45 protein-coding genes (1 of these 45 running past the window's edge) are annotated in these 57,671 nt (G+C 62.2%); 37 read left to right on the forward strand and 8 right to left on the reverse strand.

Annotated elements, in window-relative coordinates:
• Positions 1-160: 160 nt before the first annotated feature.
• Entirely contained in the window at positions 161-997 is an 837-nt protein-coding gene (locus B5F33_RS03775) for a putative RNA methyltransferase (RefSeq protein ID WP_158095301.1), read from the reverse strand.
• A 226-nt stretch (positions 998-1,223) separates the two neighbouring features.
• Here B5F33_RS03775 and B5F33_RS03780 point away from each other — a divergent pair, with 226 nt between their 5' ends.
• The 8 genes from B5F33_RS03780 to B5F33_RS03815 all read left to right on the forward strand — a co-directional run bounded on the left by B5F33_RS03780 (position 1,224) and on the right by B5F33_RS03815 (position 13,458).
• Entirely contained in the window at positions 1,224-1,640 is a 417-nt protein-coding gene (locus tag B5F33_RS03780) for a YbjN domain-containing protein (protein ID WP_087410470.1), read from the forward strand.
• Positions 1,641-1,858: 218 nt separating this feature from the next.
• Positions 1,859-2,680 carry a ZIP family metal transporter gene (locus B5F33_RS03785; protein WP_087410471.1) on the forward strand — a complete coding sequence of 274 codons (822 nt, stop codon included), beginning with the start codon at positions 1,859-1,861 and terminating at the stop codon, positions 2,678-2,680.
• Positions 2,681-2,771: 91 nt separating this feature from the next.
• Positions 2,772-3,629 (forward strand): HAD family hydrolase, encoded by an 858-nt coding sequence (locus tag B5F33_RS03790; RefSeq protein WP_087410472.1) that lies wholly within the window; start codon positions 2,772-2,774, stop codon positions 3,627-3,629.
• A 214-nt stretch (positions 3,630-3,843) separates the two neighbouring features.
• On the forward strand, positions 3,844-4,572 hold the full coding sequence (locus B5F33_RS03795) for a TetR-like C-terminal domain-containing protein (RefSeq protein ID WP_343215920.1): 729 nt from the start codon (positions 3,844-3,846) through the stop codon (positions 4,570-4,572).
• Positions 4,573-4,756: 184 nt separating this feature from the next.
• A complete protein-coding gene (locus tag B5F33_RS03800; protein WP_239284772.1) occupies positions 4,757-9,397 on the forward strand; it encodes a 2-hydroxyacyl-CoA dehydratase in 4,641 nt (1,546 codons plus the stop codon).
• A 297-nt stretch (positions 9,398-9,694) separates the two neighbouring features.
• Positions 9,695-10,603: an ROK family protein gene (locus tag B5F33_RS03805; protein ID WP_087410473.1), complete on the forward strand. Its 909-nt coding sequence runs from the start codon at positions 9,695-9,697 to the stop codon at positions 10,601-10,603.
• Positions 10,604-10,771: 168 nt separating this feature from the next.
• Entirely contained in the window at positions 10,772-12,067 is a 1,296-nt protein-coding gene (locus B5F33_RS03810; protein ID WP_087410474.1) for a family 1 glycosylhydrolase, read from the forward strand.
• Positions 12,064-13,458, forward strand: coding sequence for a glycoside hydrolase family 1 protein (locus tag B5F33_RS03815; protein ID WP_087410475.1), 1,395 nt, complete (start codon positions 12,064-12,066; stop codon positions 13,456-13,458). The genes B5F33_RS03810 and B5F33_RS03815 overlap by 4 nt, the downstream gene beginning before the upstream one ends.
• 95 nt (positions 13,459-13,553) lie before the next feature.
• Here the strand turns inward: B5F33_RS03815 and B5F33_RS03820 are convergent, their stop codons facing one another.
• Entirely contained in the window at positions 13,554-14,384 is an 831-nt protein-coding gene (locus tag B5F33_RS03820) for a MurR/RpiR family transcriptional regulator (RefSeq protein WP_158095302.1), read from the reverse strand.
• Between the two features lie 279 nt (positions 14,385-14,663).
• Here B5F33_RS03820 and B5F33_RS03825 point away from each other — a divergent pair, with 279 nt between their 5' ends.
• From B5F33_RS03825 to B5F33_RS03850, 6 genes are all read left to right on the forward strand, one after another.
• A complete protein-coding gene (locus tag B5F33_RS03825; protein ID WP_087410477.1) occupies positions 14,664-15,431 on the forward strand; it encodes a ChbG/HpnK family deacetylase in 768 nt (255 codons plus the stop codon).
• A 123-nt stretch (positions 15,432-15,554) separates the two neighbouring features.
• Positions 15,555-16,850, forward strand: coding sequence for a PTS transporter subunit EIIC (locus B5F33_RS03830; RefSeq protein ID WP_087410478.1), 1,296 nt, complete (start codon positions 15,555-15,557; stop codon positions 16,848-16,850).
• A 107-nt stretch (positions 16,851-16,957) separates the two neighbouring features.
• Complete coding sequence (locus tag B5F33_RS03835) at positions 16,958-17,254, forward strand: PTS sugar transporter subunit IIB (RefSeq protein WP_087410479.1); 297 nt, start codon at positions 16,958-16,960, stop codon at positions 17,252-17,254.
• 2 nt (positions 17,255-17,256) lie between these two features.
• On the forward strand, positions 17,257-17,595 hold the full coding sequence (locus B5F33_RS03840) for a PTS lactose/cellobiose transporter subunit IIA (RefSeq protein WP_087410480.1): 339 nt from the start codon (positions 17,257-17,259) through the stop codon (positions 17,593-17,595).
• A gap of 51 nt (positions 17,596-17,646) precedes the next feature.
• On the forward strand, positions 17,647-19,134 hold the full coding sequence (locus B5F33_RS03845) for a family 1 glycosylhydrolase (protein ID WP_087410481.1): 1,488 nt from the start codon (positions 17,647-17,649) through the stop codon (positions 19,132-19,134).
• Between the two features lie 164 nt (positions 19,135-19,298).
• On the forward strand, positions 19,299-19,997 hold the full coding sequence (locus B5F33_RS03850; RefSeq protein WP_087410604.1) for a class I SAM-dependent methyltransferase: 699 nt from the start codon (positions 19,299-19,301) through the stop codon (positions 19,995-19,997).
• A 342-nt stretch (positions 19,998-20,339) separates the two neighbouring features.
• Here the strand turns inward: B5F33_RS03850 and B5F33_RS03855 are convergent, their stop codons facing one another.
• Positions 20,340-21,227, reverse strand: a complete 888-nt coding sequence (locus B5F33_RS03855; RefSeq protein ID WP_087410482.1) for a type III pantothenate kinase — start codon at positions 21,225-21,227, stop codon at positions 20,340-20,342.
• A 144-nt stretch (positions 21,228-21,371) separates the two neighbouring features.
• On the opposite strand from B5F33_RS03855, the gene B5F33_RS03860 reads away from it, so the two are divergent.
• The 14 genes from B5F33_RS03860 to B5F33_RS03930 all read left to right on the forward strand — a co-directional run bounded on the left by B5F33_RS03860 (position 21,372) and on the right by B5F33_RS03930 (position 43,794).
• Positions 21,372-23,129 carry an OPT/YSL family transporter gene (locus B5F33_RS03860; protein WP_087410483.1) on the forward strand — a complete coding sequence of 586 codons (1,758 nt, stop codon included), beginning with the start codon at positions 21,372-21,374 and terminating at the stop codon, positions 23,127-23,129.
• Between the two features lie 201 nt (positions 23,130-23,330).
• Complete coding sequence (locus B5F33_RS03865) at positions 23,331-23,615, forward strand: NifU family protein (RefSeq protein WP_087410484.1); 285 nt, start codon at positions 23,331-23,333, stop codon at positions 23,613-23,615.
• Positions 23,616-23,816: 201 nt separating this feature from the next.
• On the forward strand, positions 23,817-24,647 hold the full coding sequence (lgt, locus tag B5F33_RS03870; RefSeq protein WP_087410605.1) for a prolipoprotein diacylglyceryl transferase: 831 nt from the start codon (positions 23,817-23,819) through the stop codon (positions 24,645-24,647).
• A 279-nt stretch (positions 24,648-24,926) separates the two neighbouring features.
• Positions 24,927-27,437 carry a DUF6020 family protein gene (locus B5F33_RS03875; RefSeq protein WP_087410485.1) on the forward strand — a complete coding sequence of 837 codons (2,511 nt, stop codon included), beginning with the start codon at positions 24,927-24,929 and terminating at the stop codon, positions 27,435-27,437.
• Positions 27,438-28,329: 892 nt separating this feature from the next.
• Positions 28,330-29,319 (forward strand): hypothetical protein, encoded by a 990-nt coding sequence (locus tag B5F33_RS10785; RefSeq protein ID WP_143757939.1) that lies wholly within the window; start codon positions 28,330-28,332, stop codon positions 29,317-29,319.
• 834 nt (positions 29,320-30,153) lie between these two features.
• Positions 30,154-30,960 (forward strand): YebC/PmpR family DNA-binding transcriptional regulator, encoded by an 807-nt coding sequence (locus B5F33_RS03885; protein ID WP_087410487.1) that lies wholly within the window; start codon positions 30,154-30,156, stop codon positions 30,958-30,960.
• A gap of 321 nt (positions 30,961-31,281) precedes the next feature.
• The gene (gene amaP / locus B5F33_RS03890; RefSeq protein WP_087410606.1) at positions 31,282-31,830 is read left to right on the forward strand and encodes an alkaline shock response membrane anchor protein AmaP; all 549 of its coding nucleotides are present in this window, start codon (positions 31,282-31,284) and stop codon (positions 31,828-31,830) included.
• Positions 31,817-32,257, forward strand: coding sequence for a DUF2273 domain-containing protein (locus tag B5F33_RS03895; RefSeq protein WP_239284774.1), 441 nt, complete (start codon positions 31,817-31,819; stop codon positions 32,255-32,257). The genes amaP and B5F33_RS03895 overlap by 14 nt, the downstream gene beginning before the upstream one ends.
• A gap of 73 nt (positions 32,258-32,330) precedes the next feature.
• On the forward strand, positions 32,331-32,954 hold the full coding sequence (locus B5F33_RS03900) for an Asp23/Gls24 family envelope stress response protein (protein ID WP_087410488.1): 624 nt from the start codon (positions 32,331-32,333) through the stop codon (positions 32,952-32,954).
• Positions 32,955-33,248: 294 nt separating this feature from the next.
• Positions 33,249-33,998, forward strand: coding sequence for a methionine ABC transporter ATP-binding protein (locus B5F33_RS03910; RefSeq protein ID WP_087410490.1), 750 nt, complete (start codon positions 33,249-33,251; stop codon positions 33,996-33,998).
• Positions 33,991-34,674, forward strand: coding sequence for a methionine ABC transporter permease (locus tag B5F33_RS03915; protein WP_087410491.1), 684 nt, complete (start codon positions 33,991-33,993; stop codon positions 34,672-34,674). The genes B5F33_RS03910 and B5F33_RS03915 overlap by 8 nt, the downstream gene beginning before the upstream one ends.
• Positions 34,675-34,773: 99 nt before the next feature.
• Complete coding sequence (locus B5F33_RS03920; RefSeq protein ID WP_087410492.1) at positions 34,774-35,643, forward strand: MetQ/NlpA family ABC transporter substrate-binding protein; 870 nt, start codon at positions 34,774-34,776, stop codon at positions 35,641-35,643.
• Positions 35,644-36,928: 1,285 nt separating this feature from the next.
• Positions 36,929-40,186 (forward strand): S-layer homology domain-containing protein, encoded by a 3,258-nt coding sequence (locus B5F33_RS03925; RefSeq protein WP_158095303.1) that lies wholly within the window; start codon positions 36,929-36,931, stop codon positions 40,184-40,186.
• Between the two features lie 743 nt (positions 40,187-40,929).
• Positions 40,930-43,794 carry an S-layer homology domain-containing protein gene (locus B5F33_RS03930; RefSeq protein ID WP_158095304.1) on the forward strand — a complete coding sequence of 955 codons (2,865 nt, stop codon included), beginning with the start codon at positions 40,930-40,932 and terminating at the stop codon, positions 43,792-43,794.
• A 129-nt stretch (positions 43,795-43,923) separates the two neighbouring features.
• Here the strand turns inward: B5F33_RS03930 and B5F33_RS03935 are convergent, their stop codons facing one another.
• Positions 43,924-45,189 carry an amidohydrolase gene (locus B5F33_RS03935; RefSeq protein WP_087410495.1) on the reverse strand — a complete coding sequence of 422 codons (1,266 nt, stop codon included), beginning with the start codon at positions 45,187-45,189 and terminating at the stop codon, positions 43,924-43,926.
• A gap of 350 nt (positions 45,190-45,539) precedes the next feature.
• Between B5F33_RS03935 and groES the strand changes: the two genes are divergently transcribed.
• From groES to B5F33_RS03960, 5 genes are all read left to right on the forward strand, one after another.
• Positions 45,540-45,827, forward strand: a complete 288-nt coding sequence (gene groES / locus B5F33_RS03940) for a co-chaperone GroES (RefSeq protein ID WP_087410496.1) — start codon at positions 45,540-45,542, stop codon at positions 45,825-45,827.
• Between the two features lie 50 nt (positions 45,828-45,877).
• Positions 45,878-47,515, forward strand: a complete 1,638-nt coding sequence (gene groL, locus B5F33_RS03945; protein ID WP_087410497.1) for a chaperonin GroEL — start codon at positions 45,878-45,880, stop codon at positions 47,513-47,515.
• 606 nt (positions 47,516-48,121) lie between these two features.
• Positions 48,122-49,387: a 4Fe-4S dicluster domain-containing protein gene (locus B5F33_RS03950; protein ID WP_087410498.1), complete on the forward strand. Its 1,266-nt coding sequence runs from the start codon at positions 48,122-48,124 to the stop codon at positions 49,385-49,387.
• A 149-nt stretch (positions 49,388-49,536) separates the two neighbouring features.
• Positions 49,537-50,613 carry a redox-regulated ATPase YchF gene (ychF, locus tag B5F33_RS03955; protein WP_087410499.1) on the forward strand — a complete coding sequence of 359 codons (1,077 nt, stop codon included), beginning with the start codon at positions 49,537-49,539 and terminating at the stop codon, positions 50,611-50,613.
• 15 nt (positions 50,614-50,628) lie between these two features.
• A complete protein-coding gene (locus tag B5F33_RS03960; RefSeq protein WP_087410500.1) occupies positions 50,629-51,009 on the forward strand; it encodes a DUF1648 domain-containing protein in 381 nt (126 codons plus the stop codon).
• 108 nt (positions 51,010-51,117) lie between these two features.
• Here B5F33_RS03960 and B5F33_RS03965 read toward each other — a convergent pair whose 3' ends face one another.
• Positions 51,118-51,654 carry a hypothetical protein gene (locus B5F33_RS03965; protein ID WP_087410501.1) on the reverse strand — a complete coding sequence of 179 codons (537 nt, stop codon included), beginning with the start codon at positions 51,652-51,654 and terminating at the stop codon, positions 51,118-51,120.
• 121 nt (positions 51,655-51,775) lie between these two features.
• Here B5F33_RS03965 and B5F33_RS03970 point away from each other — a divergent pair, with 121 nt between their 5' ends.
• Complete coding sequence (locus tag B5F33_RS03970) at positions 51,776-51,994, forward strand: helix-turn-helix transcriptional regulator (protein WP_087410502.1); 219 nt, start codon at positions 51,776-51,778, stop codon at positions 51,992-51,994.
• 24 nt (positions 51,995-52,018) lie between these two features.
• On the opposite strand, the gene B5F33_RS03975 is transcribed toward B5F33_RS03970, so the two are convergent.
• Entirely contained in the window at positions 52,019-53,059 is a 1,041-nt protein-coding gene (locus tag B5F33_RS03975) for an asparaginase (RefSeq protein ID WP_087410503.1), read from the reverse strand.
• Between the two features lie 323 nt (positions 53,060-53,382).
• On the opposite strand from B5F33_RS03975, the gene guaA reads away from it, so the two are divergent.
• The 3 genes from guaA to B5F33_RS03990 all read left to right on the forward strand — a co-directional run bounded on the left by guaA (position 53,383) and on the right by B5F33_RS03990 (position 56,882).
• Entirely contained in the window at positions 53,383-54,984 is a 1,602-nt protein-coding gene (gene guaA / locus B5F33_RS03980; RefSeq protein WP_087410504.1) for a glutamine-hydrolyzing GMP synthase, read from the forward strand.
• Positions 54,985-55,082: 98 nt separating this feature from the next.
• Positions 55,083-56,384, forward strand: coding sequence for an AAA family ATPase (locus B5F33_RS03985; RefSeq protein WP_087410505.1), 1,302 nt, complete (start codon positions 55,083-55,085; stop codon positions 56,382-56,384).
• Between the two features lie 285 nt (positions 56,385-56,669).
• Positions 56,670-56,882 (forward strand): AAA family ATPase, encoded by a 213-nt coding sequence (locus B5F33_RS03990; RefSeq protein WP_087410506.1) that lies wholly within the window; start codon positions 56,670-56,672, stop codon positions 56,880-56,882.
• 72 nt (positions 56,883-56,954) lie between these two features.
• Here B5F33_RS03990 and B5F33_RS03995 read toward each other — a convergent pair whose 3' ends face one another.
• Positions 56,955-57,323 carry an ACT domain-containing protein gene (locus B5F33_RS03995; protein ID WP_087410507.1) on the reverse strand — a complete coding sequence of 123 codons (369 nt, stop codon included), beginning with the start codon at positions 57,321-57,323 and terminating at the stop codon, positions 56,955-56,957.
• A gap of 117 nt (positions 57,324-57,440) precedes the next feature.
• Positions 57,441-57,671, reverse strand: partial view of a DMT family transporter gene (locus tag B5F33_RS04000; protein ID WP_083551342.1) — the 3' portion only. Its footprint extends 732 nt past the window's final position; only the last 231 of its 963 coding nucleotides appear in the window; its start codon lies beyond the right edge, outside the window — the gene reads right to left on this strand; it ends in the stop codon at positions 57,441-57,443.

Consider the following 57,671-nt stretch of genomic DNA (forward strand, 5'->3'; position numbering starts at 1 on the left):
CCTCCTCTTTGACTGCGGTGCGCGACCGCCGTTTGCACTGACAACAACGATTGTCGCCCAGCCCGCGCTCATGCAAAGGGGAGGCTCCGACCGATTAGTTATCGGTCATATCTTCTAGGGAAACTCATTCAAGCGGGCTCGTTTCGCGGGCTCGCAGGCTTTAGAAATGCCCGACGAGGACGTCTGCCTCGACGGTGACGCTTGATATGCCGCTCCAGTCGACGGCATCGGTGTCCACGTTGAAGAGCAGCGGCGTCATAGCGACCAGCGCCTCAAGCGTGCGGGCGTCAAGTTGGTGCATGCAGGTGACGGTTTGGCGCGTCTCGAGCGTGCAGGAAGCCGCAAAGTGGTCGAGCACGCGCTGGTTGGAGTAGTCCTGGTGGCGCAGGCTTTCCGCGGCGCGTTCGCGCAGCTCGCGCAGGTGATTTGCGGTGGGAACCACCTTCACGATGCGTCCTGTCGGCGCAAGGATGCGTCGGAACTCGTGGTAGTTGGCGGGTGAGAACACGTCAAGCACGCATCCGGCGTGGCCGTCCTGTACAGGAATGGCGGCAAGGTCCGCCACGAGCCACATGATGCCGTCCTCGGGGTCGGCGGCTGCCGCCAGCTGGATCGAGTCGCGCACGATGTCGAAGGCACATACACCGGTGTCGGTGGCATGGCGAACGGCCCGCGCGAAGAATCCCTCGCCGCAACCGGCATCGATGACGGGAAGCGTCGGGGAGGCGGCTTCCACCGCGTGGCAAAGTGCGTCGGCAATAGGGTCGTAGAGTCCGCTTTCAAACACCTGGCGGCGATGCTCGAACGAGGCACGGTCGTAGCCCTGCGGCTGCTTCGCGCCGCGCAGCAGGTTGACGTACCCCTGGCGCGCCACGTCAAAGCTGTGGCGGTGTGCGCAGACCAACGATGCTCCCTGCAGATCGAGCGGTTCGTGGCAGATGGGGCACGCAAGCAGGTTGCGAGTATGTTCGAATCTCTGTAGCTTCCGCGCGTCCACGTGGCGCCTCCTTGTCGCTTGATGCTGCCTTCTCGTCAGTAGCCCTATTGTGGCATAGCTTTGCAGGGCGACGCGACGGCTCGCGCACAGTCCGCGCCATCCGCTGGCATAATGCAGCGTAGCAACTGATACGGCCCCGGTCGGCCGACGGCGCCTGGCCGTCCCGACAGCCGCAGGGGGTTTGCGACTGCGTGTGCGTACGCCGCGCGACGTGCAGGAGGGATACATGTACGACAATTCCATCGCGCTCATGCGCGACATGAGCGATGCGGGCATCGAGTACCGCAGCGATACCCCGCTTGAGGATGACAACCTCATCGACACCATCCGCGTGGGATGGGAGGGTTCGGCGCTGCCTCGCACCACCATTCTGCTGCGCATCAACGATCGAGGCGCACACCTCGAGGCGACGCTCGGCACGCTTGGTGCGGGTAAGCGCACCGAGGCACTGGAGCTCGTGAACGCGTGCAACGCAAACTACCGCTGGGTCATGTTCTATGTCGATGAGGACGGTGCGGTCGTGTGCACGAGCGACGTCTACCTGGTGCCGGAGGTCGCGGGACTCTTCGGCATCGCCGCCGTAGGGCGCATGTTCGACACCATGAACGAGGTCTACCCGCGCTTGCGCGAGGTGCTTGCATAAGCGACGACCTGCGTCGCTGACGGTGCGTCCCGGACGCGCGCACGTGGTTGTGGAGCGCCTGCCACAGCGCGGCTCCGCCCCTTGCGGTCCAAGCCCGTTGTGATAGGGTGGTAATTGGTTAGCCATGGCTAACCAACTGGATCGACGACGTCGCCTCACGACGATGCGAGGCGAGACGGGGCGGCAGGCGACACGTCCGCTGCCCGATAGGAGGAATCATGCTCGACGCTTCGACGCTCCAGGCGCTCGCCTGGGCAGCCATGGGGTGCGGCTTCACCTGGCTCATGACCACGGCGGGATCCGCGGTGGTGCTCTTTACGGGAAAAGACCCCGAGAAGGGCAAGCTCACGCACCACATCTTCTTGGGGTTCGCCGCGGGCGTCATGATCGCGGCAAGCGTGTGGTCGCTGCTCAACCCGGCCATCGAGCAGGCGGAAGAGCTCGGACAGATCGGCTGGATTCCCGCTGCCGGGGGATTCCTTCTGGGCGTTGCCTTCCTCATTGCGCTGGACTCGCTGCTGCCGCACCTGCATGCCGGCAGTTCGGAGCCCGAAGGTCTGCCAAGCAGCTGGAAGCGCACGACCCTTCTGGTCTCGGCTGTGACGCTCCACAACATTCCCGAGGGCATGAGCGTGGGCCTGCTGTTTGCCATGGCGTCTCAGACGGCGGGGGCAGCAGGCGATGCATACCTGGGCATGGCGTTCGCGCTCGCTATCGGCATCGGCTTGCAGAACTTTCCCGAGGGCGCTGCCATTTCGCTGCCTTTGCGGCGCGAAGGTATGGGGCGTGTAAAGGCTTTCATAGCAGGCAGTCTTTCGGGAATCGTCGAACCCATCTTTGGTATGCTCGTAGTATTGGCGAGTGGCTGGATCTCACCGTTCATGCCGTGGCTTCTGGCCTTCGCCGCGGGCGCCATGGTCTACGTGGTGGTCGAGGAACTCATCCCCGAGGCCCATCTGGGCGAGCACTCCAACGTGGGTACGCTCGGGGTCATCGCAGGCTTTGTGATCATGATGGTGCTCGACGTCGCCCTGGGATGACGCTACTGCTGCGTCCTATCGACGCGCCGGCCCGCCGCGACATGACAGCGAAGCGCTGGCGCGGATGCCAAAAGAAGAAGTGGGAGAGTGCATGATTAAGCTGTTCGCGTGCGATTTGGACGGCACGCTGCTCAATTGGTTTCATGCGACCGACAAGGTGATTTTGGACGCGGTGCGCGAGATTGCGGACGCCGGGGCGCACGTGGCCATCGCGACGGGACGCACGATGCGCACGCCGTTTGACAGCGGCTTTCAGGGTGCTCCCATCGAGCTCTTAGGTTCGAACGGTTCGATCGTGCGCGACCGCAAGGGCAACGTTCTTAAGACGTTTCCCATCGACCGCCAGGCGCTTGAAGACCTGCTTCGGGCATTTCCCACCGTCTGCTTTGATTGCGTGGCGCCCGACGGCACGTTCGTGACCGGCTCGCGCGAGGAGCGTGAAGCCGGCTTCAAGAATCGCCGCTTCATCCGGCGCCTCATCATGCGCGGTATGCGCGGGACGGATTCCGAGCAGGACTCCATGCATTTCAAGCAGACTGCCGACCAGGTGCTTGCGCACGAGGTCTGCAAGATCAACTGCCACGTGCTGGATCCCGGCCTTAACCGAGAGCTGGCCGCCTACCTTGCCGAGCATACCGACACGCTGGTCGACGCTCCGTTCGCGCCCACGATGTTCGAGATCTCGGACCGCAACGTGAACAAGGGGGCCGGCGTTGCCTGGCTCGCCCAATACCTGGGCATCTCCGAAGACGAGGTCGCGGTTTACGGCGACGGTGGCAACGACATTCGCATGCTCGAGCGCTTTACGCACGCCTATGCGCCGTCAAACGCAAGCGACGAGGCCAAGCGCGCGGCGGGCAACGTCATCGGCAGCAACGTGTTCCATGCGGTTCCCAAGCACATGTTGCGCACCCTGCGCGAGGAGCGCAGCCGAACCGTCATCGCCTGAGGCTGCCGGCGCGCGACGGCGCCGCGTACGGCGGGAGCGCGCGGTGGTGTCACAGGCGCCAAACGGGCGATGTCGCAAGGGCCTCGACCGCCCCGTCTCAAACACATCATCCGGATGTAAAGCTTTCTTGATACTTCCGTGAGCGTGAAAGTTCTTGCACGTGCTGTGCAATAATGCACGCAGAGTGTAGGAATATCACGCTAAGGAGGGATGTGTGACGGCTTCCGTAGCCTCTGCCGCCAAGGTGGACCGCCGCAGCCTGCGCACGCAGCTCATGCTGCGCCGCGCGCTTGCCGAGGCGCTCAACGACGGCGAGGACCTCACCCGCATTACCGTAGCGGGCCTTACCGACCGCGCCGGACTCACCCGGCGCACGTTCTACACGCATTTCAAGGACATACCCGATTTTGTCGAGCAGGTCGAGAGCGGCGTTCTTGCGGACATTCGCCAGCGTATCGACGACGTGGTCGCGACGAACCTCTCGTCGCTCTACCGCAACATCGACGAGCTGGAGCCCGCACCCGGCTCCGTTGAGCTTCTGGACTATCTTAAGCGCAACGGCGAGCTGATCGGCGCGCTGCTAGGCCCCGGCGGGGACCCCGCGTTTGGACAGCGCATTTGCGCCATCGCGCGCGAGGCCGTTGCCGGCCGCATGAAGACGGGCATTTTCCCGGGCGTGCTGGGAACGTTTTTTGACTATTACCTGTCGTACGTGGTCTCCGCCGAGATGGGCATCGTGCAGCGCTGGTTCGCCACCGGCCTGGTCGAGAGCCCCGAGACCATGGCGCGCATCATGACCGTCGTGGCGTTTGTGCGCCCCGGCGACCTGTATGGCAAGCCTATCGACATCAACGTGCCGGAGTACGGCATGAAGCTTCTGGGGCTCAATGTTCGTGCGCCCCGCACCGAGAGCACCGATACCAGGGAGGACATCGATGGTTAAGATTCCCGTGACAGACCTTATGGACGAGCAGCCCGCTTGTCGGACCTGCGGGGAGGAGGCCGCTCAAACCAAAGCCTCTACTACGGAGACGGGCGCAGCTGATGCTCCAGGTTGCCCTGAAAGAGGAGGGAGTACGCCTGGTGCGCGGCGACCGACGATTGAAGGGCAAGATGGGGCATCAGATGTGTCCGACCAGGTCCCTGAAGGTGCTATTTGGAATCCGGACAACAACTACGGAACGCTGCACCTGGGCATCGACGTGGGCTCCACCACGGTGAAACTCGCCGTGCTGAACGACGACAACCAGATCGTCTACGCCAAGTACCAGCGCCACCACACCGACGTGCGCGCCTGCGCGCGCGACCTGTTCGTGGGCGCCACCGGCCTGCTGCACAACCAGCCCATGACCTGCGCCATCACCGGCTCGGGCGGCCTGCTGCTCTCCCAGTGGCTCGGCCTCGAGTTTGTGCAGGAGGTCATCGCTTCCAAGCGCGCCGTGGAGACGCTCATCCCCCAGACCGACGTCGCCATCGAGCTGGGCGGCGAGGACGCCAAGATCATCTACTTCGACCAGGGCATCGAGCAGCGCATGAACGGCACCTGCGCGGGCGGCACCGGCGCGTTCATCGACCAGATGGCTACGCTGCTGCACACCGACGCAAGCGGCCTCAACGACCTCGCGAAGGGCGCGACCACCATCTATCCCATCGCCAGCCGCTGCGGCGTGTTCGCCAAAACCGACGTCCAGCCGCTGCTCAACGAGGGTGCGCGCCCCGAGGACGTCGCCGCGTCCATCTTCCAGGCCGTCGTCACGCAGACCATCTCGGGCCTGGCGTGCGGCCGCCCCATTCGCGGCAACGTCGCCTTCCTGGGCGGCCCGCTGCAGTATCTCTCCGAGCTGCGCCGTCGTTTCTACATCACCCTCGACCTCGACGAGGAACACCGCATCGTGCCCGAAAACGCCCACCTGTTCGTGGCGTCGGGCGCAGCCATGGCACACGAGTCCAACAAGCTCGCTACGTTCCCGCAGCTCATTGCATCGATCGATGCACTCGGTGACACCCAGGGCTCCGAGGTCGCGCGTCTGGACCCGCTGTTCGCCGACGAGGAGGCCTACCGCGAGTTCAAGGAGCGCCACGACGCACAGGTGGTTCCGAAGGGCGACCTCGCTACCTATGCGGGCAAGCGCGTGTTCATCGGTATCGACGCCGGCTCCACGACCATGAAGGCCGCGATGGTGGGCGAGGACGGCCAGCTGCTGCACACCTGGTACGGCAATAACAACGGTGACATCCTGGGTACGGCCAAGACCATCATGGCCGACTTCTATGCACATATCCCTGCGGGCTGCACGATCGGGCACGTGACCACGACCGGCTACGGCGAGGCACTGCTCATCGAGGCGCTTAAGGCCGACTCCGGCGAGATCGAGACCGTGGCGCACCTGCGCGGCGCCCGTGCCTTCCTGCCGGGTGTCCAGTTCATCCTGGACATCGGCGGCCAGGACATGAAGTGCCTGCGCGTGCGCGACGGCGTGATCGAGCACATCATGCTCAACGAGGCGTGCTCTTCGGGCTGCGGCAGCTTCATCGAGAGCTTCGCGGTGTCCATGGACATGGACGTCGAGACCTTCGCCCACGAGGCGGTCAAGGCTAAGCACCCGGTTGACCTGGGCAGCCGCTGCACGGTGTTCATGAACTCCCGCGTGAAGCAGGCGCAGAAGGAGGGCGCGACCGTGGGCGACATCGCCGCCGGCCTGTCCTACTCCGTCATCAAGAACGCGCTCTTCAAGGTCATCAAGCTGCGCGACCCGTCCGAGATCGGCGACCAGGTGATCGTCCAGGGCGGCACCTTCATGTCCGATGCGACCCTGCGCGCCTTCGAGCTGCTGACCGGTCTTGACGCCGTGCGTCCCGACATCGCGGGCTGCATGGGTGCCTACGGCGCGGCCCTGCTTGCGCGCGACCGTGCCGGCGGCGCCGGCGTCTCGAGCATTCTTTCGGCCGAGGACATCGCCCGCCTTACCGTCACGCAGAAGCATGCGCGCTGCGGCCGCTGCTCCAACAACTGCCAGCTCACCATCAACGACTTCGGCGGCGGCCGTCGCTTCATCACGGGCAACCGCTGCGAGAAGGGCGCCGGCCACAAGAAGCAGCGGACCGAGGCCCCGAACCTCTTCAAGCAGAAGAACGACTTGCTCTTCAACCGCGCCTGCCTTGCGCCCGAGGACGCGCCGCGCGGTACCGTGGGCATTCCGCGCGCGCTCAACATGTACGAGGACTATCCGTTCTGGCATGCGTTCTTCACCAAGCTGGGCTTCGCCGTCGTGCTGTCCGACGACTCCACCAAGAAGACCTACGAGGCGGGCATCGAGTCCATGCCGTCCGAGTCGGTGTGCTACCCGGCCAAGCTCTCTCACGGCCACATCATGAACCTCATCGACAAGAATCCGGACTTCATCTGGATGCCCTGCGTGCGCAAGGAGCGCAAGGAGGACGAAGCCGCGGGCAACTGCTACAACTGCCCGATCGTCATGAGCTACCCCACTGCGCTGGGGCTCAACATCGACGAGCTTGCCGAGAAGAACATCGAGTTCATGTATCCGTTCGTGCCGTATAACGACCGCGTGGAGCTCAAGCGCCGCCTGTACGAGATCCTGGCTCAGGACCGCGTGGCCGACGCCGCCACGGGCAAGGGACGTGTGCGCGGGCCCAAGCTCACCCGCCACGAGATCGACGAGGCCGTAAATTACGCCTACGAGGTCGATGCCGACTTCCACGAGAAGATCCAGACCATGGGCGAGGAGTGCATCCACTGGATCGAGGAGCACGGCGGCCACGGCATCGTGCTGGCCGGTCGTCCCTACCACAACGACCCCGAGATCAACCACGCGCTGCCCGAGCTCATCACGAGCTTTGGCTTCGCGGTGCTCACCGAGGACTCGGTTGCGCATCTGGTGAAGCCCGACCGTCCCATCCGCGTCGTGGACCAGTGGATGTATCACAGCCGTCTGTACCGCGCCGCCAAGCTTGTGACGCTGCGCAACGACCTTGACCTCATCCAGCTGAACTCCTTCGGCTGCGGCCTGGACGCGCTCACCACCGACCAGGTGCAGGAGATCCTCGAGGGCTCCGGCAAGATCTATACGGTGCTCAAGATCGACGAGGTGTCCAACCTGGGCGCCGCGCGCATCCGCATCCGTTCGCTCATGGCCGCCCTCAAGGACCAGGAGGCCGAGCGCGCCGCCGAGGCCGCCGCTGCCGGCGAGTCCTACGAGCAGGGCGACGCCGCTCCGGTGGCACCCTCCGACGAGGCGCCGGCGTTCGCAACCCACAAGTACGCGCTGTCCGCTCAGCGCCGCGCCAATTCATCGGCCTTCCCGAAGGTGCGCTTCACCGAGGAGATGTGCCGCGAGGGCTACACGATTCTGTGCCCGCAGATGGCGCCCATCCACTTCGACCTCATCAAGGAAGTGTTCCGCAACAGCGGCTACAACCTGGAGTTGCTGCCGTCGACCGACCGCGGCGCCGTCGAGGCCGGCCTGAAGTACGTGAACAACGACATCTGCTACCCGTCGATTCTCGTCACGGGCCAGATCATGGAGGCCATCGAGAGCGGCAAGTACGACCTGTCCAAGACGGCCGTCATCATTTCGCAGACGGGCGGCGGTTGCCGTGCCACCAACTACATCGCGCTCATCCGCAAGGCGCTGCGCGACGCCGGCCATCCCGAGATCCCGGTCATCTCCATCAGCGCCGTGAAGCTCGACGAGGATAACCCCGGCTTCAAGGTGACGCCGCAGATCCTGAAGGCCGCAGTTTACTGCGTGCTGTACGGCGACGTCATGATGCAGATGCTCTACCGCTGCCGTCCCTACGAGGTCGAGCCGGGTGCGGCCAACGCCCTGTACGAAAAGTACATGGCCAAGGCGCGCGAGCTTGCGCCCCACTTCACGCGTCGCAGCTACACCAAGCTTGTGCGTGAGTCGGTCGAGGCTTTCGACAACATGCCGCTCAAGGGCGAGGGAACCAAGCCGCGCGTGGGCGTCGTGGGCGAGATCCTCGTGAAGTTCCATCCCACGGCGAACAACCACGTGGTCGACGTCATCGAGCACGAGGGCTGCGAGGCCGTGGTGCCGGGCCTGCTCGACTTCTTCCTGTTTGCGATGAGCGGCGCAGAGAACGACAAGGGCGAGCTTGGAAGCTCCGGCGCGCAGCGCAGCGTGATGGCGGGCCTCATGAAGCTCATCGACTGGATGCGCGGTCCGGCGGACGAGATCCTGGAGAAGTCGCGCCGCTTCGAGCGCCCCGAGCCCATCAGCGCGCTTGCGGACAAGGCGTCGCAGGTGCTGTCGCTGTGCAACACGATGGGCGAGGGCTGGCTGCTGACGGCTGAGATGCTCGACCTCATCGATCACGGTGCGCCGAACATCATCTGCACGCAGCCGTTCGCCTGCCTGCCCAACCACGTGGTGGGCAAGTCGGTCATCAAGGAGCTGCGTCGTCGTCACCCCGAGAGCAACATCGTGGCCGTCGACTACGACCCGGGCGCGTCCGAGGTGAACCAGCTCAACCGTATCAAGCTCATGATCTCGGTGGCCAAGGAGAACCTGCGCGCGGGCAAGGGCTTCAAAATGGAGCGCATCAAGCCGCTGGCGCTGGACGAGGTCGATTCCAAGTTCCGTCCGCATCATACCGAGGACGACGACAGCGATCCGTTGGGCGGTGCCGTGTCGGGCGGATGCTCGTCGTGTGGCGCGGTGACCGATGATGCCGTTGCCGCTGTGGCCGAGCGCCTGAGCGCCGGCGTCGGCTCGCATCAATAGAGCGCATATTCGGGTGCTGGACACGCTTGCCATCTAGTGGTCCGGGTATTGAACAAAGATTGTCATGAACGGGGTCGTCCGTGTTGCGCGGGCGGCCCTGCCTGTTGTTGCGGCATTGTGCCCGACACCGCCATGATGCTGGAGGCTCGGTGCCGGTCTGTACGGTGCCCGGCCTCTGTCAGTGTCCACGAAGATATCAGTTTCTGATTCTGTAACGGAGGGTTCACCCTTGTAACGGGGAATGCGGTTCGTATCGTCGAACATGGAAGTATCCCGAAACAGGAGCGAGGAGGCGCGATGGCAAGGTACTTCGGAATCGATGCGGGCGGCACGCAGGTGAAGTGGGCTGTGGTTTCGGACGATTACCGCATCGAGCGGCAAGGAAGCATGCCGACCAGGTTCGATGGCGCCGACGAGGCAATCGATGCGTTCTGCTCGCTGGTCAAGCCTTTCAAGTCGGGCGTTGACGGCATCGGTATCAGCATGCCGGGAATCTTCAGCGAACAGGATCCAGACGGTGTGGTCGGCGTCGGGGGAGCGCTGCATTATCTCGACGGGTGCCCACTCGGTCGCGTCGTGGGCGAGCGGACGGGGCTGGTTACGCGGGTCGATAACGATGCGGTCTGCGGAGCGCTCGGAGAGTATGCCGTCGGGGCGCTCAAAGGCGTCGGCGTGGGTGTGATGGTGGTCATCGGTTCTGGTATCGGCGGGAGCATTGTAATCGACGGACATGTGTTTCGCGGTGCCCACGGCGCTGCCGGCGGTTTTAGCTTCATGGGCACCGACGCCTCCCGGCCCATTTCGCCGGGCGCAGTGTTCGGGGACGCTTGCAGTTGGCGTTCGCTGCGCGATCGGATTTGCGCGGAGAAGGGCATCGAGTCCGACGAATCGATTGACGGCTTCAAGCTGTTCTCGATGGTCGAGGCCGGGGACCCTGCCGCGCTGCGCGGACTCGACGCCTATGCGCGCACCCTCGATGCCTTGCTCATGGACATCCAGGCGGTTGTCGATCCCGAGGTGATTGTCGTGGGCGGAGGCATCAGCCGCCGCCGCGAGCTGTTCGAGGCGCTGGAGCGACAGCTCGACCAGTCGAGTACGTTTCCGTTTTTGGCCCTGCCGAAGATCCGTCAGGCGGTGTGCGGTAACGATGCCAATATCTTCGGCGCGGTGAGGACGCTCCGCTTGGCGCTCGGCATCGACCGATAGGACCTCGGGGTAAAGCTAAGCTGCCTACATGGACTTGGCAGCGAAGCATAGGCGGAGAAGGCGTGACGACGAACGAGGCAGACCCCGAAGCCTGCGGCGATGTACATCGGAACGGGCCTCTGCATTCGCCAGTAACCTTCCAGAACAATTACGAAAGGATGAAGTTCCATGGACGACACCGTGTTTCCCGACCGGTTTCTCTGGGGGTCGGCAACATCGGCCCATCAGGTCGAGGGCGGGAATGTGAACAGTGACAGCTGGCTGCTCGAGCATGTCGAGGGCAGTGCGTTTCGAGAGGCGTCCTGGGACGCCATCGACCATTATCACCGCTTCGCCGATGACATTGCGCTGCTCGCTGCGCTTGGACTGAATGCGTATCGCTTCAGTCTGGAATGGTCGCGCATCGAGCCTGCTGAAGGCCTATTCTCTCAGGTCGCCATCGACCACTATCGCGACGTGCTCGCTTGCTGCCGCGCCTACGGGCTTGCGACCGTGGTGACGCTTCACCATTTCACCTCGCCGATTTGGCTTTTGGCGAAGAACGGATGGGAGAGTCCTGAGACCCCTGGTCTGTTCGCCCGCTATGTCCGTCGAGTGATGGAAGAGCTCGGCGACCTCATCGACATGGTCTGTACCATGAACGAGCCCAACCTCGCGTGGACGCTCGCCGACGTGGGCATGGCGCCCCGGGAGGCCTCCGGCCGCGCCGTCGACCCGATGCTGTGCGGTTGCGCCCGCGCGCTCGGCACGGTGCCTGAAGCCATCGCGCAGTTCCAGTTCGCTGCGACGGAGCGCGCGTTTGAGACCAAGCTCGCGGCTCATCGCGCTGCAGTCGCCGCAGTCCGCGAGGTGTGTCCGGACAAGCCGGTGGGCTGGACGATTGCTGCTTCCGACATCGTCGCCGCGCCGGGTGGCGAACAGCGCGCCGCTGCTGCCCAGGAGGAGCTGTGCGAGCGGTTCTATCGCGCCTCTCGCGGCGATGACTTCATCGGCGTCCAGACGTATTCCAGGACGTGGTACGGGCCCGATGGGCCGTGCGATCCCCCTGAAGGGTGTGAGATGACGATGCAGGGGGAGGAGTTCTACCCCCTTGCGGTCTCCGAGAGCATCAGGCGAGCGTACGCAGTCTCGGACTGTTCCATACTGGTGACGGAGAATGGTATCGCGACCGAGGACGATGCCCAGCGGGTCCGATTCTATCGCCAGGCAATCGGCGGTGTCGCTGCGTGCATCCGGGAGGGCGTGCCCGTTTTGGGATATATCGCATGGAGTGCGTTCGACAATTTCGAATGGGTGTTCGGATACGGACCGAAATACGGCATCATCGCAGTTGACCGTGCGACGCAGCGCCGGCTTGTCAAGCCGAGTGCGCTCTGCCTGGGCGAGATCGCCCGCACGAACGGCAGGGAAATCGTCCCTGCTACGGATGATGGAATGCAACCGGGAGGAGAGGTGTCGAAATGAACGGGTTCACGTTTCCCGAGGAGTTTCTTTGGGGTGCGTCAACGAGTGCCTTCCAGGTCGAGGGTGGAGCCGCCGAGGGCGGAAAGGGCCCGGCGACTACCGACCGCGGGCCGGGTCGCCCCGGCATCTCTGACAACCGCGTCGCCTCCGACTTCTATCACCATTGGCGCGAGGACATCGAGCTTATGGCGGAGCTAGGTATTGATGTTTACCGGATGGGGTTCTCCTGGAGTCGGATTATGCCCGACGCTACTGGCGAGCCCAATCCGGAGGGGCTCGCGTTCTACGACGCCGTAATCGACCGCCTGCTCGAGAAGGACATCGAGCCGCTCGTGACCCTCTACCACTTCGAATGCCCCCAGGTGTTGGTGGACGCCTTCGGGGGTTGGAAGAGCCGTAGGATGATTGACGCCTACCTGCGCTATGCCGAGGTCTGCTTCAGGCACTTCAAGGGGCGTGTTAAGCGCTGGGTTACTGTGAACGAGCAACTCATCGCCACCGCTGCGCCCGACAACACCGGCGACGACGAGCGTGATCCACGCCGACGACAGAAGAACACCTATCAGATGAGCTATCACGTCGCCCTTGCCGAGCACCGTGCTATCGCCCTGCTGCGTTCGATCGATCCGGACGCATCCATCGGCCCGGTCTGCGCCATGCAGGTCGTCTATCCCCGAAGCAGCTCGTCCGGCGACATCCTTGCCGCCATGAATGCCGAGGAGATGCTGCAGAACTACCTCCTGGATCTAAGTGTGCGCGGTACGGTCTCCCCCTACGTGTCCTTCTACCTCAAGCGGGAAGGTTTCGCGCCGGCGGTCGAACCGGGCGATGCCGAGGTCCTCGCCTCGTCGCGCCCGGACTTCTTGGGCGTGAACTACTACTTTAGTTCCTGCGCGCGCGAGCGGGTGGAGCCTATCCGTTTTGACCGGTTTCCGCCATGGTCGGGCGGAGACTTCGAGCTGTGCGACAACCCATGTGCCTCGTCCACGGAATGGATGGCTAACGGCATCGATCCGCTTGGTCTTAGGATTGGCATGCGGAGGCTCTACGACCGCTATCAGCTCCCCATGATTGTCACCGAAAACGGCATGGCCCTCTCAGAGGAGCTCTCCAGCGACGGGAAGGTCGACGACCCGTACCGCATCGACTACCTCGCGCAGCACATTGCCGAGGTAGGCGAGTTGGTGCGCGAGGGCTACCCGGTACTCGGGTACTGCGTGTGGAGTCTCATGGATCTCTGCTCGAGTCACCAGGGATTCGCGAAGCGGTACGGCTTGGTGTTTGTGGACCGCACCGACACCGATGTCAAGGAATGTCGGCGCGTGCGTAAGAGCAGCTTTTTCTGGTACCAGCAGGTGATTGAGAACCGCGGGCTCCCGGACCGCAGCTAGTCCAAAGCGGTTTGAAGGGCGCCCCGCACGCCGTGCATGACATTCTGGCGGGGCGCTCCGGCACGCAGCTGGTTCCGGTCCTCACGCAAGACTGCTTACAGGGCCTGCGTCCGCCCCTGGTCGACGCTCCCATACTGCTTGAGATATTCCAAAAAAATCAACTCGACCGCAGCGAGTGCGCCGAACTTCGCCGTGTCAATGTTGTTAGTCACCCCGCAACTCAAGATACTTGCGGCATGGTTCCAGTACGAGCTCGAGACGTTCTGCGTGATGGCGATGAGCCGGCAGCCGGACTGGGTGATGGCGTTCGCGATGGCGGGGTAGCGAATCGGATAGGTCCCTCCGGCACTGCAGATAATCGCGGCGTCGCCGGGTCCGAGCGATTGCGCGCACTCGAGCTGGCGGTCGTGGTTCAAGTACAGCTCCACCAGGCGATCGAGGTACACCATTCTGCTCTGGAGGTATCTGCCGATGTCCCAGAGGAAGTGATGGGAGAAGAATGCGACTCGCGCGCTACCGTGCAGGATGCGGGCGATGTCGGGAAGCTTGGCGACGTTCTCAGGCGACATCGTCGTTGTGATGTTGAGGACAATCGCTTCCCGGTAGTCATCAATCACCGAGGAGGTGTCCTGCACGAGCGCGGTATGGAACGAGTGGGGAATGATGCCGCTCAGCGACACGTCCGCCTCGAGCTGACTGCGCATGTCCTTGAAATCCTCGAATCCTATGAAGCGGCAGAACCGCGAGATGGTGGGGGTCGAGACGTAGCACATCTCGGCGATATCGCCAATCGACATGTTCTTCAATTTGCTGTAGTTGCGCACCATGGTGGTGGCGATTTCATAATTTGTACCCTGCTGGATCGTGGTGTTGATGTAGTCAAGTAGTTTCTCTGCAATCGACCCCATGGCGCTGGGCTCACTCATGCGGCATGCCTCCCGTCCTCTAGATTCCGCCCCTCCGATAGAACGATGAGGCGTCGGTAATCCCATCATAGGCAAAGCGGCGACCTGCCGGTTTACAAGTCCTGAAACTGGGGTTGGCAACGGGAAACTCTCCGCAACCTCCTGTAACGGTCGCACGCTCCACGAGACGGTATACCTAATACCGAAAGGAGCAGACGAGAGGCGTCCCGACAGCGGCACCGCACGGCGTGCGGCGCATCACATGGTGCGGGGACGTCGGCAGACCGGTAGGGAGGACGAATGAAACGCTTACTGCTTCGTGCGGACGACTTGGGATACAGTGACGGCGTCAACTGCGGAATCGCGGCGGCGGTCGGCGCGGGGCTCATCCGTACGGTCGGCGTCATGACCAACATGCCGACCGCGGAAAGCGGCTTGGCGCGCCTTCGAGGCGAGGATTTGTGCCTAGGACAGCATACCAACATTTGCACTGGCAGGCCTCTCGTCGACCCGGCGCTCATTCCGAGCATCGTCACCGGGGACGGGGCGTTCAAACCGAGTTCCGCCTACCGGGCGGCGGCTCGTGACGGAGAGGACTTCGTCATCCTAGACGAGGTAGTGCTGGAAATCGAGGCTCAGCTCCAGCGGTTCGTCGAGCTCGTTGGCCGAGACCCCGACTACTTCGAGGGGCATGCCGTGGCAAGCCCCACGTTCTTCAAGGGGCTCGAGGTCGTCGCCGAGCGGCATGGACTTCCCCTCTTCCCGTTCGCCAGCCCCGGGCGGTCGGTTCGGTTTCGGTCGACGGCGGTGACCTCGTTTGTGCCGGAGGATTTTGCCGCCTACGAGGCAGACCCGTTCGCGGCGTTGCGGGAGGCTGTCTCGAGCGCTCCGGAGGCCGGCTGCCAGCTCATGGTGTTTCACCCGGGATATATCGATGCCTACCTTATGGATCATTCGAGCATGACGGTCCCGCGCATCCGCGAGACGGCGATGCTGCGCGACCCCGCGGTCGCCGCATGGCTTGTGAGCCAGGACCTCGAGCTCGTTACGTACAACGATCTCGACTGAGCCCTGTCCGCATCTGGTCGCGGGCCGACAAATCGGTTACCAGGAACACAAGGGCAGGTGCGAGGCTGCCAGGGACGTTCTTGTGAAACGGCGTATAAAACTCTCGGATTGGAGGAGTCGTCAATGTCATTGTTCGATAAGATTCAAGGGGTGATGGACAAGACCATCGCACCCGTTGCGGCTAAGCTGTCAAACAGCAAGATCATCGACGGTCTCATGGGTGGCATGATGTGCACCATGCCCCTCACCCTGGGCGTCGCGCTCATCGCCATCATCATCAACATGCCCATTCCCGGGCTGAGCGACTGGCTACAGTCGAGCGGTATCGCGGCCACCGGTAACGAAATCCTCACCGTGACGATGAACATGCTTGGCATCTACATCGCGTTCTTCATCGGTCTGCGTTGGGGCAAGACCTGCGGGCTGAGCGGATACAACGGAGGCATCATCACCGGAGCGGTTTACCTCGCGTTCATGCCGCTCAACATGGTGTCCGAGATGCCGGTGTCCTATTCCATCACCACCACGTATATGGGGTCTGATGGCATCTTCGTGGCTATCGTGCTTGGCCTGGTGGTGCCCAAGATCACGGCTCTGCTCATGAGCAAGGTCGCCCTCAAGCTTCCGGAAACCGTTCCGCCGATGGTCGCCAACGCGCTCTCGCCGGTCTTTGCGTCCATCATCTTGTTCACCGCAGTGCTGTTCGCCAAGTGGGGTCTCACACTCACCCCGTGGGGCAATCTCTTCACGATGATCAATACCCTGCTGGGCACCCCGATTATGTACGTTGGCAGCTCACCGCTCGCCTATATCATCGTCGGCACGGTCCAGTCGCTTTTCTGGTTCTTCGGCGTGCACCCTAACGTGGTCATGAACTTCTACGGCCCGGTGCTCATCGCTCTTACCACGCAGAACACGCAGGCCATTATCGCCGGCGACCCACTCCCGTATGGCGCCTGGGCAATCCTCACCCTCGCGATGACCGTTGGTGGCCAGGGCAATGCTCTCGGCATTAGCACATCGCTGTTTTTCGCCAAGTCCGAGAGATTCAAAGCCATGCGTGGCCTGGCCTTTGTTCCCTCGCTCTTCAATATCTCCGAGCCCATGATGTTCGGCCTGCCCGTGGTGCTCAATCCCACCTACTTCATCCCGCTTCTGCTCAACGTGCCCATTTGCGGCGCGATTACCGAGGGGCTGTATGTCCTCGGCTTGGGAGCAGGTTTCAACCCGACCATTTCGGTGCCGTGGGTCATTCCCTATCCCGTTACCGGTTTTCTTCAAGGTGGTATCGGGTGCCTGGTCATCGTTCTGGTGGTCTGGGCGGTCTCGACGCTCCTGTACGCGCCCTTTACGCTCATGGCTGACCGCCAGGCCCTGAAAGAGGAGGCGGAGCTCGCGGAGGAGTCCGCCGCGAAGTAAGCCGCCGGTATCCTGTTGTACGAATCCGCGGGAGGGCATGGGCGCGCTCGGTCCTGTCCTCCCGCACGTGTTCGCGAGGTCGCGCCTCGCGAGAAGGGAGAACTTCCATGAAACGAATCGTCCTTATGTGCGCTGCCGGTGCCTCGACGAGTATGTTGGTGCAGCGCATGCAAGCGGCTGCGAAGAAGGATGGGCTCGACTGCTCCATCGAGGCGCATCCGGTGAGCCAGGCGGCCGACTTCACTGATGCCGACGTGATCTTGTTGGGGCCCCAGGTCCGCTTCGAGCTTGAAGCGGTCAAGCAGCAGGTTTCCTGTCCGGTGGAGACCATCGACATGATGGCGTATGGCACGATGAACGGCGAAAAGGTGCTCCAGCAGGCGCGCCAGTTGATGGGGGAGTAATCATGGCGAGCGACAAGACGGTGGACACAGAGCGCTTCGAGACGCAGTGCTTTCAAATCGTTGCACAGGTTGGTAGCGCGCGCAGCTGCTACATCGAGGCAATCTCGCAGGCCGAGAAGGGTGACTTCGAGGCCGCCCGCAAACTGGTCCAGGAAGGCGACACTGATTTCAATACCGGCCATGCCGTCCATATGGAGCTTCTGCAACAGGAAGCGGACGGCATCGAGATGCCGTTCCGCATCATCCTGTTGCACGCCGAAGACCAGCTGATGAGCGCCGAGGCGTTCCGAATTCTTGCCGAGCGGTTTATCAACGTCTATCGGCACATGTACGAACAGTGAATGTACCGGGCGGCCAGCAGTGTGGCCGCCCATGTGTTCCAAGGAGTAGACATGCCATTTCCAAAGGGATTTCTGTGGGGCGGCGCTACCGCGGCGAACCAGTACGAGGGCGCATGGGACGAAGGAGGCAAAGGCCCCAGCACGGCGGATGTCATGACCAACGGGAGCCATCATGTTCCCCGTCGGATTACCTGGCGCGACCCGACGACGGGCGCAACCGGTTCGACGCCGGTGTTCGAGGCGTGTGAGCAGGGGTTCCCCGAGGGTGTGGAACCGACAGTGATCGAGGGAGAGTATTACCCGAGTCATCTTGCCACCGATTTTTACCACCACTACCGAGAGGACATCGCGCTCATGGGGGAGATGGGGTTCAAGTGCTTCCGCCTCTCGATTAACTGGACGCGAATCTTTCCCAACGGCGACGACGCTGCGCCCAATGAAGAGGGCCTGGCATTCTACGACAAGGTGTTCGAAGAATGCGAACGCCACGGCATCGAGCCGCTCGTGACCCTGAGCCACTATGAGATGCCGCTGCACCTGGTGACTGCATACGGGGGATGGATAAACCGCAAGGTGGTCGACCATTTTGTGCGCTATGCGACCACCGTCATGAAACGGTATCTTGGCAAGGTCAGATACTACCTCACGTTCAATGAGATCAACATGGTGGGTCTCGGATGTTTCATCGCCGGAGGGCTCACCGATGTGAGCGCACAGGCAAAGGCGCAGGCGGCACACCACCAGTTCATTGCGTCCGCGCTCACGGTTAAGGCTGCGCATGAGCTTTCTGACGACATTATGGTTGGACAGATGCTCGCCTACAATCCGAATTACCCCTACTCCGCCGATCCCGCGGACGACCTTCTGGTGATGGAGCGCGAGCACGGTACCCTGTGGTACTCCGACGTTCAAACGGGTGGGGTGTATCCGCCGTATCGCAAGCGGGAGATGGAGCGCGAGAGCATCGTGCTGGACATGGCACCGGGCGATGAGGAATTGCTGGCCGCCTACCCGGCGGATTTCCTCGCTTTCTCCTGTTACGGGGGGTCGACGGTGTCCGTTCGCCAGAAGGAGCTCGAGGCAGCTGAGGGGAATCTCGCGATGGGTATCGTGAAAAACCCCTATCTTGAAGCGAACGCCTGGGGATGGGCAACCGACCCCTACTGCCTGAGGTTGGCACTCAATACGCTCTATGACAGGTATCATAAGCCGCTGTTCGTCGTGGAGAACGGCATCGGCTGGGAGGACGTCCTCGAGCCCGACGGCTCGGTGCACGATGGGTACCGCATCGACTACCTGCGGAAGAACATCCAGAGCATGAAGGATGCGGTCGAGCTCGACGGTGTGGATCTCATGGGTTATACCATGTGGGGGTGCGTCGATCTGGTAAGTGCGGGAACGGGGGAGATGCGCAAGCGATACGGCTTTGTGTACGTCGACCGAAACGATGAGGGCGAGGGCTCGTTCGCCCGTACGCGCAAAGATTCGTTCTACTGGTACCAGAAGATCATCGCCACCAACGGGGAGGACCTCGACTGACGACGACGCGGCGACCCGATGTAGACGTTGCGACCGTCGTTTTGATGCCTGCGCCGAAGTGATAGTTTCACGCGGCGTCAGCGCCGCTTTCGAAGCGGGCGAACGGTCTGGTACGGTACCGGTGGTGTCAGTTTGGGAGAGAGGCGGCTGAAATGGTGGGAGGCATGCGGTCTCATCCGCGTTTCGATTTCCGCCGCGTAGATGCGCTGCGGGACCAGGCACAAGATCGTGCTGGTTATTTCGCCGCCGATGAGGCGCGTGACCGGGTTGTTTGCGGCCGTTCGCTCGCGTGCGCCCGGCCGACGCGCCTGGCTGAGTGCGGTGCACACGACCCCACACCTTCGCCCTACGCAGTGCTTGATGACCTGCTGGGCGGTTTGGAGTTCGACGAACACTCCCGCTTGCTCGACGTGGGTTGTGGAACCGGCCGTGTACTGGCCTACTATGTGGCGGCCGGTCTCCCGGGTCGCGCCGTGGGCGTCGAGCTCGACCTGGACCTTGCTGTTGTGGCGGCGGCTTGGTCGGTGCGCTACCCGCAGCTATCCGTACATGCTGGCAACGTGCTTGACCTTCCGCTCGCAGACTTCACCCACCTCTACTTATTCAATCCCTTCGATACCGCCGTGCTGGAACACCTGTTGGACAAGCTCCATGCTGAGGCCGTCCATCCCGTTATGCTCGTGCACATGTCCGACAACGGTGAGACCTATTCCTATTGGGGACGCGTCGGTTGGCGGCTGCTTCGCGAAGGCAGCATACAGCAGGTCTCGACCGCTGCGGCGACCTTTGACATCTACGACGCGCCGCAGCATTATTCCATCTGGCTCTTCGAGCCGGGTCACGGTGGACGCAGTGGCAGCTGACAAGGAGTGAGCGGCGGATTTGTTCGATTGACCCTACTCTCGAACCCGGGCCCGTGAACCTTCCGTCTATGAACGTCATAATCTCATTTTTAAAAATGCGTACCCTCAATCAAAATTGCGTGCTCGATTCGTCCAAAAACTGCCTGAAAGGGGACCGGTTTTGGACGGATCGGGCACGTAATTTGTAAACAGCGCACGTAATTTGTAAACGGCGCACGCAACTTTCAGGGAGAGCATGCAACTCGCAAGGGATGCACGTAACTCGCACGTGGCGCACGTAATGCGGGACGAGGGTCCAGGATGAGAGCCTTTGCGCGATGGTTCCTTATCGACGAGCGACCTTTATCGTTGGTTTGTCTGCCACAGCAGGGCAAGGCCTCGCAGGCAGAGCGTATCGTCGACGGAGGCATCGTGATGCAGGAGTGTTGCCATGACCTCGGCGCCGTTTCCGGTGAGAACCACGGGCGACTCGCAGCTAAGCTCGGCCATGATGGCGTCGAGCAGGCCGTCAATCCGTGCTGCTTCTCCCAGAACCACGCCGGACTGCATGGCCGAGCGCGTGTTGCGACCGATTACCTGGCGAGGAGCCTTCAGCTCGATCATGGGCAGACGTGCGGCGGCTTGGAAAAGCGAGCGAGCTCCCAGCTCGACGCCCGGGGCGATGATGCCGCCCGCAAACGCGCCGGAGGCATCGACGACCTCGAAGTTGGTGGTGGTTCCCAGGTCGACAACGATGGCGGGTGCACCGTAGGTCGCCCGTGCTGCCACGATGTCTGCCACACGGTCCGAGCCGACCTCGGACGGATCGTCGTAGAGCATGCGAAGCCCCGTCTTAAGGCCGGGACCAACCACAAGCGGTCGCGTTTTGCAGCTGGCAGCAAGACCCTGGCGCCAGCTTTCGGCAAGCGACGGGACCACGCACGACAGGATCGCGCCGCACACGCATTCGTCGGGAAGTACCGAGAGCGCATGCTTAAGCTGGATGCGCGCTTCGTCGGCGGTGAGACGCTCGGGCGTGGTCAGGGAGCAGGAGCCCAGAAAGGCGGGAGCGCCCGAAGAGGTCACGCTGGAGCCGGCGTCGCCCCCAGATGCGCCCGCCGCTGCGGCATCGGCGCGGAAAAGCCCGAAGCGGGTGGTGGTGTTGCCAACGTCGACGGTCAGGATGGCGCCCGACGTCTTGCGGGCGGCAGCGGTGGCGCCGCCGGTTTGAGTTCCGTTAGTAGTCGCCATCGCATCCTCCTTGTTCGTAGACGATTGAGGTCCCGGCCAAGTGAGTGGGGCTTGCAGAGACCTTGGCGTGGATTATACTGTACGCGCTTTGCCGTAACCCGACTCCCCGAAGAGGGGGAGCGGATATACGAAGGAGAACAGAACATGGATCAAGCAAGCCGCCGCGCGGGTCTGCGCGGGCAGCTGTCCGTTGCCGGTATCATTATCGGCTGCGTAGGCTGCGTCATCATCACGGCGTCGTCGGTGTATACCGCCCTCAAGATGGGTTCGTTGCCGTGGCCGACCATTTTTACGTCCATCACCGCGCTGGTGCTGCTGCGCGCGGTGGGACGAACCAGCCTCAACGAAGCGAATATCACCCAGGTCATCATGTCCGCCGGCTCCATGGTGGCGGGCGGCCTTGCCTTCACCATCCCCGGCGTGTGGATGCTCGGCCTTGCCGACGACGTCAGCTGGGGAGAGATGCTTGCCGTTGCCCTTGCCGGCACGTTGCTGGGCCTTGTGTGCACGGCGCTTATCCAGCGTCATTTCGTCGAGGAATCCGACCTTGAATATCCCATTGGCACCGCTGCCGCCGAGACGCTGCTTGCCAGCAAGGCCGGCGGCTCCATGGGCAAGAAACTCTTTGGCTCTATGGCGGTCGCGGGGCTGTGGGCCGTGGTGCGAGACGTGCTTGGATGGCTGCCGTCATTGGTGCTGCAGGTGCCGGTGCCAGGCGTCGCGTTTGGCATTCAGAACTCGCCGATGCGTTGGGCCGTCGGCTTTCTCGCCGGACGTCGCTCCATCATCTACTGGACCATCGGCGCTGTCGTGGGCTGGTTTGGCATCGTTGCCTGCGGCAGCTCGCTGGGCATGTGGGATGTGTCAACCGCCCAGGGCATCGTGAGCAGTCTCGGCATGGGCCTCATGATGGGCTCGGGCGCCGGCGTGGTGGTGCGAGACATCGCGCTGCCGCTGGTGCGTCGTGTGCGGGCGGGGCGCACGAAAGAAAGTGCCGCGTCCTCGGCCGAGCAGGGGAATGCAGGCAGCGCTGCCGCGACGGACGCCGGTGGCACGCGCACTGCAGGTGGCGCCGGCGAGGCCGATCGTCCGGGCTTCCTCTCCCGGTTTATCTCTCGCTACGACGCAGGCGTGCTCGCCCTTATGGCCGCGGCCGCCGCGCTTATCGTATGCTTCGCGCTCGACCTGGGGCCGGCGGTTGCCATAGTGGTGACGCTTCTTGCATTTGTGACCGCCATCATGAGCGCACAGTCCGTGGGCCAGTCGGGCATTGATCCCATGGAGATCTTCGGTCTCATCGTCCTGCTGTTTGTGGCCGCCTTTTCCGAGGCCACGCAGGTGCAGCTCTTCTTTGTCGCGGGTGTCATCGCGGTGGCATGCGGCCTTGCGGGCGACGTGATGAGCGACTTCAAGACCGGTCAGATCATTGGTACGAGCCCGCGCTCCATGTGGTTTGGCCAGGCAATCGGTGCGCTGCTGGGCACCTTCGTCGCGGTCGCGGTCATGGTCGCGCTTGTTTCCGCCTATGGTCCTAGCGCGTTTGGCGGTCAGGATGCCATGTTTGTCGCCGCACAGGCGCAGGTCGTGGCAACGATGGTCTCGGGCATCCCGAGCGTGCCGGCCTTTGTGGTGGGCCTTGTGGTAGGCGCCGTCCTCTACTGCGCGGGCATCCCGTCCATGATGCTGGGGCTCGGCGTGTACCTGCCGTTCTACATGTCCATCTCCACGGTGCTTGGTGCGGTGATCCGCTGGGTGTACGACCGTGTGTGCGCGGCCCGCGGCCTCGACACGGAGGCGTCCGAGGAGACCGGCGTGGTCGTGGCGTCGGGCGTGCTCGGCGGCGAGTCCATCGTGGGCGTGATCATTGCGTTCGCGACCGTTGCAGCGGGGCTTGCAGGCTAGCTTCCGGTGTGCTTGCGCCGGGGCATTCGTTGTGCCGGGGGAGCGCACGTGCCCGTGCCAAATACGTGTTGGTACACGGGATGGACTCCATGCGGGGACGGTGTCGCCGGCCATATAGTATGATGTGCCGTGCAACAGGAAGATTCGCGCGGCGCTGTCTGCTTGCGCGCGCCGTCGCTTAGCTATGAAAGGAGCCCCCCGGTGGCAGTCAATGAAGAGCTTCTGAAGCGGGTCCTTGAGGAGATCCGTCCCAACCTGCAGGCCGACGGCGGCGACATGGAGTATCACGGCGTGGACGACGAGGGCGTCGTCTCGCTGGAGCTCACCGGCCACTGCGCCGGCTGCCCCATGAGCCAGCTCACCCTGTCCATGGGCATCGAGCGCATCCTGAAGGAGCATGTGCCAGGCGTGACGCGCGTGGTTGCCGTGAACGAGCTGGGCGACAACCCCATGGGCGACCTCTACGACGAGTACACTCCGTTTTAAGCGGACGAGTCTCCGATGGGCCGCGCGCATTGCGGCTGCGTGGTGTGCGTTGCAGCCGGCGGCGCTTGCGCGTTGCACTTGGCGGCGCGGCAGACATCGGAGAAAACCGCAGATACGTAGTGCGGAGACGATGAGATGGCGGCGGTGCGGAGACGTGCCGTCGCCATCACGTACATCCATGTGCGACGTTAGGAGGACATGGTGCTCAACGAGCTGTATCACAGCCTGAATCCGGTGGCCTTTTCGGCCGGCCCCATCACCATTTACTGGTATGGCATTGCCTATATCGTGGGCGCGATTCTGACCGGCGTGGTGATGTATCGCACGCAGCGACGCTGGGGGTTCAACATCACCATCGACGACCTGTGGACCGTCGTCACCTGCGTGGTTTTCGGCCTGCTTATTGGCGCGCGCCTCTTCTACCTGGTGTTCTACGGGCGTGGCTTGGACTACTACTTGGCCAATCCGCTCGAGATTATAGCGGTCAACCACGGTGGGATGAGTTTTCACGGAGGCCTGGTGGGAGGCGTTGTAGGTGGATTCATCGCCTGCAAATTGCTCAACCTGTCGTTTTGGACCGTCGCCGACTTGGCGGTCATCGGGGCTCCGCTGGCGCTTTGCCTGGGACGATGCGCCAACTTTGTAAACGGCGAGCTGTGGGGCAAGCCGACCGACCTGCCCTGGGGCGTGGTCTTCGAGACGGGCGGAGACGTGGCGCGCCATCCCTCCCAGCTCTACGAGGCATTTTTGGAAGGCGTGGTGCTCTTCGCGGTGCTCCAGGTGTTCAGTCGCCGCAAGCCCATACCGCCCCAGGGGTTCTTCATGGGTGTCTTTGTAACTGGGTACGGCATCGTGCGGTTCCTGGTGGAGTTCGTCCGCGTGCCCGACGCTCAGCTGGGATACATCCTGGGCGGCGTTATCACCATGGGGCAGATCCTTTCGCTGCCGCTCATCGTGATAGGTATTGGCATCTTGGTCTGGTCGCTCCATGCAAAGCGGCCGCAGCGCGACTATCTGGGGGACGGCGCGTAAGGTCCAGGCTTGGAGCTTGGTGCGGCGCGGCGCATCTGGGGGGACTTGGCGCCGCGAGCTTGTGTGCGGCCTGGAGCGTCTAGGGGCGAAGCACCGCGAGCTTGCGTGCAGCCCTGGCACGTCCGAAGCGTTCCAAACGCGTTGTTTCGTGCTGCGGCGCACACGGTCGCACGCGGGCGAACGCACATCTTCATGGGGGGAGCAGGGCGTCTGCGCATGGGCAGGCGCAAGATGATGCGGAATCTGCTGCGCCGCAGGGTGTAAAGGCGGTTTGACGTGATGAACGACAACAGACGTTATCCCTTGAGCCAGACGGTCGCGGCGTTTGCCCTCGCGCTACTGTGTACGGCGGCTCTTTCCATAGACCCCACGGCCGTGTCGTATAAGGACATCGTCGACATCGACCCCACCGCCACAGGAGCACTCTACATCTGCTACGAGGTGCTGCTGTCGTTTGCGGGCCATGCCGACGCGATTGTCCTGCTTGCGCTGGCCATCCTGCTCACCTTCCCCGTTCGCCACGTGTTCTTTGGCCGACGCGACTCCTGGAGGCCCTCCGTGGTGCTTCCGGCGCTGTTTTTTGCGTTCTGCATGGTCTTTGGGCGCAGCTACGACCTGACGAACAGCGCGCAGCTTGCCATTGGAGGCATCAGTCGCACGATCGAGTCCGTCATCGCGGGCGCCGGCTTTGCGCTTCTGGCCCATACGGGCATCTACCTGCTGTTCGAGGGGTTCGATTGGCTCGGCGGGCACCGCGTCCCGTTTACCGAGGCGCGCTACGGACGCGTGTGGGGCGTGCTCGATTGGCTGCTCAACCGGCATCCGTTTGCGCTTCCGCTGCTGGTGCTGGTGGTGTGCTGGGCCCCGACCTTCATAGGGTCTGCGCCGGGCATTTTCATGGGAGACACCGGTGCCCAGATTCGCCAGTGGTTCAACCTGCCCAACGGCACCAGCGATTACCTGAACCTCATAGATCCCAACGTGTTGCTTAACGGGCATCATCCCGTCGTGCATACGGCCTTGTTGGGCAGCTGCGTGCAGCTGGGCATGGCCGTCTTCGGCGACGAGAACATGGGCGTGCTGCTGTACACCACGCTCCAGTTTGCAGTGAGTGCGCTGGCAATCGCATATGCGGTGAGCTCGCTCAAGCGCCTGGGCGTGCACCTTCTGGTGCGGGCGATAGCGCTCGGGTTCTTCGCGTGCATGCCGCTCTTTTCGAACTACGCCGTGCTCATCACCAAGGACGTGTTCTTTGCCGACGCCTTCCTGGTGCTGGTGATCCAGACGATTAAGCTGCTGGTGCCAAACGGCGTTTTGCGCTCCGGCGCGGCGGCGTCTGCGGCGGCGCGCCGGGCGACGCCCGCAGGGGAGACTGCGCAGAGAACGGTGCCCGCAGGTGAGACTGCGCAGGAAGCGGCCCCTGCGGGGGAGGCGTCGCTTCCTGCATCCATCGGCGAGGCTGCCCTCGATGCTTCTGCAAGTGCCGAGGGCCGGCAGGCGCTGGAAGGCGGGCTTTCGTTTCGGGGTTTGGCGGCGATGACCTATTCCGGCGAGGTTGTGCCGTTCGCGGCGCACGACTGGGTGCTTCTGCTGCTCGGTGCTGTAGGGTGTACGTTTTTGAGAAACGGCGGCGTGGTGTTTCCTGCGGCAGCCTGTGTGGTGGTCGCGGCGTGCCTGCTTATCGACGCGCGTCGCGTGCGCCGCCTGGTGCCTGCGCCGCCCTCACGTCGTGCCGTGTCGGGTGGCGACGGTGCTCCGTTCCAGCGCGACGTTGAGCCGGGTGCCGGCGACGCCCCGTCCCAGCGCGGCGTTGAGCCGGGGGCCGGCGACGCCCCGTCCCAGCACGGCGTTGAGCCAGGTGCCGTTGGCGCTTCGTCCTCGCGCGGCCTCGAACATGACCGCCGAGCGTCTCGCAAAGCTATGGGTACGGCTACCCACCTGCGCCGCGCCGCCATCGGTGCGGTGGCAGTGCTTGTGGTGGCGGTCTCGCTGCAGCTTGTCTTCTCGAACGTGGTGATGCCCGCCTTCAAGATCACGCCGGGTAGCCGCCGCGAGATGCTCTCCATTCCCTTCCAGCAGACCGCGCGTTTTGTCCAGAAGCACGACGGCGCCAACGCTGGCATTGACGGTGGAACCTCGGATGGCCTTGTGACCGACGAGGAACGCGCGGTGATCGATACGGTGCTGAACTACGACACGCTTGCGAGCCGCTACGACCCCGACAAGTCCGACGACGTGAAAAACGAGTTCAACGAGGATACGACTTCAGACGAGCTGGCTGCCTATTTCCGCGTGTGGCTCGAGATGTTCTTCAAAGACCCTGCGTGCTATGTATCGGCGTTTGCGAACAACTACTTCGGCTACTTCTATCCCAGCACGAAGGATGCGTGGATGTATACCACGTCGTCGAGCGCGGAGGTGGAGTCGCGCGAAGCCAATCGCCGGTACTTCAACTTCCATCGCATGGAAGGCCCGGTTGTGGCGGCGTGCGACAGCGCGGTGAACCTCTACAGGACCGCTGTTCAGCGCATTCCGTTGCTGTCCCTCACCATGAGCTCGTCGGCGTATGTATGGGTGCTGCTGCTGGTGAGCGTGTACGTGCTCAGGCATCGTCAGTGGCGTACGCTCGGCGCGCTCGTGCCGCTGTGGGGCGTGCTTGCGATGTGCCTCATCGGTCCGTGCAACGGCTCGACCTATATGCGCTACCTCTATCCCATCATTTTGACGCTGCCCTGCGTGGTGGCCGTGGCGCTCACCGGCTCGCGTCTGCTATGGAGGCACGACGCGTAGCCGCAGCGCCTTTTGCGGTCGCACCCGCATCCTTGCGCGGGGTGTCTTGCGTGGTCAATTTGGATGCACGCTGGGTAAGCCGGGCGCGCTGCCGGCTGCGCGTGGTCGATTTGCCCGCCGGCTGGGCACGCGTTGCGCGGCGGAGGAGTCCCTCTGGTCGATTTGGGTGAGCGCTGGGCACGCGTTGCGCAACGGGAGAAGCCCTCTGGTCGATTTGGGCGGGCGCTGGGCACATCGGGGCGTCCTCGAGACGCCGTGGCGGCCTTGACCGGGCACGCACATGCCCAGGCGGCGCGCAGATTGACCACATCGCTCTGTTTCGGGGAATCCCTCTGCCCAGCGGGCGGTTGGGTTGACCATTGGACCATGGTCTCGACCAATGCTCTGCCCAAGCGCCGAGCAAATTGACCATCGCTTCATGCGGGCGAGCTCTAACGGCGGCCGAGTGTTCCATGTCGAGCCAAGTGAGCTCTGTTTGCCATTAAGCGCTCTTGACGCTGACCGGGCGAGTTTTGGCTGCGAGTGAATGTCCTTGCAGCGGTCGAGCGGTCCCGGCTGCGACGTTTTATATAGCCGCGATTGATTGGCCCCTTGCGGATGCCGAGCACGCTTCGACGGATCTTGCGACCAGAGCACCCCTCACTGAATCTGGAGGCCGTCGGCGCGCATGAACAACGATCCCTTTACAAAACTTCAAAAGCAAAATGAAACCGCACAACTCTCAAATTGTCTCGTGTGAACAGGAAAACGGCTATTGTTACCTGCGCTTTCGCCGCACGCCATCACGGTTGCTGCTATCCCGTGTTAGATTCTGTAGAGGTTTCTGTAAGGTCGTGAGAATTGCTCGCCTCATGCTGGCTTGATTGAGCGCGGCGCATGCTATGTTCACGCTATGTCTGATATCTGTTTGTTTGGCATATCCGCCTTTGAGGCGTACCGTTCGAGTTCGCTGCTGTCGTCCGGGCTTTATGGGCTGCCGCGTACCTCGAAGCTTTCGAGCTGCGACGCGGCAACGGTGAAAGACCTTTCGGAAGACTTGGCGTCTTTAGGCGTGCTCGGCCGGCCCCTCCATGTGCTGCTGGACAACGACCATCTCTCACGTCGCGTTGATGGGGTTGCTGCACACGTTTGGACGCGCGATGTGCCGCCTCGGGCGTTTGTCCGATGTGCTCCACACATCTTGGTCCCTGTACCAGAGCTTTGCTTTTTGCAGCTTGCCGATCCGAGCCATGTCGTGCGTGGACAAAGCGGTCTGGCGCAAGAAATCGAATTGGTCCTCAAGGGATTTGAGCTTGCGGGTACTTATCGAATTGATTCCAGCATAGAGCGGGGATTTCGCACGATCGAGCACGCAGTAGCATCGGTGGCAAGCATGAAGAACATGCTAGAGCAGTGTGCGCCCATGCGGGGATGCGCTCTTGCACGTCGTGCCTTACAGGCGATCCAGGACGGCGCGCATTCTCCTGGGGAAGTATCAATGGCGTTAATGCTGACCGGTTCGCGTCGGTTGGGCGGCATGGGGTTTCCACGTGGTGTACTTAACTGGCCTGTTCAGACACCCGGAGGACAGCGGTATATCGATTTGGGACTCCCAGAGTATTTCACGGGGATGGAGTACAAGGGACGGCGCTTTCATCCCGAAGAGCGTTCGAGTGTCGATGACCGTCGGGAAAATGCAATTGCCGGATGTGGCATAACGCTGTTCAACGTATGGCATGAAGACCTGGCGGATCCTCAGCTCTTCCGCCAGCTGGTCAAAGATGTGTCGCGTGTGCTCCACATGCGCGTACGCATTCGCAGCGAGGAGTTTTGGTTCCGGCAAAGCATTTTGCGATCGCGCGTTCTGCCTCCCCTCAGGCGCTATGACGATATTGCTGGGTAGTTGTGCGTGTGCTGGATTGCCCTGTCAGATAGAAACGTGCGTGTCGAAACGTTGTTCAGGCAAGTGCGTGCGTGAGGGATGCTCGGTCGTGGAGTAGCTGGCCAATGTGGATGCGTGCTGGGTAGGCCGGGCGTGCCTTCGGGATGTGCGTGGTCGATTTGCCCGCCGGCTGGGCAACAGGTCTGTGGCCCGCACGGGGGCATGGTCAATATGCCCGCCGGCTGGGCACGCGTTGCACGGCGGGGGAGTCCCTCTGGTCGATTTAGGTGAGCGCTGGGCACGGGTTGTGCGACAGGGGAGGCCGTCGGGTCGATTTGGGCGAGCACTGGGCACATCGGGGCGTCCTTGAGGCGTCGTGGCAACCATGGCCTAGCCCGCGCGTGCCCAGGCGGCGCGCAAATCGACCACATGCACCTGCTTCGCGCCGCTCTTCTGCCCAGCGGGCGATGAAATCGACCAACAGGCTCGAGGCCTAAGGCATTCAGTGCCCAGCTGACGGAAGATTTGACCAGAGGCTCTTGCCCTGCGTGGTGGCGGTGGCGCTCACCGGCTCGCGTCTGCTGTGGAGGCGCGACGCGTAGTCGCAGAGCTCTCAGATTGCTGCGCCGCGGCCCTATTGCCACGGCGCGCCCCTCGCATCAGGGCTCATTCTTGCACCGGGCTTTTGCGCTGCAATCCTGTGGCGCGACCGTATGCGTGCTCATTGCATGTCGCAACCGAAAAGGTCTGTACCTGGCAAGGTGAGCGGTATATCATACTGAACCGTGTGTTTCATCAAATGATTGGCCGCCGGGGAAGTGACGGCCATGGCATCATGATACGAAGGAGAGTCGCATGTCCGGACATTCAAAATGGGCTACAACCAAGCATCGTAAGGGCGCGCAGGACGCCAAGCGCTCGGCGCTCTTCTCCAAGCTGAGCCGTAACATCACCGTTGCCGCTCGTCTGGGCAACGACCCCAACCCGGACAACAATGCGTCGCTCGCGGCCGCCGTCGCCAAGGCTCGTGCGCAGTCCATGCCCAAGGACAAGATCAAGAGCGCTATCGACAAGGCGTTTGGCACCGGTGCCGATGCCGCCGTGTACGAGAACATCGTCTACGAGGGCTACGGTCCGGCGGGCGTTGCCGTGTACGTTGAGTGCCTTACCGATAACCGCAACCGCACCGCGGCCGATGTGCGCTCCGCGTTCAGCCACGCGGGCGGCAACCTGGGCACCGCGGGCTCCGTGTCGTTCCAGTTCGAGCGCAAGGGCCAGGTCGTCGTGGCCAAGGAGATCGTCGACCCCAACGACAAAAAGGAGAACCTCATGGCCAACGGCGCTGCCGGCGATGAGGACGAGTTCATGATGGCCGTGGCCGAGGCCGGCGGCGAGGACTACGAGGACGCCGGCGACGAGTGGATTGTCTGGACCAACCCGGGCGAGGTCATGGCCGTGTCCAAGGGCCTCGAGGATCAGGGCATCGAGGTCAAGGGCTCCGAGGTCACCATGGTTCCCACCACGCCGACCACCGTTACCCCGGCCGACGCCAAGAAGGTCCAGCGCCTCATCGACCGCCTGGAGGAGCTCGACGACGTCCAGGACGTCTACAGCACCATGGACATGACCGACGAGGTCATCGCCGCCCTCGAGGAGGAGTAAGCGAGCGCCTTCGTTTGGCATCCGCGCGCGTTGGTGTCGAGAGACTCTGCGATATGGTGACGTACAAAGCGGTACCAGCGCATTGTCTTCGCCCGCATGCGGCGACGGGCGCGTGACCAAGCGGCCCGCCGCCTCCCGCAACGGTTGATACAGACACCGTGACATATGACGAAAGCCTTAAGCCGGGCCTGCGAGATGTTTCGCGGGCCCGGCTCCCTTTATAATCGTGCACAGCTGGCCGCGCGTCCCATCGACGTCGCGCCGCGCGGGGCGCCGGGGTGGCGGCCTCGCAGGAATACGACGTTGGCCGAGGAGGACTGCGTGCGCATCGTCAAAAAGATCTTGGCGACCATCTATCTGCTTGCTGCCGTCGTGGTGGTCGGTGGATTTGCGGGCCTCATGTTCGGCCCCTTCACAGGCCGTATCGAACGACTCCTCAGCTATCCTGCAGCGCGCATCGTGCTTATTGTGGCGCTGGCCATCGTGGGTCTGGGTGTGCTCGTAAGCGTGCTGCGCACCTTTGTTTCACGCTGCGAGCCCGACTGCATTCGCGCCGGCGGCAACCAGGATATCGAGGTGACGGTCTCGGCTCTTGCCTCCATTGCCCGAACGGCCGCAGAGACCGAAGACATCATGGTCGAGTCCGTGCGCGGCAAGGTTATGGGGCGCGACCGCTCCGAGGTGCGGTTTACCATCGAGGCTATCGCATTTACGAACTCGGGGCTGGAGGCCCTGGCTCAGCGCATTCAGGATAAAGTGACCGCGGCGTGCGAGGAGATGCTTGGCACCACAGGCGTTACGACGCGCGTGCGGTTCTGCCCCAGCAAGACGACGGTCGTCTCCAGGGAGGTTACTCGTGAGCAAGGATAAGAAGGTTCCCCAGCCCTCCATCGAGGGGGCACACGTTGCGGAAACGCCCGGCGCCGCGGACGCTGCTTCCGGCGGCGCGTCTGAGGCCGAAGGCGCCACGGGCGGCGCGAAGGGTGCTGCTTCCCAGGCATGGGAGGCGGCAAGCGGAGCGGCTCGTGCCGCTGCGGAGTCCGAGGACCTGCAAAACGCCGTCGGCTTTGTAAAGGGCCTGGGCGCGACCGCATGGAAGTACGCGGGGAGCCATCCCTATACGGTTTTCTACGGGTTTGTGGGCCTCATTCTCGCGGTGCTCATCCTGACCATCGGCCTGTGGGACACCATCGTCATCGCAATCTTCGTGTGCGTGGGTGCCATGATTGGGCAGATCCGCGACGGGGATAATGGGATCGTCAACTTCTTTAGTCGCCTCATCAGCGGCAGGCACTAGGCAGCGGCGCCCAGCATTGGGCGGCGTGCGACAGGGAATCAAGCGGCGCGCTCGCGCCTGAGAGGAGAACGCCATGACGAGCATGGATACCGAGGCCAAGCGGGACGAGGCCGTCGAGGAGCAGGAGGCCGTGGCGGCCGCTACGACCGAGCAGGCGACAGAGGCCGAGCCCGCATCTGCCGAAGAGGCCGAAGCCGCAGGGGCGGCAGACGGCGACGCGGAGGGCGCGAAGGACGAGGAGGCTGCCGAGGCGTCCGACGCGGACGAGGACGAGGACGAAGACGACTACGACGACACCGAGGACTCGCTCACGTATTCCAACGGCGTCATCGAGAAGATCGTGGCCATGGCTACGCGCGAGGTGCCGCACGTGCTGGGCATGAAGGGCAACCTCATGCACTTCGTGCAGGAGCAGTTCGGCGCAGAAAACCTCACCAAAGGTGTGAGCGTAGAGGTCACCGACGACAACCGCGTTATCGTGAACATCTCGGTCATCATCGAGTACGGCTGCTATGCCCCGGCGATCTTCGAAGACGTGAAGGAGCGCGTGACGCAGCGCCTCGTCGAGATGACGGGCCTCGAGGTCGCGGGCATCAACCTGCGAATCGAAGACGTCGTGACGCGCGAAGAGTACGAGGCGAGCCGCAAGAAGTTCATCGACAGCCTCAAGCACGAAGAGGCTCAAAAGGCCGAGTAGCCAAGGAGCAATGCGGAGGTGGCGCGGGTGCCTGCGAACGCGGGGCCCGCGCTTCTTGAAACGGTCAGGAAACATCGCTTGCGCTGCTACCAACGGGCTGCTACTCTAGTCTGCATGATTACTACCGCTGCACATATTACGATGATGATGGTCATGGAGATGCCCTCGCCCGGGCACTTTGCCATGCCGCGAAACCATCGCGTGCATGGAGAGACCGGGCGCCTTCGTTAGGTCGTCTCCGGCGGGAGGCGGCCCGCCTTCTTACGGACCATCTCATCGAGCGGAGTTTCACTCGTGATTGAAATAAAACACCTCACCAAGACCTATGGCGATGCCGAGGGCGCCCCGCGTGCCCTGGATGACGTGTCGCTCAAGATTGCTGACGGCGACATTATGGGCATCATCGGCATGAGCGGTGCAGGTAAGTCCACGCTCGTGCGCTGCATCAATCTGCTCGAGCGCCCCACGTCGGGCCAGATCATCGTCGACGGCCAGGACGTGACCGGGCTTTCTGGCACGGCGCTGCGCTCCTATCGTCGCCGTGTGGCCATGATTTTCCAGAGCTTCGGCCTGCTGTCGCAGAAGTCGGTGCTCTCCAACGTGTGCTTCCCGTTCCTTGCTGCCACCGGTCGCGTGACGGCGCAGAACCGCGAGCGCGCGCTTGAGCTGCTGGATATGGTGGGGCTCCGCGAGAAGGCATCGTCGTATCCGTCCCAGCTCTCCGGAGGCCAGCAGCAGCGTGTGGCCATCGCCCGCGCGCTGGCGTGCGACCCCGAGTACATCCTCTGCGACGAGGCCACCTCGGCGCTTGACCCGGCGAGCACGAATACGATTCTCAAACTGCTGCGCGACATCAATCGCAAGACGGGTGTGACCGTTATCGTGATTACCCACTCCATGGGCGTGGTCGAGAAGATCTGCCACAACGTGGCGGTGCTGGAGCATGGCCGTGTGGTCGAGCAGGGGAGCGTGGCGGACGTCTTCGCCAATCCTCAGTCGAACGCTGCCCAGGTTTTGCTGGAGAGGGTTGATTGGGATGCTTGAGTACTTGAACGAGTTTGTCGCCGAGTACGGCGAGCTGCTGCTTGAGGGAACCGGGGCCACGCTTGTCATGCTTGCGGTTCCGACCATCATTTCTTACGTCATCGGCCTTGCGCTGGGCGTGGTGCTGTACCTGACGGCGCCCGGCTCGCTTCGCCCGCACCCCAAGCTCAACGCGGTGCTCGGCTGGGTGGTAAACATCTGCCGTTCGTTCCCGTTTATCGTGCTGATGGTCTCGATCATCCCCGTCACGCGCACCATCATGGGCACGTCGTCAGGCATTCTGGGCACCATTCCTCCGCTCGTGCTCTCCACGTCGCCCTTCATTGCGCGCATGGTCGAGCAGTCGCTGGCCGAGGTGCCGCGGGCAAGCGTCGAGGCCGTCGAGGCCTGTGGCGCCAGCACGCCGCGCATCGTGTTCTCCGCGCTTCTGCCCGAGGCTCTGCCGTCCATCGTCCGCGGCGTCGCGGTGACGCTCATCGCCGTGCTGGGCTACACCGCCATTGCGGGTGCCGTCGGTGCAGGCGGTTTGGGCGACATCGCCATTCGCTACGGCTACTACCGCTACCAGACCGAGGTCATGGTCGCGGCCATCATCATCCTCGTGGTTGTCGTCCAGGTTATCCAGAGCGTGTGTGACATCATTGCGCGCAAGGTGGACCATCGTTCGCAGGGCTAGCGCTGGATTCGCGACAGCAATTTCTTGATTTTCGTCACAACATACCGTTTAGCTTGGTACTAATATGTGCCCGGAAATCCGGGCTGGAAAGGACTTATCATGAACCTCATTAACACTTCTGTATCTCGTCGTTCCTTCCTCGCCGGCGCTGGCGCCCTGATCGCTGCCGGCTCTCTTGCCGCCTGCAATAGCGGTGACAACGCGACCTCGGGCAACGGCTCTGCTCCCGCCGAGAGCACCAAGCTCGTAGTGGCTGCAAGCCCTTCGCCGCACGCCGTGATCCTCAACGACTACGCCGCTTCGCGTCTGGCCGACGAGGGCATTGAGCTTGAGGTCAAGGAGTACACGGACTACATCCTGCCCAACCAGGACACCACCTCGGGCGACGTCGATGCCAACTACTTCCAGCACATCAACTACCTCAACAACTACAACGAGGAAAACGGCACCGACCTGGTGAACGTGGGCAAGATCCACTTCGAGCCGATGGGCGTGTTCCCGGGCAAGAGCTCCGATATCGACAACATCGCCGACGGCGCCACCATCGCAGTGCCGAACGACCCCACCAACGAGGGCCGCGCACTGCTGCTGCTGCAGGACCTGGGCCTGATCACGCTCGACTCCGACGCCGGCATCACCGCAACGCCGAACAACATCGTGGACAACCCGCACAACATCCAGTTCTCCGAGCAGGAGGCCGCCGCGCTGCCGCGCACCGTTGCCGATGTCGACTTTGCGGTCATCAACGGCAACTATGCCATCGACGCTGGTCTGAAGCTCGAGGATGCCGTTGCGCAGGAGGATGCGAGCTCCGACGTCATTCAGGAGGAGTATGCGAACGTTATCGTGACCACACCCGAGAAGGAGGACGACGAGCGCATTACGAAGCTTGTCAAGATCCTGCAGACCGACGACTTCAAGGCGTTCCTGAAGGAGACCTTCGGCGACGCGGTGCAGGCGGCGTTCTAAGGTTCGCTTCTGTAGCGCTGCGAAGAGTATTTGCTTGAGCTGACGGCCCGGGGCATGAGCTTCCGGGCCGTTTTGTGTAACGAGGTGTTTGGTCTTGGTTGGGGCGTGGGGGTTGTGGGCGAGTTGCGCGCGCGGTGGCCGGGTTGCGTGCCTCATGTGCGAGTTGCGTGCGCCACGCTTGAGTTACGTGCGCACTTTCAAAATTGATAGAGGGATTCGGCCAGAATTACCCTCAAAACGGGCTTGGAATGGGCGAATCACGCTCGCATTTTTCGCCAGGCGCACGCAACTTGAATATGGGGTACGCAATTCGCGGGGAGGGCAAGTAACCTCGGCTGAGGAGGGGTCGCCGGCGCCATTAGGGGCGTTCCTGGAACCGCCGTTAGGTCGCTGTCGAGCGATGCGGTCCAGGGCTATCGCCTGGTTTCGTCTTGTGGGACCTGCTGTTCCGAGGCATCCTCTCGTTCGCGTTCCACTCGGGGGCCCTTCCGGTTTTGAACAACCTTAGGACGCCCCCTCGGACTTGTCCTCGTCCGCGTGCCGCGCTTAGTGGGGACGCCTAGAGGTTTCAAAAGAGCCTGCTTGTGTGTAAAAATCGGCGTTTTGTACGACTAGATTTCGATATACAGTTTTATCAACGTTTTATGCATACACTTACCAGGCATTTTGACGTTGAAAAGTCCGGCTAGGTTCGTACGAGCGATTTCAGGCGTACAAAACGCCCAGTTTTACACACACGGGGCCTTATTTTCTACCCCGCGATTCCCGGGGGATGCCAAAGGCGTGCATATTGTTTGCCGCGTCAGATCTGGACGGAGTTGCCGAGGTCCTCCGGCATGGTGGGACATCTTTGGGGCAACGCGTGGTGGTCATAGTTTTAAGGGGACAGCGCATAAGCTTCCGAGTCGTTTCTTGTGTGTTGCGCATTTGTGCATAGGACGGACCGAAGGACGTTACGGGGCGCTTCTCGCCTTGTTTGCACGAAAAATTTTAGTCGAATCGTATGGAGAAAAATGTGGGAGGGGTGATGTCTCTAATTGACGCTGGACAGCTGCCAAAAACTTGTACCCCCACCAAGAAATGGAAGCACAAAATACGCCTTCTAGCTGGTAAAACCTTACATTTGCAGGCCTTGAAACAGGCTGCCGGGGGGGGGTATCCTTGGCGCGATAAGCAGGGCGCGGCGGCCTGGGGCATGCTGCCTCGGTGCCGCGTGCGACCGCGCGCCTCGGACGGGCTGCGCGGGGTGAGAGTGGAACTCACCGGAGAACAAGGAGGTTTGCTCATGACGAAGGCAAACGGCATGTCCGGCAAGCGTAGGGTGGTGAAGGTTTCCCTGGCGATGGTCCTTGCGGCCGGGTTGGGAACCGTCGCCACGGTCCCGCTGGGGGCAGTTGCCCCAGCGGTGGCGTATGCTGATCCGAGTGATGCGCTGGAAGAGGCGCAGGCCCAAGAGGGCAGCATTAGCATTGAGGGCAAGGACGGTACGTACAAAACTGTCGCTGAGGCCGTGGCGAATGCCAGCGCCGGCGAAACTATCAAGTTGGGTGCCGGTACATACGACATCACCAGTCGTATCGAGAAGGCTGTCAACTTCGAGGGCTCCGGTACGGAGACGACCACGATTTACGGTCAGATTCTGTATGGCAATGGCAACTTTGAAACTGCCAGCGGAGGCAACCAGAGCCTCAAGGTCTCCGATCTGACCATTGAATACAGTGCGGACATTCTGCCCAGTGCAGACACGGGCATCATCCTCAACGGCGCTGGTGTCAGTACCCTGAACGTCAACAATGTGACGATTGAGGGCTTCAAGTTCGGTATCAACCTCAACGGCAAGACGGCGAACTGCACGGTGAGCGCCCCCGCTCTCAAGGTGTCCGGCGTCTGGTGCGCCATCGGTATCCAGGAGACTGGAGGAAACAAACTCGGCGATTTCGCCCTCTCATCTGACAGCACTGCGACCTATGCGGTTCAGGGTTTTGGTGATCGCAACGGCTACTATCCGACCGTAGACGACTACAGCAAGGATACGGGAAGGACCAACAACAACGGCGAGAGCATCACTATGCCCACAACCGGTGAGACGGAGAACTACTCCTACGTCGCGACAGTCGGCTACACGCGCTACGCCAACCTACAGGACGCCTTTGACAAGGCTCCCGCAGGCGCTACCGTGGAGCTTGCTCAGGGCGTTATCGACCTGAACTCCTATGACAAAAAGAAGGTTAACGTGCACAAGCCGCTGGCGATCGTCGGCAGCAATGAGGGCGATGGCACCACCATCAAGGGCGCGCTCTGGGTCACCGGATATGACAGTGCTGATGCCATGGATTCGACCGTGACCCTTAGCAACATTGACTTCGTCTACCTTGAGGGCTGCAGCAACCAGGGCGTCTGCGTAAACGATCCGGACGTCAGGCGTCTTAATGTCGAGGACTGCTCCTTCACCAACTACGTCTTCGCCATTGGTAACGGCGGCACGCACGACTTCACGCTCGCGGTCGAGAACGTGACGATGAACAACGTCTGGTGCGGTGTCGGCTTCCAGAAGTTCTCCGGAAGCATCGAGAACACCCTGGCGTCATTTAACATCACCGATGATTCAACGGTTGTGTACGAGGTTCAGGGCTTTGGCTCTGAAACCGAAAACGGCACAACTACGCACAATGGCTATTACATCAACTACAAGGATTATGTAGCGGACAAGGACAACACCAACAACAACGGTCTTGGAGGTGAGTCGGCCTCGATCGTGCCTCCTAAGGCGGATGTGGGGTTAGTTCCCACCTACGCTGAGCAGAACAGCTACGAGGCCACGCTGAACGGCTTCCCGTACGAGTCCCTTGAGGACGCCGTTGCGAACGCGAGCGCTGGCGATACCATCACCCTTCAGAAGGACGTGGAGCTCACAAAGCGTCTTGCTATCACCAAGGGCGTGACTCTTGATCTGAATAAGCATACGATTTCCGCCGCCGGAGACTTCACTAAGGACGCGGGCAGCAACACCAACAACCAGCTCGTGAGCATTGATGGCGCCACCGGTGTGATTGTCAAGAACGGCACCATCGAGGCCGGCCCCAACAACTACCACGCGCTTAACGTCTGGAACTCCTCGAAGGTCACCCTCGATGGTCTCACGCTCGACCACAGCCAGGCCTACGGCGGCGCCCCGCTGATTGTCGGCGCATCTGACGTTACACTCGCGGGCGAGACGACGTTCGTCGTCGGCAACAACTCTTGGTACGCGGGCAACGTCGACAGCCGTGACGTCAGCGGCACCAAAACGGCTGGTAGTATCGCAACCGCAGCCGATACGACCCTGACATTCAAGGGCGTTGGCCAGAGCTTGGTCAACGGCATCTGCATCGAGAACACCGCAGCGGCTGGTTCCACGGTGGCCTTCGGTGAGAACACTGTCATCATTCCGCCCGCTGGTGTGAGCGGGTTCAAGCCTGTCTACATGCACGAGGGTAACAGTGGGTCGATTCAGGACGCCGTCAAGAATCCTGAGAACGCCGGCATTGGATTTAACCAGAACGGCACGTCGCATGTCCATTCGCTGAATGCCACCCCCGTTCCCTATAAAGCGCCGACTGCCACTAAGCCCGGCAATTATGCGTACTGGGTTTGTAACACGTGTCACAAGCTTTTCAAAGATGCAGCATGCACTCAGGAAACCACTCTGAGCGAGATGACTATTCCTGCTACAGGTGTTGTAAAGCCCACGTACGCCACCACGGTCTCCAAGGCTGAGCACGGCACGGTGAAGGTAACTCCTGAGCGTGCTAAGGCCGGTGACGACGTGACCATCACCGCGACTCCCGACGAGGGCTTCAAGGTCTCCAAGGTCTCCGTCGCCGACAAGGACGGCAAGGAATTGAAGGTCGCCGCCAACGCCGACGGCACCTACACCTTCGAGATGCCCTCCGGCGGCGCGACCGTGACGGTCGAGTTCTCCTGCGACGGCGGGGAGCTCTGTCCTTCGCGCGGCCTCGTCGACGTCGACCCGGGCGAGTGGTATCACGACGCCGTCGACTGGGCCGTCAAAAATGGCGTCATGACCGGCTACGACGACGGCTCGCACAAGTTCGGCCCCGATGACCCGCTCACGCGTGCGCAGCTTGCGGCCACGCTCTACAAGAAGGCGGGGCAGCCCGCGGTGGACGGATCCAAGGTGGAGGCCTACTCCGACTGCGACGCGGACGCCTGGTACGCCAAGGCGGTCGCATGGGCAACCGAACAGGGTCTCATGACCGGTTACTCCGACGGGTCCGGCCGCTTCGCACCCGACGCCGAGCTCACCCGCGAGCAGCTCGCGATCGTGTTCTGGCGCATCGCCGGCGAGCCCGCCGCGGAGGCCGACCTCGCGCAGTTCCCCGACGGCTCCGAGACGAGCCCCTGGGCCGAGGACGCCGTCGAGTGGGCGGTCTCCACGGGCCTGCTCAAGGGCTACGACAACACCGGCGAGCTCGACCCCGCCGGCAGCCTTACCAGGGCCCAGACCGCGACAGTCTTCATGCGCGAGGCCGACGCCGACTAACGTGGTCTTGTCAATCTGAAAGAGTAGGGCATAGCCTGCTCGGCGTTTCCGCACCCGCCGCTCCGTTGGGGTGGCGGGCGCTTTGTGTATGGGACGGGCGGTGAGTGTTACAGGGCGGTTCTCGTCGGGTTTTCGAGAAAAATTTATGGGCGAACCGGAAATCGAAAAATGTGGGAGGGGTGCGGTCTCAAATTGACGCTGGACATGTGCCAAAAACTTGTAACCCCACCAAGAAATTGAAGAACGAAAAATACCTTCTAGCTGGTAAAACATTGCATTTGCAGGCCTTGAAACAGGCTGCCGGAGGGGGGGTACTCTCTTCTCATAACATATCGCTGTAGATGTTCTGCTGCAGCGAAGATAAGCGAGGAGGATAGGGAATGGAGAAAAGGAGACCTCGGAGTACGCTACTGCTGATGTTCAGTATTGTTCTTACGGCTTTGCTGTGCTTTGCACCAAAGACAGCGTTGGCTGCCGATGGCGACGTTGCGATGATCGGGGATACCGGCTACCCTTCGCTCAGTGAGGCCATTAAGGCGGTTGCGCCCGGTACACCAACAACCATTAAGATTGTGGAGGATAACGTTACGTTTTCCTCCTTCATGGTGAGCGAGGGCGTCGATCTTACCCTTGATTTGGGCGGTCGCACCATAAAGTCGAATGGTGGCGGCGGCACTGCTATATTTTCAACCGGAGACAATAAGAAGATTATCTTTAAGCCATTCGTTACAAATAAGGGAAAGTTGACCATAGATAATGGGGCGATTCAGTTCGTCGGAGCTAACGATGGGGTCTATAACACCGGAACGCTCATCATAGGAGAAGCTGCCACGCTTGAGAGCACTCTTAAGGTACCCAGTGGCCCAAGCGCAAACCGAAACTACAGCACTCTGGTGGTAAACGACAGTGGTCACATAACGACCGGGGGCAATCTTAGTAGCCCCGCAAACAGCGGCATCGCGACGTACGGCGGTGAGGTTGAGGTTACCGGAGGTACGATTACCACCGGTGACGACTATGGTGCCGCGATAGACATCTACAGCTCTGACAACACGGTTAACGGCAAGCCCGCGAACGTGACGATTTCCGGTGGCACGATTACGAGCGATATTGTGGCCGTAAGTACGAACAACGTTCAGTCCGCAAGTAGTTCCCTCACCATCACCGGCGGCACCATCTCGACGGGTTCAACCTCGATTTACTGGCCGACCTCGGGCACCCTTACCATTGGCGATAAGGAAACGGGCGAAGGTCCAACCATCACAAGCAAGATAGGATCAGCTATCGAGATATGCTCCGGCTCCCTGAACGTGTATGGGGGCACGCTTAAGGGCGGCGTCGGTCAAGATGACGAGGCCATATATAATACCCAGAGCCTCCACGATGCAATCGTCCAAGGAAACATGACGAGTGGATACATAGGCATCGGCGACGCGATAACCGTATTCGCCAATCGCGCAAGTTCGTACGCAGCGGCGCCCCTTTCGGTAAACATCGCCGGGGGAACATTCTCGAGCGCGAAGAACTACGGGATTCGCCTCTTCGACAACGATGTCTTCGAAGGGGTTGATGAGCCGAGCAATCAAGAAATCCAGCTCGAAATTACCGGGGGTACGTTTAGCGGCAACCTCGGAGCCCTCGATGCAAAGTACCTGCAGGACGAGGACAAGAAACTGGTCACGGGCGGCACATTCGAGCGCGGCGTCGACGCCGGTAATCTGTCTGATGACGTGATGCAGGACGGGAGCGGTCAGATTATCCAGAAGCCTGCTGAGGTGAACGGAGTCCGCTACAAGTCTGTTCAGGATGCAATCGACAATGCGACCAACGGCCAGACCGTCACCCTCGTCGCCAACGTCACCGAGTCCGTTAACATCCCCGCTAACAAGACCCTCACCCTCGACCTCAACGGCTTTACGCTGACCAACGAGGACGGCAACCACACCATTAACAACTACGGAGTCCTCACCGTTAATGATTCCGCTGGAGGTGGCGCTGTCGATAATGTTTCCCATGGCCGTGCAGCGCTCTATAACTACGCGGATGCGACTGCGGTGCTAAATGGCGGAACGTTCAAGCGTTCAAAGGAGACGGGCTCTGCCGGCAACGTCGGCGGGGGCAACTCCTGGTACACCATCAGGAACAAGGGAATGATGACGCTCAACAGCGGTGTGGCTGTTGAGTCCCTGCTTGCCAATGGCTCCCTGTCGAAGTTCTCGAGTGTCATCTGCAACGGATTCAACAGCTCCGAGGTCGCAAGCGAGTACAAGGGCAAGAGCCCTACCCTCATCATTGATGGAGCAACCATCCGTGGTGGCCTCTACGTCAAGAACGACTACTACGGGACGCTCGAGATGCGCTCCGGCGATGTGAGGGGAAGCAGCGCGGGCATCTTTAACTACGCCGATGCCACGATCAGCGGCGGCACGGTAAGCGTGGACCTGCCCGATCGTGGCGCCGTGTGGAACTACGCGGAGACGGCGTCGGACGTGACGACCACGCCGACGCTCAAGATCACCGGCGGAACGATTGATGGCTCCGGCGAAGGTCAGATGGCCGTGCGTCAATCTGTTGATGGCAGTGGCGTCGAACCGGGGGCGGTGACCATCAGCGGCGGTGAGTTCAAGGGTTCGATAACTGCCGACAGCAGCATCCCCACCGGCACTAACGCCAACATCCATATCTCCGGCGGTACCTTTACTTCGGCTCCGAATGAAGAATTCCTCGCCGACGGGCTCGTGTGGAACCCGAACACGGGCTTGGTCTCAGAGCCGAAGCCCGTCATCCCCTCCAAGCCCACGTACTCCGCCACAGTCGCCGAGTCCGAGCACGGCGCGGTGAAGGTCTCGCCCGAGCGCGCTAAGGCCGGTGACGGCGTGACTATCACCGCGACTCCCGACGAGGGATTCAAGGTCTCCAAGGTCTCCGTCGCGGACAAGGACGGCAAGGACGTGAAGGTCGCCGCCAACGCCGACGGTACCTACAGCTTCGAGATGCCCTCCGGCGGCGCCACCGTCACTGTCGAGTTCGCCTGCGACGGCGGGGAGCTCTGCCCGTCCCACGGCCTCGTCGACGTCGACCCGGGCGAGTGGTACCACGAGGCGGTCGACTGGGCGGTCTCCACGGGCCTCATGACCGGCTACGACGACGGCAGCCACACCTTCGGTCCCGACGACCAGCTCACCCGCGCGCAGCTCGCGCAGATCCTCTACAACCGTGCCGGCAAGCCCGCCGCCGACGGCGACGTGTCGCAGTTCTCCGACTGCGCGTCCGGCGCCTGGTACGCGCCCGCCGTCTCCTGGGCGGCGGACCGGGGCCTGCTCAAGGGCTACGACGGCCAGGGGACCTTCGGCCCGGACGACGTGCTCACCCGCGAGCAGCTCGCGATCGTGTTCTGGCGCATCGCCGGCGAGCCCGCCGCGGAGGCCGACCTCACGCAGTTCCCCGACGGCTCCGAGACGAGCCCCTGGGCCGAGGGCGCGGTCGAGTGGGCCGTCTCCACGGGCCTGCTCCAGGGCTACGACAACACCGGAGAGCTCGACCCCGCCGGCGACATCACCCGCGCCCAGGCCGCGACGGTCTTCATGCGCGAGGCCGACGCCGAGTAGCGGCTCCTTTCGCCAAGACGCATCGCCTCTAGGCGGCACGTAACGCGAGCCCCTCCCGTTCACGAAGCGGGAGGGGCTTTTCACAGCTTGGATATCGGGGCCAAGCGCGACTCAAAAATGCACGGCCGGCTATTCCGCCAGATAATCGACCGCATATTGCGCGGCAAGCATCGTACCCTTGGCCAGCACGCTCTCATCCACCTTGTAATAGCAGGAATGTTGCGCCCACGTGGCGCCGATCTGCGGGTTGCGCGTGCCCACAAAGGCGAGCACGCCCGGCACGCGCTGCAGATACAGCGAGAAGTCCTCGCCCGAAAGCGTGCCGCGGTACCGTCCTGTGGCCTCATGGCCCAGAACCTCTTCAACGGCGCGCGTGCACCGAGCCGACGCAGCTTCGTCGTTTATAACCGCCGGATGCGCCACGGTATATTCGGTGAGCTGCGCTTCTGCTCCCAGCGCCATGGCGGTGTGCATGCAGATGCGCTCCATGAGCTTGGGCATGGCGTCGTGTGCGCTGTCGTGATACGTGCGCACCGTGCCGGTGAGGTAGGCCGACCCGGCGATGACGTTGCGCGCCGTGCCTCCGTGCAGCTCGCCGATGGTTACGACGGCGGGTTCGTAGGGCGAGAGGTCGCGGCTCACGATGGTCTGCAGGTTGTTTACGATCTCTGCGGCGGCGACCACGGCATCGGCTCCGCGCTGCGGCATGGCGCCGTGGCACGAGGTCCCGCGCACGTCAATACGGAACCAGTCGGTATTGGCCATGCGAGGACCAGGTTCGCACGAGATGGTGCCCGCGTCGACCTCGCTCCAAATGTGCATGGCAAACGCGCCGTCGACTCCTTCAAGCACCCCGGCGTCGATCATCATCTGGGCTCCGCGGCCGTTTTCCTCGGACGGCTGGAACACCACGCGCAGCTCGCCGCGCAGCCTGTCCGTCAGCTGGGAGAGAACGCGGCACGCGCCGAGCATCATGGCGATGTGGCAGTCGTGGCCGCAGGCGTGCATGATGCCTTCGTTGACGCTGGCGAACGACTCGCCGGTCTCCTCGGTGACGTGCAGAGCGTCGATGTCCGCGCGCAGCAGCAGACGGCGGCGCGGCGTTCCATCGGGAGCATAGGCATCGGGCGCCGTTCCGTGAATGGTGGCAACAAGCCCCGTTGCAAGCGGCCGCTCGTAGGGGATATCCATGGCATCGAGCTCGCGCGCGATGGCGGTCGTGGTCTCGAATTCCTCAAGGCTGGGCTCGGGATGCTGGTGGAAGAACCGCCGCTGCTCGATGATGTACGGCTCGACTTCCTGTGCAAGCCGGCGAATGGTGTCGGTTGTTTCTTGCGTTGTGCTGTTCGCGCTGGATGGAGTCGATGGCGACGCTGAGGTGGGCTGTTCGGACATGGGACGCTCCTCGAGACTGCTCTTGAGATGTCGGCTTCCATCTTACGCTTTGTGGTTTCGAAGGTGCGCGCGTCTTGGCTTAGGAGGGTGCGCGCCGCCGTCCATCGACGACGAAACGTCCGGAAAGAGCGCAATCTGGCCCGCCTGGCACCGACCTCGAATCGCTCCATCCGTCCACCTTAAACACCCTGCGCCCGCACACACCACAAAATCTAAGTGCCAATTGATAAGATTTTTTGCTTCCTCGTTGTATAAGTTCAAAATCATGGGTACTATTCACTGCGTACGTAAAGGCATGGATGGCCCGGCGACCGCAGTGCTCCGGGGCACCAGCAAAGGAGGAATCAAGAATGAGTCTCAAGCCGCTTGGAGATCGCGTTCTCATCAAGCCCGAGGCAGCCGAGCAGAAGACCGCTTCCGGCCTCTACATTGCTAGCAACGCGCAGGAGAAGCCGCAGCGCGGCGAGGTCATCGCTGTGGGCGAGGGCAAGCTCAACGACAAGGGCGAGCGTCTGCCTATGGACGTGAAGCCGGGCGACACCGTTATCTACGGCAAGTTCGGCGGCAACGAGGTCAAGATCGACGGCGAGGATTACCTCCTCATGCGCGCCGACGACATCTACGCGATCGTCGAGTAACGTTCCGCGTTCCTAAAACGACTCATCATCTGTAATGGAGGAATGCCAAAATGGCTAAGGACATCACTTTCGATACCGCTGCGCGCACCAAGCTCGCCCGCGGCGTGAACAAGCTGGCCGACGCGGTCACCGTCACCATGGGTCCCAAGGGCCGCTACGTCGCTCTTGAGCGCTCCTATGGCGCCCCGACCATCACCAACGACGGTGTGTCGGTCGCCAAGGAGATTGAGCTCGAGGACAAGATCGAGAATATGGGTGCTCAGCTGGTGAAGGAGGTCGCCACCAAGACCAACGACACCGTAGGTGACGGCACCACCACCGCGACCCTGCTCGCCCAGGTCATCGTGAACGACGGCCTGAAGAACGTCGCCGCTGGTGCCAACCCGCTGGCGATTCGCCGCGGCATCGACAAGGCCGTTCGTGCCGCCGTCGACGAGATGAAGAAGCAGGCCCAGCCGGTCGAGACCAAGGAGCAGATCGCTTCCGTCGGCACCATTTCCGCTGGCGACCCCGAGGTCGGCGCCAAGATCTCTGACGCCATGGACGTCGTGGGCAAGGACGGCGTCATCACCGTCGAGGACGGCCAGACCTTCGACATCACCATCGACACCGTCGAGGGCATGCAGTTCGACAAGGGCTACGTCTCCGCGTACTTCGTCACCGACAACGACCGCATGGAGTGCTCGCTCAAGGATCCCTACATCCTCATCACCGACCAGAAGATCTCCAACGTCCAGGACATCATGCCCGTGCTCGAGGCCGTGTCCCGCGCTGGCAAGAGCCTGCTGATCATCGCTGAGGACATCGAGGGCGAGGCTCTTCCGACGCTCGTGCTCAACAAGATCCGTGGCGCCCTTAACGTGTGCGCTGTGAAGGCCCCCGGCTACGGCGACCGTCGTAAGCGCATGCTCGAGGACATCGCTGCCCTGACCGGCGGCCAGGCCGCGCTTGACGAGCTGGGCATCAAGATCTCCGACATCACCGCCGACATGCTCGGCACCGCCAAGACCGTGACCGTCACCAAGGACAACACCACCATCGTTGGTGGCGCTGGTACCAAGGAGGCCATCGAGAACCGCGTCGCGCAGATCAAGGCCGAGCTCGAGCACACCGACTCCGAGTTCGATCGCGAGAAGCTCCAGGAGCGTCTGGCCAAGCTCTCCGGTGGCGTCGCCGTCATCAAGGTCGGCGCTGCAACCGAGTCCGAGCTCAAGGAGATCAAGCACCGCGTCGAGGACGCCCTGCAGGCGACCCGCGCTGCTGTCGAGGAGGGCATCGTCGCTGGCGGCGGCGTGGCCTTCATGGACGCTGCTCCTGCGCTCGACGCCATCGAGGTCTCTGACCCCGAGGAGCAGATCGGTATCGACATCGTCAAGAAGGCTCTGACCGCTCCTGTGGCCACCATCGCCAAGAACGCTGGGTTCGAGGGCGCCGTCGTGGTCGACAAGGTCGCTTCGCTGCCCGCGGGCGAGGGCCTGAACTCCGCTACCGGCGAGTGGGGCAACATGATCTCCATGGGCGTGCTCGACCCGGTCAAGGTCACCCGCACCACGCTGCAGAACGCTGCCTCCGTCGCCAGCCTGATCCTCATCACCGAGGCTACGGTTACCGACGTGCCGAAGAACACGCAGCTTGAGGATGCCATCGCGGCCGCTACCGCCAACCAGCAGGGCGGCGGCATGTACTAAGCCGCGGGTCATATAGCACCCACCGGGAAGCCCCCGGCGGTTCCGCTCGAACGTCTTTGGACTGCTCGCGACGGAATCCGCCGGGGGCTTCCCTGCGTTTGTGGCCTGGGAACGGCCCGGCAGGTGCCATGAGGTCCTGCCGCCTTTCATTTTCGGGTTCTCGAAGCGGCATGAGGGGCAGCGCTCCTGTGCGGCCGCAGTGAAACACATCGGATCCTGTGGCCGTATTCATTTTGGCTACCGTTGAAGGGCTTTTTACTCGGTGTGAGGATGTCATGCAAGTTGCGTTCCAAAACTCGTTTCGGTTTTATGCAGTTAGTTCGGGAATCCTCGAGTAGACGGCCGATTTCGCTGACAAAACCGCAGGTCGCGATTGGCCGCATAGGGGGCCTACTCGGCAAATCGCAAGCTAACTGCATAAAACCGAAACGAATTAATCGGAGAGCGTCTTGTGGCGGCTCGTGTTCTTGTTGCGTGTGCGCGACGGCTCCTTGCAAGGCGTGCGCACTCGGTTGCCGTACAATAAGCAAATTGCCTGAACAACATCGTCGCGTCGGCACGTCCTCTGTGCGGCACGGCATTTGGTGCGGGGGAGGACGACGCTCTATGGCGCAACAGCACGACCTGTTCGATGACATCATCGACATTAGCAAGGGGCTCGAGGGGCTGAAGGACCCCCTGGGAGGCCTCACCGACGCGTTCTTGGGCAAGACAGACCCCAAGGCACCCGAGTGGAATCCTGCCGACTACAAAGAGCGTCCGCGTGCGAACACGATTCCGTGCTTGGTGTGCAAATCCGAAAAGAGTTCGTGCAAGAAGTGCGTGGACATCTGCCCGGTCGACGCCATCGAGATCGAAGACGGCGGCATCGACATCCATGACAACTGCCGCAAGTGCGGTCTGTGCGTGGCGGCATGCCCCACGGAGGCATTCGTGTCTCCGCGCATCCAGCCCAAGAAGCTCTACGATGCGGTGGCCCGTGCGGCGGCCTCCCACGAGACTGCCTATGTGACCTGCACGCGCGCGCTGCGCCGCATTCCGCGGGAGAACGAGGTGGTCATTGCCTGCGTGGGCGACGTGACGGCCGAGACCTGGTTTTCCATTCTGGTCGATTTCCCCAACGTAAGCGTGTATCTGCCGCTGGGCATCTGCGACAAGTGCAAGAACCCCCAGGGCGAGGAGATGCTTGGCGACGCCATTGCCACCGCCGAGGAATGGACGGGCGTTGGCATGGGGCTCGAGGTCGAGCAAAAGGCGCTTACCTGCAAGAAGCGTCGCGAGTTCGAGCGCAAGGAGTTCATGGACAACATCATGCGCACGACTGGATTGACCGTGTCGAAGCTCAATCCTGCGACGGCGGCCATCGCCAGTGTGGCACAGCGTCTTAAGGAGCACTCGAACCAGATCACGCAGCTCGAGCGCACGCTTGCCCGCGCCACAGGCACAACCACTCAGAAGCGTCGGCGCATCCTTACGCAGGGCAGGCAGCTCATGCTCTCTACCCTGCAGTCCAATCCCGAGCTGGCGAAGAACGTCCAGATCGAGACGCCGGAGTGCGACTTTGCCAAGTGCACCATGTGCGGCGAGTGCACGCGCGTGTGCCCCACGTTTGCCTGCGACCTGGTGGGTGCCGGACGTTTTGCCCTTGAGCCTGCCTACTGCATTGGCTGTGGGCTGTGTGTCGAGGTGTGCGAGGAACATGCGCTTACTATGTCGGCTCACGATGCGAGCGACCTTGTCGTGCCCGATCTCGATGCCGAGAAGAAGGCCGCAGAGGCCGCAAAGGCTCATGAAGAGGCCGAGAAGGCCAAGGCTGCCGCCAAGAAGAAGATCAACGCCGCGCTGGATCGCGTAGAGAAGCTCGCTGACTAGTGGGCAGGCGGTCGGCTGTACGAGGTTGCGGCCGGCCGCCGACCTTGCCTCTTCCTGCCGGTCCGCCGCCGTCACGCGCTCACGACCCGCTGTTTCGCCTACAATACAACGGTTAGGTATTTCTTACGCTGACCAGAGAGGTGAACCTCGTGGCGCTATCTATTGGTATTGTGGGCCTGCCCAACGTGGGCAAGTCGACACTTTTCACCGCACTTACGAAGAAAGGCGGCCTTGCCGCCAACTATCCGTTTGCGACGATTGATCCCAACGTGGGCGTTGTCGACGTGCCCGACGACCGCCTGCAGAAGCTCGCGGATATCGTGCATCCGGGCCGTATCGTTCCGGCGACGGTCGAGTTTGTGGACATCGCCGGTTTGGTGAAAGGCGCTAATGAGGGCGAGGGCCTGGGCAACCAGTTTTTGGCAAACATCCGCGAGACCGACGCGATTTGCGAGGTCGTGCGCTACTTCAAAGACCCCAACGTCATGCGTGAGGTGGGGCGTACCGGCGAGTTCGTCGACCCGGCAGCAGACGCGGACACCATTATGACCGAGCTCATCCTGGCCGACTTGGGCTCGCTTGAAAAGCAGCTTCCCAAACTTGAGAAGGATTCCAAGCGCGACCACGAGCTGGCGCCTAAGTTCGAGGTGGCAAAGCGTCTCGTGGCATGGCTAAACGAGGGCAACCGAGCGGCCACGATGGAGATGACCGACGAAGAGCGTGCCGCCGCAAAGGGTCTCTTCCTGCTTACCATGAAGCCGATTCTCTACGTTGCAAACGTGGACGAGGACATGCTTGGCGAGGAGCTTGAGCCCATCGATGGCGTGGCGCCGATCGCCATCTGCGCCAAGGTCGAGGCGGAGCTCTCTGAGCTTGATCCCGAAGAGGCTGCGGAGTATCTGGAGACCCTGGGTCTTGAGCGCCCGGGCCTGGAGGTGCTCGCCCAGGCTGCGTATAAGCTGCTGGGCCTGCAGTCGTTCTTCACTGCCGGCGAGATGGAGGTCAAGGCGTGGACGGTGCGCCAGGGTGCGACCGCCCCGCAAGCTGCCGGTGTCATCCACTCCGACTTTGAGCGTGGCTTCATCAAGGCCGAGGTCATCTCCTACGACGACTACATCGAGCTCGGCGGCGAGCAGGGTGCCCGTGCCGCCGGCAAGCTGCGCATGGAGGGCAAAGACTACGTCATGGCCGATGGCGACGTGGTCCACTTCCGGTTCAACGTGTAGACGGCGAGGTACACCATGTTCCGCTATGGTAAAACCAATGGATACCTGGCGATCCTGCTGATCGCGCTCGGTGTGCTGCCGGTGGTGCTCGCGGCCATTCTTGTTCCGCAGATGGCCGACAGCATTCCGACGCAGTTCGATGCCGCCGGTAACGTCACGCGCTGGGGGAGCCGCTTCGATTTGCTGTACGTCCCTGCGCTGTGCTTCCTGCTGAGCGCTGGCACCTGCCTGACCGCGTTTCGACAGGCGCGCCTCTCCGATGACTCGCACGCCATCGCCGCTATGACGTTCAAGCGCTATGTGCGCAACGGGCTGGTGACCTCCGTGATCATCAACGTGCTCAACGCGTATATGATGATCTCGGCTATGACGGGGACGGCGTATCTGCCTTTCTAGCGGGTGTGCTAGAAGGCGCGCGCTGCTGCCCGCGTTTCGGCGGACAGCCGCTCTCCTTGGTCCTGCGTTGGGCCGGGCAGGTTTATGGGGTCGCACGGCCCCAGGTGTTTACAACGTGAAATGGCGCTGCGCAAGACGCCGGAGTGCCAGCATAAGGCCGCCACGGTCGCGTTCGGGGAACACGGCTGCGGCGGTCGTTTCGTTTATAGGGCCCGCACCGCGCAGGGCGAGCGTCAGCCCGACTTCAAGAGCAAGGGGAGCGTCGAGCGGGTTGGTGGCGACAAGGCAAGTAGCATCAAGCCGAGTATGTTGGCGCCGGCAGGCTTGTACCAGGTTTGACGCAGGGTCGTTGCCGACGCCCTGGGCATCGTCGAGGGCGATTACGTCTGTGCTCTCCAGGGTGGGACGCAGAGCGGCGTCGCTGGAGACGTGGCGGAGCAGGCCGGGCTCGTAGGCTGTTGCGAAAGCGATGTTCGCTCCAGAATCTAAAAGTGTTTTGAGGTCGCGTACCTCGTGAGCGGAAAGGCGCGGTCCTCCGGCGGCGGGGTCGTCGATATCGAGAACGACCAAGTCGATTTCCTGTGTGGGCAGGTCGCTGAAAGCCGAGAGCGAGGACGCCGACCGGTGTCCCGAGCGCTGCTTCATGGGCTCTCACCTCCAACCGCCTGGCCGACACAGGCGGTGAAGTCCCGGAATGCCTGTGCAGTTTGCATCAACGTAAACTATAGTTTACGTCTTGACTGACCCACTTCAGCACACTCGACCTATGAGTGTGCGCCTTCAACAGATCGTCGGTTGGAATGTGCGCGACTTGCGCGAGCGCCAGGGAATCTCAATGCAGGAGTTTTCCCTGATGGCCGGCGTGAGTCGCCAGTACCTGAGCCATATCGAGGCAGGGCGCGCAAACCTGACGCTGAAGATTCTGGACGACTTGGCGCAGGCTCTGGATGTGCCGGCGGCTGAGTTGCTTCGCGAATCGGAGTAGGCGGCACAGGCCGCAGGGGGCCTTCTAGACCGTGCGGTCGTGGTTGACGGGCCGATAGAACAGTAGGCGAATCTCCTCGGGATCGGTGGTCTGGCCGAGCGCCCACATGGTCTTGGCGACAATGGCCTCGGTCGTCATGTCATCTCCACGCAGGATGCCGGGATGCTCGGCATAACTGCGGCCGACTTCGTAGACGCCTAGGTCAAGCCCCTCTTCAGGCACCTGCGTGGTCATAACGACGGTGCGTCCGGATTCCACCCAGCTAAAGATTGCCTCTTTATAGGACGGCCCGGCGACTCCATAGTCGGGAATGCCGCCCAGGCCGAAGGTCTCCAGCACGACGGCGTCGTAGCCCTCGCGTAGCAGCTCCAGGATGTGCGGGTCGAGACCCGGCGTAAGTTTAAGAACGGCTACGCGATCGTTGATGGACCGATAGGACCTCAGCTTGGTGGGCGTGGAGGACGTCGGGCGCAGGAAGGCGGCACCCTGACGCAGGAAGCCTTCGTCGCCGCTGCGAACGATGCGATCGTTGCGAATGTAGGCGAGCGGCGGGAAGTTGACGCTGCTGAAGGCGTTTGCGCTCATGGTGCGCTGCTTGCGCGCGCGGGTTCCCGCAATGACGATGCCGCCGAACACGATACGGACGTCGTGGGAATGGTCATCTACGGCATAGAGCAAGCTTTGGTACAGGTTGAGCTTTGCGTCGGTGAACGAGCTGACCATGGGGCGCTGGGAGCCGGTGAGTACGATGGGCTTGGGGCTCTGCTGAATGAGGTAGGAGAGCGCAGCTGCGGTGTAGGCCATGGTGTCGGTGCCGTGCAGGATGAGAAATCCATCGTGGTCGGCATAGTTTTCGACAATGACGTCGCAGATGCGCAGCCAGTCGCAGGGACGCATGTTGGTGCTGTCGATGTTCATGGGCTGCACGACGTCGAGGTTGCACAGGCCCTGGATCTCGGGCACGCAGGACGCAAGCTCCTCGCCGGTGAGCGCGGGGGAAAGGCCGTTGCCGGCTTCCGCGGAAGCGATGGTGCCGCCGGTGGCGATGAGCAGGATGTTTTTCATGGGCCGTCCTTGTTGCGCGATGTTAATGAATGACTTCTATTGTAGGCGAGAGGGGGCGATTTCGGTTGCTTCGGGGTGTTTGTAGGGTAGTTGGAACGGGGTGGGTGTCTGGCTGGGGTTGAAGCGGGGCGGGTGCGATGCTTGGTTGCGGTTGGGGCCGGCGGGAATGGGGGAGCTGCGGCGCCTGGTAGCGATTGGGATCGGCGGGAAGATGGGCAGGGCTGGAACTCTCGTGCATTGGACGAAAAGGGCGCGTGGGCCGGTGCCTGCGTGTATGATAGGTTCGACAGCACTCGCGCGCTCGCGCAAAGGGGAGGAGACTCATGTCGCAGAACGCTTCCAACAGCAAGGTCCTGGTACTCGACTTCGGCGCTCAATACGGGCAACTCATCGCTCGTCGCGTGCGCGACCTGCACGTATATTCCGAAATCGTGCCATGTGACATCACTGCCGACGAGGTTCGCGCCATGAATCCCTCGGCGCTTATTCTTTCTGGCGGTCCTGCAAGTGTGTATGCAGAGGATGCGCCGTCCATTGATCCGGCCATCTTCGATCTGGGCCTGCCGGTCCTTGGTTTTTGTTACGGACATCAGATCATGGCGGTAACGCTTGGCGGCCAGGTAGACCACTCCGAGGTGGGCGAGTATGGCCCGGCGACGCTTGCCTGCGACAACAGCTCGGCGCTCTTCAAGGGCACCCCGCTTGAGCAGACGGTGTGGATGAGCCATCGTGACTCCGTCGATCGCGTGCCCGAGGGCTTCGTGGTGACCGCCCGGACCGAGGTGTGCCCGGTGGCTGCCATGGAGTGTCCCGAGCGCAAGCTGTTCTCGACGCAGTTTCATCCGGAGGTTCGTCACACGGAGTACGGTCAGCAAATTCTGAAGAACTTCCTGTTCGACATCTGTGGCCTCGAGGCGACGTGGACCATGGACAACCTGGTCGAGACCATGACCGCGCAGATTCGCGAGCAGGTGGGCGACGACCGCGTTATCCTGGCCCTCTCGGGTGGTGTGGACTCCTCTGTGGTGGCCGCGCTGGGCGCTCGTGCCATCGGCCGCCAGATGACCTGCGTGTTCATCAACCACGGTCTGCTGCGCAAGGGTGAGCCCGAGCAGGTGGAGGAGGTCTTCACCAAGCAGTTCGATGTCGATTTCATTCACGTGCACGCCGAGGACCGCTATGCCGAGCTTCTGGCTGGCGTGACCGATCCCGAGCAGAAGCGTCGCATTATTGGCACGCAGTTCTGGAAGGAGTTCTTCGCGGTCGCACAGCAGCTCGAAGAGGACGGTCGCCCGGTGAAGTACCTCGCTCAGGGCACCATCTACCCCGATATCATCGAGAGCGGTGCGCGCAAGACGGGCGGCAAGGCGAGCACGATCAAGAGCCATCACAACCTGATTCCCTTCCCCGAGGGCGTGCATTTTGATCTGATTGAGCCGCTCGACCACTTCTTCAAGGACGAGGTGCGCGAGCTTGGTCTGGCGTTGGGGTTGCCCGAGCACATCGTGTACCGCCAGCCGTTCCCGGGCCCGGGCCTGGCGATTCGCATCATCGGCGCGGTCGATCCCGAGAAGCTCGAGATCCTGAAGAACGCCGACGCGATTGTGCGTGAGGAGCTTGATGCGTACAACGCACGCCTCTTTGAGGAGACGGGCGAGCGCAACAGCGAGCACAGCTGCTGGCAGTACTTCGCTGTGCTGCCTGACATCAAGAGCGTGGGCGTGATGGGCGATGAGCGCACGTATCAGCGTCCCGTGATCCTGCGCGCCGTGGAGTCGAGCGATGCCATGACCGCGGATTGGGCCAAGCTGCCCTACGATGTGTTGTCCAAGATCTCGAGCCGCATCGTGGCCGAGGTGCCGGGTGTCAACCGGGTTGCGTACGATATCACGAGCAAGCCCCCTGCGACGATCGAGTGGGAATAAATTTCGCCTGATTTTCTCCAAAACTGGCTCTGTTACGGCCTTATTTTCGCCATCTTGTGCGAAAATAAGGCCGTATCCATTTTAGGGGAGGAGCTTGCATGGAACGATTCCTTATGGATGAGCTTGTTGCCTGGAAGGACAGGCCCCGCCGCAAGCCGCTCATCCTCAACGGTGCGCGCCAGGTGGGCAAGACGTGGCTGCTCAAGGAGTTCGGCAGGACGCAGTTCGAGAACGTCGCGTACGTGAATCTCGACGACAACCCAAGGATGCGCGAGCAGTTCGAGCTGGGCTACGACATCCCGCGCATCGTCTCGGCCATCCAGTTCGAGACGGGGGAGGTCGTGTCCGAGGGCGGCACCCTCATCGTCCTCGACGAGATCCAGGCGTGCCCGAAGGCGCTCACCTCCCTCAAGTACTTCTGCGAGGACGCGCCCGGGTACGTGGTGGCTGCGGCCGGCTCGCTTCTGGGCATCACCGTGCACGAGGGAAGCGGGTACCCCGTGGGGAAGGTGAACACGCTTGACCTCCATCCCCTCAGCTTCCGGGAGTTCCTCGCCGCGACGGGGAACCGGACGCTCTGCGACCTTGTCGACACGGGAGACACGAGCCTCATCAACGGCTTCTCAAGCAAGCTCGTTCCGCTCCTCCGCCAGTACTACTACGTCGGGGGCATGCCTGAGGCGGTGAGCGCCTTTCTTGAGCGAGGTCTCTTGGAGGATGCGCGTGAGGTGCAGCTTGAGGTCCTGCGCGGCTACGAGCGCGACATCTCGAAGCACCTAAGCAGAACCGAGACCGAGTACGCGCTCGCCGCGTGGCGGTCGATCCCGTCCCATCTCGGGAGGGAGAACAAGAAGTTCGTGTTCAGCCACATTGCTTCGGGTGCGCGGGCACGGAACTACCAGGCGGGCATCACGTGGCTCACGCAGGCCGGCATCACGACTCTCGTCCGCAGGATCTCGAAGCCTGGCATCCCTTTGGCCCCCTATGCTGACGATACGGCCTTCAAGCTCTTCCTTGTGGACGTCGGCCTGTTGGGCGCGATGGCGGGGCTCGACAAGGAGACGGTCGTCGGGGGTAGCGAGATCTTCGAGGAGTTCAAGGGCTCCCTCACCGAGCAGTACGTCTGCCAGCAGCTCGTTTCCGACTGCGGGCTCACGCCGTACTACTGGTCGGCCGAGAACTCTTCAGGAGAGATCGACTTCCTGGCGCAGGGGCCGAATAGCGTCTACGCCATCGAGGTGAAGGCGGAGGAGAACCTGCGCGCCAAGAGCCTCCGGGCGTTCAAGGGCGCCCACCCGGAGATCAAGTCCGTTCGCTTCAGCCTGTCGGGCTACCGCGAGCAGGACTGGATGAGGAACGTCCCGCTGCACGCGATGTCAAACATGGGGTTGTGGGGATAGGCCGAGCAATGTGATGGTCTGCGTGACTGTTTACGGGGAGGCGGCAATGGTCGTAGGGCCGGAGATGGGGCATGCAGTGATTTGAGCGGGACGTGTTTAGCGTGACAGCATTTTGAGCCGGGCGTCTCTGTGGCACAAGACACTTCTATTGAGAAGAAATGCCGCATACGGCAAAACTGCTCAATAGAACCGACTTGGAAACCAAGATGAGGTACGCGTGGAAATCGGGCATGACCAATACCTCAACAGACTCAACGGGCTTCTGCGCATGAGAAACGTCGACGTGTGCGTGACGGGGGCAACTCGAAGCTCCTCTCGCATGACGTCATGACGAAGTTCCGGGGCCGCGGGGACGAGGTTCGAATACGGCCGTTGTCCTTCTCCGAGTTCATGCAAGGCTCCGGCGGCGACCGCTACCAGGGCTGGGCCGAGTACGCGGTGCGCGGAGGCATGCCGCTCGCTCGCGTGGCCCCGTATCAAAAGGGCATCACGATATAGAGACACCCCCGTGTCCTCCTACGTGAGGGGCAGGCGCACCACAAAGACGCTGCCCGGCAAAAGGCGGTGCCGTCACTCGACGATTTCGTATCCCGCGCGCCCGAGAATGTCCAGAGCCTTCTGGTAGCTCTCCTTTTTCATCAAAACGTAGTCGGTGTTATAGGTCGAGATGGCAAAAATCGAGATGCCGTTCTCTGCCAGGATCTCCGCGATGCCGGTCAGTATCCCGATGAGCGAGAAGTCCAGCACCCCCTGGATGCGGAAGCCCTTCCACCCGTCGTCGCGCTCAACAACGTTCGACGGGACATCGCTGGTGGCGCATACCAGGGAGTTCTCTTCATCCGTCTTGCCGATGAAGCTGTACTCTGCGCTCAGATCTACCAGCGAGTAGTCCTCCACCTTGCATACGGAGAACTCCCGATCGAGCTCCTTCGGCTTCATGGCGCCTGCCCCTCCTGCATTCCGATTCCGCCCTTTCCCCTTAGATAATCGCATTGTCCCCGCCGGCTGCGGCATCCGACCGAACGTTCGGAGGCCGCAGCTGCCTCATTGGCGCGGCTATGCCGTCGGCCTCTGCGCACGAGCCCCTCTCAGCGCGGGCACTTGCGCGAGGCACACGCCGGCGAGGATAACGACCACGCCCAGCCATTCGATGACACCGAGGGGCTCGCCAAGCACGATCATGGCGATGAGAAGGCCGGCGGGGAGCTCGGCGGCCGCCATGACGGTGGAGAGGCCGGCGGGCAGGTGAGGGGAGCCCAGGCCGAAGAGCAGTACCGGGCACATGAG

The sequence above is a fragment of the Collinsella sp. An2 genome (assembly GCF_002160065.1).
Lineage (GTDB): Bacteria > Actinomycetota > Coriobacteriia > Coriobacteriales > Coriobacteriaceae > Limicola.

Coding starts and splice junctions, on each gene's coding strand:
- B5F33_RS03915 (WP_087410491.1), top strand. CDS start 33,991: ATGCTTGAGTACTTGAACGAGTTTGTCGCCGAGTACGGCGAGCTGCTG.
- B5F33_RS03830 (WP_087410478.1), top strand. CDS start 15,555: ATGTCATTGTTCGATAAGATTCAAGGGGTGATGGACAAGACCATCGCA.
- B5F33_RS03785 (WP_087410471.1), top strand. CDS start 1,859: ATGCTCGACGCTTCGACGCTCCAGGCGCTCGCCTGGGCAGCCATGGGG.
- B5F33_RS10785 (WP_143757939.1), top strand. CDS start 28,330: ATGTCTGATATCTGTTTGTTTGGCATATCCGCCTTTGAGGCGTACCGT.
- B5F33_RS03835 (WP_087410479.1), top strand. CDS start 16,958: ATGAAACGAATCGTCCTTATGTGCGCTGCCGGTGCCTCGACGAGTATG.
- groL (WP_087410497.1), top strand. CDS start 45,878: ATGGCTAAGGACATCACTTTCGATACCGCTGCGCGCACCAAGCTCGCC.
- B5F33_RS03925 (WP_158095303.1), top strand. CDS start 36,929: ATGACGAAGGCAAACGGCATGTCCGGCAAGCGTAGGGTGGTGAAGGTT.
- B5F33_RS03860 (WP_087410483.1), top strand. CDS start 21,372: ATGGATCAAGCAAGCCGCCGCGCGGGTCTGCGCGGGCAGCTGTCCGTT.
- B5F33_RS03920 (WP_087410492.1), top strand. CDS start 34,774: ATGAACCTCATTAACACTTCTGTATCTCGTCGTTCCTTCCTCGCCGGC.
- B5F33_RS03965 (WP_087410501.1), bottom strand. CDS start 51,654: ATGAAGCAGCGCTCGGGACACCGGTCGGCGTCCTCGCTCTCGGCTTTC.
- B5F33_RS03840 (WP_087410480.1), top strand. CDS start 17,257: ATGGCGAGCGACAAGACGGTGGACACAGAGCGCTTCGAGACGCAGTGC.
- B5F33_RS03825 (WP_087410477.1), top strand. CDS start 14,664: ATGAAACGCTTACTGCTTCGTGCGGACGACTTGGGATACAGTGACGGC.
- groES (WP_087410496.1), top strand. CDS start 45,540: ATGAGTCTCAAGCCGCTTGGAGATCGCGTTCTCATCAAGCCCGAGGCA.
- guaA (WP_087410504.1), top strand. CDS start 53,383: ATGTCGCAGAACGCTTCCAACAGCAAGGTCCTGGTACTCGACTTCGGC.
- B5F33_RS03815 (WP_087410475.1), top strand. CDS start 12,064: ATGAACGGGTTCACGTTTCCCGAGGAGTTTCTTTGGGGTGCGTCAACG.
- B5F33_RS03820 (WP_158095302.1), bottom strand. CDS start 14,384: ATGAGTGAGCCCAGCGCCATGGGGTCGATTGCAGAGAAACTACTTGAC.
- B5F33_RS03790 (WP_087410472.1), top strand. CDS start 2,772: ATGATTAAGCTGTTCGCGTGCGATTTGGACGGCACGCTGCTCAATTGG.
- B5F33_RS03850 (WP_087410604.1), top strand. CDS start 19,299: ATGCGGTCTCATCCGCGTTTCGATTTCCGCCGCGTAGATGCGCTGCGG.
- B5F33_RS03975 (WP_087410503.1), bottom strand. CDS start 53,059: ATGAAAAACATCCTGCTCATCGCCACCGGCGGCACCATCGCTTCCGCG.
- B5F33_RS03855 (WP_087410482.1), bottom strand. CDS start 21,227: ATGGCGACTACTAACGGAACTCAAACCGGCGGCGCCACCGCTGCCGCC.
- B5F33_RS03950 (WP_087410498.1), top strand. CDS start 48,122: ATGGCGCAACAGCACGACCTGTTCGATGACATCATCGACATTAGCAAG.
- B5F33_RS03935 (WP_087410495.1), bottom strand. CDS start 45,189: ATGTCCGAACAGCCCACCTCAGCGTCGCCATCGACTCCATCCAGCGCG.
- B5F33_RS03780 (WP_087410470.1), top strand. CDS start 1,224: ATGTACGACAATTCCATCGCGCTCATGCGCGACATGAGCGATGCGGGC.
- B5F33_RS03995 (WP_087410507.1), bottom strand. CDS start 57,323: ATGAAGCCGAAGGAGCTCGATCGGGAGTTCTCCGTATGCAAGGTGGAG.
- B5F33_RS03845 (WP_087410481.1), top strand. CDS start 17,647: ATGCCATTTCCAAAGGGATTTCTGTGGGGCGGCGCTACCGCGGCGAAC.
- B5F33_RS03900 (WP_087410488.1), top strand. CDS start 32,331: ATGACGAGCATGGATACCGAGGCCAAGCGGGACGAGGCCGTCGAGGAG.
- B5F33_RS03805 (WP_087410473.1), top strand. CDS start 9,695: ATGGCAAGGTACTTCGGAATCGATGCGGGCGGCACGCAGGTGAAGTGG.
- B5F33_RS03885 (WP_087410487.1), top strand. CDS start 30,154: ATGTCCGGACATTCAAAATGGGCTACAACCAAGCATCGTAAGGGCGCG.
- B5F33_RS03810 (WP_087410474.1), top strand. CDS start 10,772: ATGGACGACACCGTGTTTCCCGACCGGTTTCTCTGGGGGTCGGCAACA.
- B5F33_RS03985 (WP_087410505.1), top strand. CDS start 55,083: ATGGAACGATTCCTTATGGATGAGCTTGTTGCCTGGAAGGACAGGCCC.
- B5F33_RS03960 (WP_087410500.1), top strand. CDS start 50,629: ATGTTCCGCTATGGTAAAACCAATGGATACCTGGCGATCCTGCTGATC.
- B5F33_RS03970 (WP_087410502.1), top strand. CDS start 51,776: ATGAGTGTGCGCCTTCAACAGATCGTCGGTTGGAATGTGCGCGACTTG.
- B5F33_RS03875 (WP_087410485.1), top strand. CDS start 24,927: ATGAACGACAACAGACGTTATCCCTTGAGCCAGACGGTCGCGGCGTTT.